This is a genomic window from Bacteroides sp. AR20 (genome assembly GCF_964250605.1).
Classification (GTDB): domain Bacteria; phylum Bacteroidota; class Bacteroidia; order Bacteroidales; family Bacteroidaceae; genus Bacteroides; species Bacteroides uniformis.
This window is the reverse complement of record NZ_CAXUGK010000009.1, coordinates 56476-114146: the sequence shown is the minus strand read 5'-3', so window position 1 is coordinate 114146 and position 57671 is coordinate 56476. Positions and strand designations below refer to the sequence as shown.

General features: G+C 46.8%; 37 protein-coding genes and 1 pseudogene (2 of these 38 only partly in view). 13 read left to right on the top strand and 25 right to left on the bottom strand.

Features of this window, described 5'->3' with window-relative positions:
• From ACESTD_RS06975 to ACESTD_RS06945, 7 genes and pseudogenes are all read left to right on the top strand, one after another.
• Positions 1-341: the 3' end of a RagB/SusD family nutrient uptake outer membrane protein gene (locus ACESTD_RS06975; protein ID WP_130080291.1), read on the top strand. It extends 1207 nt beyond the left edge of the window; 341 of the gene's 1548 nt are visible here — the last part of the coding sequence; its start codon lies beyond the left edge, outside the window; it ends in the stop codon at positions 339-341.
• A gap of 21 nt (positions 342-362) precedes the next feature.
• Entirely contained in the window at positions 363-1904 is a 1542-nt protein-coding gene (locus ACESTD_RS06970) for a nucleoside hydrolase-like domain-containing protein (protein ID WP_373158731.1), read from the top strand.
• 35 nt (positions 1905-1939) lie between these two features.
• Positions 1940-3136 (top strand): esterase, encoded by a 1197-nt coding sequence (locus tag ACESTD_RS06965; protein ID WP_373158730.1) that lies wholly within the window; start codon positions 1940-1942, stop codon positions 3134-3136.
• Positions 3137-3149: 13 nt separating this feature from the next.
• Positions 3150-5486: a glycoside hydrolase family 3 protein gene (locus ACESTD_RS06960; RefSeq protein ID WP_005824986.1), complete on the top strand. Its 2337-nt coding sequence runs from the start codon at positions 3150-3152 to the stop codon at positions 5484-5486.
• A 238-nt stretch (positions 5487-5724) separates the two neighbouring features.
• On the top strand, positions 5725-7266 hold the full coding sequence (locus tag ACESTD_RS06955; RefSeq protein WP_250706944.1) for a glycine--tRNA ligase: 1542 nt from the start codon (positions 5725-5727) through the stop codon (positions 7264-7266).
• 100 nt (positions 7267-7366) lie between these two features.
• Entirely contained in the window at positions 7367-7999 is a 633-nt protein-coding gene (locus ACESTD_RS06950; RefSeq protein WP_349306668.1) for an FKBP-type peptidyl-prolyl cis-trans isomerase, read from the top strand.
• A 92-nt stretch (positions 8000-8091) separates the two neighbouring features.
• Positions 8092-8375, top strand: a pseudogene (locus ACESTD_RS06945) (transposase); the annotation flags it as partial.
• 146 nt (positions 8376-8521) lie between these two features.
• Here ACESTD_RS06945 and ACESTD_RS06940 read toward each other — a convergent pair.
• The 16 genes from ACESTD_RS06940 to ACESTD_RS06865 form a co-directional block, all read right to left on the bottom strand.
• On the bottom strand, positions 8522-9265 hold the full coding sequence (locus ACESTD_RS06940) for a hypothetical protein (RefSeq protein ID WP_250706945.1): 744 nt from the start codon (positions 9263-9265) through the stop codon (positions 8522-8524).
• An 88-nt stretch (positions 9266-9353) separates the two neighbouring features.
• Positions 9354-11210, bottom strand: a complete 1857-nt coding sequence (locus ACESTD_RS06935) for a serine hydrolase (protein WP_250706946.1) — start codon at positions 11208-11210, stop codon at positions 9354-9356.
• A gap of 93 nt (positions 11211-11303) precedes the next feature.
• Positions 11304-12140 (bottom strand): N-acetylmuramic acid 6-phosphate etherase, encoded by an 837-nt coding sequence (gene murQ, locus ACESTD_RS06930; RefSeq protein WP_373158729.1) that lies wholly within the window; start codon positions 12138-12140, stop codon positions 11304-11306.
• Positions 12141-12186: 46 nt separating this feature from the next.
• The gene (locus ACESTD_RS06925) at positions 12187-13026 is read right to left on the bottom strand and encodes a BadF/BadG/BcrA/BcrD ATPase family protein (protein ID WP_005834671.1); all 840 of its coding nucleotides are present in this window, start codon (positions 13024-13026) and stop codon (positions 12187-12189) included.
• Positions 13027-13155: 129 nt separating this feature from the next.
• Positions 13156-14340, bottom strand: a complete 1185-nt coding sequence (locus ACESTD_RS06920) for an acyltransferase family protein (RefSeq protein WP_005824978.1) — start codon at positions 14338-14340, stop codon at positions 13156-13158.
• A gap of 33 nt (positions 14341-14373) precedes the next feature.
• The gene (locus ACESTD_RS06915; RefSeq protein WP_005834673.1) at positions 14374-17334 is read right to left on the bottom strand and encodes an FAD-binding and (Fe-S)-binding domain-containing protein; all 2961 of its coding nucleotides are present in this window, start codon (positions 17332-17334) and stop codon (positions 14374-14376) included.
• 175 nt (positions 17335-17509) lie between these two features.
• Entirely contained in the window at positions 17510-18751 is a 1242-nt protein-coding gene (locus tag ACESTD_RS06910) for an exo-beta-N-acetylmuramidase NamZ domain-containing protein (protein WP_005834674.1), read from the bottom strand.
• Positions 18752-18799: 48 nt separating this feature from the next.
• Positions 18800-20122, bottom strand: a complete 1323-nt coding sequence (locus tag ACESTD_RS06905) for an MFS transporter (RefSeq protein ID WP_005824972.1) — start codon at positions 20120-20122, stop codon at positions 18800-18802.
• A 27-nt stretch (positions 20123-20149) separates the two neighbouring features.
• The gene (locus ACESTD_RS06900; RefSeq protein ID WP_005834675.1) at positions 20150-21469 is read right to left on the bottom strand and encodes a SpoIID/LytB domain-containing protein; all 1320 of its coding nucleotides are present in this window, start codon (positions 21467-21469) and stop codon (positions 20150-20152) included.
• Between the two features lie 41 nt (positions 21470-21510).
• Positions 21511-22443, bottom strand: coding sequence for a DUF4922 domain-containing protein (locus tag ACESTD_RS06895; RefSeq protein ID WP_005824968.1), 933 nt, complete (start codon positions 22441-22443; stop codon positions 21511-21513).
• Between the two features lies 1 nt (position 22444).
• Complete coding sequence (locus tag ACESTD_RS06890; protein WP_005834677.1) at positions 22445-23905, bottom strand: glycosyltransferase family 2 protein; 1461 nt, start codon at positions 23903-23905, stop codon at positions 22445-22447.
• Between the two features lie 24 nt (positions 23906-23929).
• Positions 23930-25789 (bottom strand): PQQ-binding-like beta-propeller repeat protein, encoded by a 1860-nt coding sequence (locus ACESTD_RS06885; protein WP_034523321.1) that lies wholly within the window; start codon positions 25787-25789, stop codon positions 23930-23932.
• Positions 25790-25808: 19 nt separating this feature from the next.
• Positions 25809-28799: a hypothetical protein gene (locus tag ACESTD_RS06880; protein ID WP_005834682.1), complete on the bottom strand. Its 2991-nt coding sequence runs from the start codon at positions 28797-28799 to the stop codon at positions 25809-25811.
• Between the two features lie 15 nt (positions 28800-28814).
• On the bottom strand, positions 28815-30269 hold the full coding sequence (locus tag ACESTD_RS06875; RefSeq protein ID WP_005834684.1) for a sodium:solute symporter: 1455 nt from the start codon (positions 30267-30269) through the stop codon (positions 28815-28817).
• A 144-nt stretch (positions 30270-30413) separates the two neighbouring features.
• Entirely contained in the window at positions 30414-31580 is a 1167-nt protein-coding gene (locus ACESTD_RS06870; RefSeq protein ID WP_034523026.1) for an exo-beta-N-acetylmuramidase NamZ domain-containing protein, read from the bottom strand.
• A 230-nt stretch (positions 31581-31810) separates the two neighbouring features.
• A complete protein-coding gene (locus tag ACESTD_RS06865; protein WP_005834688.1) occupies positions 31811-33904 on the bottom strand; it encodes a BT4734/BF3469 family protein in 2094 nt (697 codons plus the stop codon).
• A 371-nt stretch (positions 33905-34275) separates the two neighbouring features.
• Between ACESTD_RS06865 and ACESTD_RS06860 the strand changes: the two genes are divergently transcribed.
• Positions 34276-34899 carry an HU family DNA-binding protein gene (locus ACESTD_RS06860; RefSeq protein WP_005834690.1) on the top strand — a complete coding sequence of 208 codons (624 nt, stop codon included), beginning with the start codon at positions 34276-34278 and terminating at the stop codon, positions 34897-34899.
• Positions 34900-35047: 148 nt separating this feature from the next.
• On the opposite strand, the gene ACESTD_RS06855 is transcribed toward ACESTD_RS06860, so the two are convergent.
• The 6 genes from ACESTD_RS06855 to ACESTD_RS06830 form a co-directional block, all read right to left on the bottom strand.
• A complete protein-coding gene (locus ACESTD_RS06855) occupies positions 35048-35356 on the bottom strand; it encodes a nucleotidyltransferase domain-containing protein (protein WP_005824948.1) in 309 nt (102 codons plus the stop codon).
• 3 nt (positions 35357-35359) lie between these two features.
• The gene (locus tag ACESTD_RS06850; protein ID WP_005824947.1) at positions 35360-35632 is read right to left on the bottom strand and encodes an HI0074 family nucleotidyltransferase substrate-binding subunit; all 273 of its coding nucleotides are present in this window, start codon (positions 35630-35632) and stop codon (positions 35360-35362) included.
• A 90-nt stretch (positions 35633-35722) separates the two neighbouring features.
• Positions 35723-37276, bottom strand: coding sequence for a hypothetical protein (locus ACESTD_RS06845; RefSeq protein WP_005834691.1), 1554 nt, complete (start codon positions 37274-37276; stop codon positions 35723-35725).
• Between the two features lie 208 nt (positions 37277-37484).
• Positions 37485-39170: a RagB/SusD family nutrient uptake outer membrane protein gene (locus ACESTD_RS06840; protein ID WP_005824940.1), complete on the bottom strand. Its 1686-nt coding sequence runs from the start codon at positions 39168-39170 to the stop codon at positions 37485-37487.
• A gap of 22 nt (positions 39171-39192) precedes the next feature.
• Positions 39193-42588 (bottom strand): TonB-dependent receptor, encoded by a 3396-nt coding sequence (locus tag ACESTD_RS06835; RefSeq protein WP_005834692.1) that lies wholly within the window; start codon positions 42586-42588, stop codon positions 39193-39195.
• 412 nt (positions 42589-43000) lie between these two features.
• Positions 43001-43849, bottom strand: a complete 849-nt coding sequence (locus ACESTD_RS06830; RefSeq protein WP_005824933.1) for a hypothetical protein — start codon at positions 43847-43849, stop codon at positions 43001-43003.
• 404 nt (positions 43850-44253) lie between these two features.
• Here ACESTD_RS06830 and ACESTD_RS06825 point away from each other — a divergent pair, with 404 nt between their 5' ends.
• Together ACESTD_RS06825 and ACESTD_RS06820 are read left to right on the top strand one after the other, a co-directional pair.
• Positions 44254-47595 carry a TonB-dependent receptor gene (locus ACESTD_RS06825; protein WP_005834694.1) on the top strand — a complete coding sequence of 1114 codons (3342 nt, stop codon included), beginning with the start codon at positions 44254-44256 and terminating at the stop codon, positions 47593-47595.
• Between the two features lie 19 nt (positions 47596-47614).
• Positions 47615-49513 carry a RagB/SusD family nutrient uptake outer membrane protein gene (locus tag ACESTD_RS06820; protein WP_005834695.1) on the top strand — a complete coding sequence of 633 codons (1899 nt, stop codon included), beginning with the start codon at positions 47615-47617 and terminating at the stop codon, positions 49511-49513.
• A 72-nt stretch (positions 49514-49585) separates the two neighbouring features.
• Here the strand turns inward: ACESTD_RS06820 and ACESTD_RS06815 are convergent, their stop codons facing one another.
• Entirely contained in the window at positions 49586-50593 is a 1008-nt protein-coding gene (locus tag ACESTD_RS06815; RefSeq protein WP_005834698.1) for an aspartate-semialdehyde dehydrogenase, read from the bottom strand.
• A gap of 154 nt (positions 50594-50747) precedes the next feature.
• Between ACESTD_RS06815 and ACESTD_RS06810 the strand changes: the two genes are divergently transcribed.
• The 3 genes from ACESTD_RS06810 (at position 50748) to ACESTD_RS06800 (ending at position 54370) form a co-directional block, all read left to right on the top strand.
• Entirely contained in the window at positions 50748-52877 is a 2130-nt protein-coding gene (locus tag ACESTD_RS06810; protein WP_005834700.1) for a cation:proton antiporter, read from the top strand.
• Positions 52878-52935: 58 nt separating this feature from the next.
• A complete protein-coding gene (locus ACESTD_RS06805; RefSeq protein ID WP_005834703.1) occupies positions 52936-53646 on the top strand; it encodes a ThiF family adenylyltransferase in 711 nt (236 codons plus the stop codon).
• 64 nt (positions 53647-53710) lie between these two features.
• Complete coding sequence (locus ACESTD_RS06800; RefSeq protein WP_005824920.1) at positions 53711-54370, top strand: ABC transporter ATP-binding protein; 660 nt, start codon at positions 53711-53713, stop codon at positions 54368-54370.
• Positions 54371-54372: 2 nt separating this feature from the next.
• On the opposite strand, the gene ACESTD_RS06795 is transcribed toward ACESTD_RS06800, so the two are convergent.
• Both ACESTD_RS06795 and ACESTD_RS06790 read right to left on the bottom strand, forming a co-directional pair.
• Positions 54373-56697, bottom strand: a complete 2325-nt coding sequence (locus ACESTD_RS06795) for a TonB-dependent receptor (RefSeq protein WP_034523028.1) — start codon at positions 56695-56697, stop codon at positions 54373-54375.
• Between the two features lie 124 nt (positions 56698-56821).
• Positions 56822-57671: the 3' portion of a helix-hairpin-helix domain-containing protein gene (locus tag ACESTD_RS06790; protein WP_005834708.1), read on the bottom strand. The gene runs 101 nt beyond the window's last position; 850 of the gene's 951 nt are visible here — the last part of the coding sequence; its start codon lies off the right edge, out of view — the gene reads right to left on this strand; its stop codon occupies positions 56822-56824.

Here is a 57671-nt window from a genome sequence, read left to right as displayed (position 1 = left end):
GAAATGCAGGTAAAGCTGTCGACTATGTAAATAGAGTGCGTAACCGTGCTCAGTTGCCTGCATTGGGTAGCGTTTCTATGGATGATATCAAGAAAGAAAAGCGTTTGGAACTCTGGATGGAAGGTTGTCGTTATCAGGATTTGATTCGGTGGGGCGATGCTGCTACGGTACTTGCCAAAAGAGGACAGGAAAGGCCGGCTCTTTATAAAGACGGTCGTGTCAGTTGGAATGAACAGAAAAATGCTTCTGCTGGCTTCAAAAGTGGTAAGCATGAATTGCTCCCATTCCCTGCAACTGAAATGAATGTCAATAAGAATATGACCCAGAATCCGGGTTGGTAGTTAATCAATAAAATTTAGTGTATGAATAAATTTAAATGCTTATTCTTCTCAGGCCTTATGGCTGTGATGCCGGCTTGTATGAATGGACAGCAGACGTCCAGTGAAGATTCGTCAAAACCTCGTGTTATTATTACTTGTGATCCGGAACTTGATGACCTGAACTCTTTGATACGTTTCTTACTTTTCAGTACGGATTTCCGCGTGGAAGGTTTGATTTATGCCAGCAGTCAGTTTCATTGGAAAGGTGATGGGTACGGTACTAAGTGGTATGTACCTGGACGGGAATATTCTCGCAATGGTATAGACTACGGGCCTATGGAAAGTTGGCGTTGGGATCCGGAAGAACGTTTCATTGACGATGCTGTGGAAGCTTATGAGGAGGTATATCCCAATCTGAGGGTACATGATCCTTCTTATCCGACTCCCGAATATCTGAAATCCAAAATACGCATCGGTAATATAGAGTTCGATGGTGATATTTCCAAGGATACTCCGGGATCGGAGCTGATTAAAGCCGTACTGCTTGATGATTGTACAGATCCGGTATTTATCAATGCTTGGGGAGGTGCCAGCACCATAGCTCGTGCTTTGAAGTCCATTCAGGATATTTATGAGCATACTGATGCCTGGAAAGGCATTCGGGAAAAGATAATAAAAAAAGTGGTTCTTTCCCTTTCTGGTGATCAGGATGATACGTATGCACGGTATATCAAACCTTTCTGGCCGGAACTTAGACAAATGGAGATGGGCGGCATGACAGTCGGGCTGGCTTATAATGCCCAGTTGAGGGCTTCCAAAGAAAACCAGGTTTTCTATTCTCCGGAATGGATGCAGGAGAATATCCGTAGTAAAGGGCCTTTCGGTGAAATGTATCGTGTCTGGGGGGATGGAAAACAGATGGTGAAAGATGATAAGTTCGATTTCTTCGGCTTGTCGGGCTATACAGTTGATGAACTGAAGGAGCAAGGCTATGTAGTTTGGACTGGAGTTCAGCCGAAAGGGGCTTATCTGGCTGAGGGTGACACTTACTGTTTTCTGAATTTGATCGGTAATGGTCTGCGTGGTCACGAGAATCCTACTTATGGTGGCTGGTGCGGTGGAAGGACTCTTCTTCCCGATTCAGTGAAGAATCTTCCTCGTATGGAACAGATGAAGTATAGAGCTGAGCACTATCCTTTACCCGATTTTACGGCTCCGGTAATGAATGGATTGGCTGCCCGTTTTAAATGGTCAGTTACTCCAAGCTATACCGATGCAAATCATGAACCGGTGATAAAAGGTGCACTTGCCATGAATGCCAAACCGGGTGAAAAGCTGAAACTTAAATATACAGTAACCGATCCGGACAAGAATGTACTTGCCATTAAATGGTGGCAATATATGTCAGCCAGTACATATCGAGGTAAAGTGGCAGTGGATGATTCTACTTCTGCAAATACTACTTTTACTGTTCCGACTGATGCCAAACCGGGCGATACCATTCACTTGATTCTGGAGGCTACAGATGATGGTGAACCACAAATGAACCGTTATCACCGCCTAATTATTACAGTGATAGAATAAACTAGAATCAACAAACTTTAAATTGAAAAACTGAAATGAAAAAGATTTTATTGACAGTATTTATGGCAGTCTGTGGACTGCAAATGTCTGCCCAGCAGAATTTGTTTGTTGCGCAGGACCTCGAGTCTGCAATTGTGAACAAAGATAACACAGTGACTTTTAACTTTAAGGCTCCTGATGCCCAAAAGGTGCAGATTGCCGGTGACTTTGCCGAAAAGGCGGAGGGACAACACATTGGAGGTATGGTGGGAGCAGGTTTGATAGACATGACAAAGAATTCAGAAGGAATTTGGACCTATACTACCAAGCCGTTGGATTCAGAACTTTATAGCTATGAATTCATGGTAGATGGTGTGCCGACTATAGACCCTAACAATGTTTATGTCTATCGTGTCTTTGCTACCACAAGCAATGTGTTTATTGTAGGGAATGGTAAGGCAGATTTATATAAGGTAAATAAAGTTCCTCATGGAACATTGGCCCATCGTTGGTATCACTCTGATGGTATGAAAATGGATCGCCGTATCAATATCTACACGCCGGCAGGTTATGAACAATCCGGTGATAGGAAGTATCCGGTACTCTATTTATTGCATGGTATGGGAGGGGATGAAGATGAGTGGACAACTTTTGGACGTGCTGCACAGATTCTCGATAATTTGATTGCACAAGGCAAGGCTGAACCGATGATTGTTGTGATGCCCAATGGGCATGCTGCCATGGAGGCTGCACCTGGTGAGAGTAGTCTGGGATACTATAAACCTTACCATATGAAGAATGGAACCATGGACGGTGCTTTTGAAGCCTATTTCCCTGAGATTATCACGTTTGTAGAAAGTAATTATCGTGTACAAGCGGACAAAGCTCATCGTGCTATTGCGGGGCTTTCAATGGGTGGTTTTCATTCTGCCAATATTTCTTTGAACTATCCTGATATGTTCGACTATGTAGGTTTATTCTCTGCGGCCCTTAATGTCCAGAGTGCAGGTCAGAAAAATAGTCCGGTTTATCAGGATATGGATAAAAAGTTAGCTGTTCAGTTTGATAAGGCTCCCAAACTTTACTGGTTGGGTATCGGTAAAGACGATTTTCTTTATAGAAACAATGCAGCTTATCGCGCTGATTTGGATAAAAAAGGATATAAATATGAGTTTATGGAAACTCCTGGTGGACATGTATGGACCTGCTGGCGTATTTATCTCTCTGTATTTGCTCCCAAGTTGTTTAAATAAATCTGACTAGGCTATGAAAAAACAACTGTTTTATTTGCTGTTGGCTGCAGGCGTGTTGAGCGCTTGTGGCCCTGCGGCTCCTCAATTGGGTAAAGATTCTGTTGAGGATGTTATTGGTGCCATGACTTTGGAAGAAAAGGCACATTTGGTTATCGGTACCGGAATGGTGGGTACTTCGGGTGACAGTACGGTGATTGGCACTACAAAGAAGTTGGTTCCCGGTGCAGCAGGTACTACTTATCCGATACCCCGTTTGGGAATTCCTGCCATTGTGTTGGCTGATGGACCTGCAGGTTTACGTATAGATCCTATCCGCGAAGGGGATTCTGCTACTTATTATTGTACACATTTTCCTATCGGTACGTTACTTGCTTCTACTTGGAATCAGGATTTGGTAGAGGAAGTTGGAAAATCAATTGGTAATGAAGTGTTGGAATATGGTGCGGATGTTTTACTGGCTCCTGCTTTGAATATCCATCGGAATCCTTTGTGCGGGCGTAATTTTGAATATTATTCCGAAGACCCGTTGGTGTCTGGCAAGATAGCTGCTGCATATGTTAGAGGGATACAGAGCAACGGAGTGGGAACTTCCATCAAACATTTTGCTGTTAACAACCAGGAAACCAATCGGAATGCTAATGATGCTCGTATCACTCCTCGTGCCTTACGGGAAATCTATTTGAAGGGGTTCGAAATTGCAGTGAAGGAATCGGCACCATGGACAGTAATGTCCTCTTACAATCATATTAATGGCACCTATGCTTCTGAGAATACAGACTTGCTGTCCACTTTATTGCGTGATGAGTGGAATTTCGAGGGTATGGTGGTAACTGACTGGTTTGGAGGGAAGGATGCCGTGGCTCAGATGATAGCAGGTAATGATATGCTCCAACCGGGAAGGGCTAACCAGTATGATATGATTATCGAAGGGGTGAAATCCGGAAAATTGGATGAATCCATACTGAATCGTAATGTGAAGCGTGTTCTTGAACTTATTCTCCAAACTCCTCATTTTAAAGAATACAAATATTCCAATAAACCTGATTTGAAGGCGCACGCAGCAGTTACCCGCCAGTCAGCGACTGAAGGAATGGTTTTGTTGAAGAATAATAACGAAACCTTGCCATTTGAAAGGAAGGTCAGAAATATAGCTCTTTTCGGGTGTACTTCCTATGATTTCATAGCAGGAGGTACCGGCTCAGGTAATGTGAATCGTGCCTATACAGTCTCATTATTGGATGGTTTGAAGAATGCTGGATACCAGATAGATGAAGCATTGAAGGCCGATTATGAACAGTATATTGAGGCCGAGAATAAGAAAAATACTCCTGACTCGTCTCAGCCTTTCTCCAGATTTATGCCGGTACCTCGCCCGACAGAACTTATCCCTACTACAAAGGTGTTGTCAGAACAAGTTGCTAAAGCGGATGTTGCATTGGTTACGCTGGGACGTACTTCCGGTGAATTTGTAGACCGTAATGTCAGTGATTTTGAACTGAGTGAGGAAGAATTGCAACTGCTGAAGTCCGTCAGCCAAGCTTTCCATGCTGCTGGGAAGAAAGTGGTGGTGGTATTGAATATCGGAGGTGTAATCGAAACAGCTTCTTGGAAAAAACTACCGGATGCTATTTTGCTGGCTTGGCAGGCAGGACAGGAGGGTGGAAATAGTGTGACGGATGTGTTGAGCGGTAAGGTATCTCCATCGGGTAAGTTGACAATGACTTTCCCGAACAAGTTGATGGACGTTGCTTCTTCGACCAATTTTCCTATGGATGCTAGGGCTAATACAGATGTGAGGAATAAGGAGGACAAAAGCTCTTCAGTGAAGAATGTAGACTATACGGATTATGAAGAAGATATTTTTGTCGGTTATCGCTATTTCGATAGTTTCGGAAAGCAAGTGTCTTATCCTTTCGGCTATGGTCTTTCGTATACAACATTCGAGTATGTCAATCCGTCTGTCAAAGTTGATAATGGTATATATTCTGTTTCTATTGATGTGAAGAATGTTGGTAAGTTTGCAGGGAAAGAGGTTGTTCAGCTTTATGTCTCCGCTCCCAATAGGTTTCAGATGAACAAACCGGAAAAAGAACTTAAAGCTTTTACCAAAACTAAGGAATTGAGGCCAGGTGAGACTGTTACTGCCACTTTGAAACTGAACACTACGGATTTGGCTTCTTATGATGAAGCTTCTTCTTCATGGGTAGTGGATGCTGGAAATTATAAGTTTTTGATTGGAACCTCTTCCAAGGATATTAAGGCTGTACTTGATGTTGATGTGGTATCAGTTGTGGAAAAAACAAATGACATATTGAAACCACAAGAGACTGTTAATACGATAAAACGCTGAAGGTGAGTATAATATTATTCTTGGTTGTGATTAGGTTGATTTGTAGTGCTTAGGTAAATTAATTGTAATTGGGTAAAATTGGGAAAGAAGCTGCCTCGGAGTTATGAGGTAGCTTCTTCTTTTATTTGGTAATAAGATAAATTAATACCCTCCGTGTCCTACTTACGATATAAATCCCTATCTTTGTGGCGCTTTTTAGCTGAAAATAAGATTCAAATTAATTTAGATACAACAGAAAATGGCACAAGAAGACGTTTTTAAGAAACTCGTATCACACTGTAAGGAATATGGTTTTGTGTTCCCTTCCAGCGAGATTTATGATGGACTGGGAGCTGTGTATGACTATGGTCAGATGGGTGTGGAACTGAAAAATAACATCAAGCAATACTGGTGGCAGAGTATGGTGCTGCTGCACGAAAATATTGTCGGTATCGACTCAGCAATCTTTATGCACCCCACCATCTGGAAAGCCAGCGGACACGTAGATGCTTTCAATGACCCTTTGATTGACAACCGCGATTCCAAGAAACGTTATCGTGCCGATGTGTTGATAGAGGACCAGCTTGCTAAGTACGATGACAAGATAAACAAAGAAGTGGCCAAAGCTGCCAAGCGTTTTGGTGAGGCTTTCGATGAGGCTCAGTTCCGCAGTACCAACGGTCGTGTGCTGGAACACCAGGCCAAGCGTGATGCCTTGCATGAACGCTTTTCCAAGGCTTTGAACGATAATAATCTGGACGAACTCCGTCAGATTATCCTTGACGAAGAAATCGTTTGCCCTATCAGTGGCACAAAGAACTGGACAGAGGTGCGTCAGTTCAATCTGATGTTCTCAACAGAAATGGGTTCCACTGCCGATGGTGCCATGAAGATATACCTGCGCCCTGAAACGGCACAAGGTATCTTCGTAAATTACCTGAATGTACAGAAAACCGGTCGCATGAAGATTCCTTTCGGTATCGCCCAGATTGGTAAGGCTTTCCGTAACGAAATCGTAGCCCGCCAGTTCATCTTCCGCATGCGCGAGTTCGAGCAGATGGAAATGCAGTTCTTCGTGAAGCCGGGTACGGAGCTTGACTGGTTCAAGACCTGGAAGGCTACTCGTCTGAAATGGCACAAGGCGCTGGGCTTCGGCGACGACCATTACCGTTTCCACGACCACGACAAACTGGCACACTACGCCAATGCTGCTACAGACATCGAGTTCCTGATGCCTTTCGGTTTCAAGGAAGTAGAAGGTATTCACAGCCGTACTAATTTTGACTTGTCCCAGCATGAGAAATTCTCTGGTAAGAACATCAAGTATTTCGACCCTGAAACCAACGAAAGCTATACTCCGTATGTCATCGAAACCTCGATAGGCGTAGACCGTATGTTCCTCAGCATCATGTCTGCTTCCTATTGTGAAGAGAAGCTGGAGAACGGTGAAACGCGCGTAGTATTGAAACTTCCCGCTGCCCTGGCTCCGGTGAAGCTGGCCGTGATGCCGTTGGTAAAGAAAGACGGACTGCCCGAAAAAGCACGCGAGATTATCGACAACCTGAAGTTCCACTTCCATTGCCAGTATGACGAGAAAGATTCCATCGGTAAACGTTACCGCCGTCAGGATGCCATCGGTACTCCGTACTGCGTAACTGTGGACCATCAGACTTTGGAAGATAACTGTGTGACACTGCGTAATCGTGACACCATGCAGCAAGAGCGCGTGGCTATCTCTGAACTGAATAATATTATTGCAGACCGTGTAAGCATCACATCGTTGCTGAAAACCTTGCAATAAGAATAATATTAATTACAAATTATAAATTATGAGGGTGCGTAGTGAATGCCACTTGTTTCTTGTAATTTATAATTCGTAATTAATGAATAATTTGTAATTAATGAAAATGAGAAAAAGATTTTTGTTTTTGCCTTTCCTGCTGTTGCTTGTAAGCGGACTAGTGTCTTGCGAAGAAGTAGAAGATGAGGGAAAGTATTATGATTGGCAGGCACGTAACGAAGCATACATTGATTCGATAAAAAATGTTGCGGGTGATAGATATGTAGCTACTGAAGAAGGTATAAGGGCTGTGGAAGTCGGTGAAATGTTTATTCTTCAAGACTATCTTGTTAGCACTGATAAGCATCCTCGGTATATATATTGTAAGAAACTTGTTAAGAATGCAGAGGGTGAAATTCCTGTATGGACAGAAGCTGTGAATGCTTTTTATTACGGTACACTTATTACCGGTGAGAAATTTGATGGTGGTTTTGACGGTTATGGTGCATTGGATCAAAATATACCAAATCCACCTGGGCGAGAACCGACTCCTTTTAGTTGGTCTACTGATTTTCTTATAACAGAGTCAACATTGAGAACGGGTTGGAAAATCTTTTTGCAATATATGGCTGTTGGCGAACGTTGGTTAGTGTATCTTCCTACGGATTCTGCATATGGTTCTGAAGGTAGTGGTACTATTCCCGGATATTCAGCTTTAGTCTTTGATGTAGTTTTAAATAAAGTGATAGAATAACTCCTAAATGTTGATATAATGAGAAAATATGCATTGTTTAGTTGTGTATCTTCTTCTTATATCATGTGTAGCAGAACAAGAAAAAGATCTTATTGTTTGAGCGCCTCTTCCTTAACGGTATTGTCACTAAGGGCAAAAACAACAAGAAGAACTCATGAGTATGGTCGATAAAATTCTGCTTAGAATGGGACATTAATTGAAACTGTTAATGACGAACCGAAGAATATCGCACAAACTGAACATTCAAGACGCCAATCGTTCAATAACTTTATGGGTAATGCTGTGTCAGCTATCTATAGCAGTCTATTGTTTCTTTGAGAAGAAACTCACCATTGAACTTAATTTGCTGAATATTTCAAGGATAAATGAATTATAAAAATGGCATGTGAAATGAAAAACTTAAATCATTTACACATGCCAACTTGTTTTTAAAGGATTTACTGAACATCCCTATTTATTTTGTGATTATATCTCAAAAAGTGATGAGAAGATTTATTCAGAGACTTTTAAAATCAAGGTTAGTTATAGCTTAGGATAGGGATCTCTTACTTTATATAATTTGAATGAACTAACTTTGTCATTAAAATCTATTTTCTTAAAATTAGTATGTGATATTTCTTGGTGATCCACATTGAGTATAAAGGCCTTACTACTAGATTTATAATTAGAGTCTCTATAAAAAATCACTATCGCACTCATTTCTGCATTCTCTGGTGTGCCAACTCTGCGAGAACCTGTAAGTTTAAATGAAGTAATTATGTCATTAAAATCCTTAGGTATCATTGGGACTCCATAGTTGTATGCATTTTTCATATTAGGAACTTCTATCGGCCCATTATATGTTAACACTTCTCCTCCAAAGTCTTTGTGTTCATATACTTTTAAAGTTATAGATGTAAGGTAAGCCATTGATAGCCTAGTTTGGGCATTATCACTACGTTGAAATTTTTCTTCTACAAACAATTCTAGTTCTTTAGTGGAATCAAAATATTCAATTGTACCATTGGAATAAGTAAGCGTAGAAGTGTTAGGATTATTGTTCAATTTGGATAACATATTACCTATTTCAGGATTTATAAATACTATCGTGGAATCTTGCAGCTCATATTCGGCTGTATATTCTACTCCTTGGTATCTAAATCTGAAGGAATCACTATGTACTTTGTTTTCTGCCGGTAGCATGTTTTCTAATGTATTTTCATTAGAACATGATGTGATGGAGACGAAGATGGAAATAAATGCCATCATTTTTAACAGTGTTTTCATGATTTAATAGTTTAAAGTTTCTTTTACCAAAGAAAAGAATAAAAAAATTAAAAAACAAATTTTCAACAAAATATTGCATATGTAATTTTTATATTTTCTTCTTGATGCTCTTTACCCAAATCTTGTATCCATCCTCATTCAAATGCAACCCGTCGTTGGTTAGTTCGCTGCGCAGTACATTCGTTCCCTTCTCTGTAAACAAGGGGAAGAGGTCGATATAAGCGATGTTTTTTTCTTTGGCAAGTGCTTCCAAACGAAGGTTGACTTCAGGGACCATATCGGTTTTTCCGGTCAGGCTTTTATAGCGTCCGAAACTTTCATTGAAAGGAAGCAGGCTTTGCAGGTAGAACTTCGTATCGGGAGATTCTTTCTGAATACGTTCCACGGTTGTACGAATCATACTTACAATGCTGTCCGATGTCAAATTGTGGGAAATATCGTTGACTCCGATAAGCAGGAACAGCTTGGCGGGATGTCCGGGGAGTATCTGGTGCAGACGGTCGTAGATACCCATCACTTCGTCACCGATAATGCCACGGTTGCGTACGTTCTTCTTGCCGAGGCGTGCCGACCAGTCACCGCCGCCTTCAGTCAGGCTGTTGCCAAGCATGACGATGTCTTTGCTTGTAATGGCAGGCTCATCCATAAACTGTAGGAAGCGTTTGTAGTAATGGTCTGTATAGATGCGCGGAACGGGACAGATGGAAGCTGCCACGGCATTGGCAACCAATGAACGCAGACGAACCACGCTATGCCCGTCTTCCGGATGCACGGCATTGATAAGCAATATGACAGAAGTGTCATTGTCTGGGTCGATAACGATGGAAGTACCTGTATATCCGGTATGGCTATAGGTGTTCGGGCCGAACAAGTCCCCGTTGTTGGAGGCGTATGCTGTAAAGCAGTCCCAGCCGAGAGTACGTCCCAGATTGGCTGTGGCGCGTGGCACGGTACGCATGGTTTTTACACCCAGTGGGCTCAGGATACGGCGGCCGTTCCATTCGCCTCCGTTCTGCAGGGCTGCGCAGAGCACGGCAATATCTTCGGCACAGGAGAATACTCCGGCGTTGCCGCTGATGCCTCCGTTCATGATACGGGCTAGCGGGTCGTGTACTTGTCCGCAGAGGACTTGCCCGTCAGGTTGTTTTTCGGTTGGCGCGATGGCATTGTGCCAGTCTCCTTCGGTGATACCTGCCCAGTTTGCATCTGTTGTATTTATCCATTTGCCATTCTTGTCATGTTGGCAGGGCAGATAGTCGGTATGCTCCATGCCGAGTACGTCAAATATGTTTTCACGGGCAAAATCACGCAAACTTTGGCCGCTTATTGTCTCGATGATATGCTGCAGGGTGATGAAGTTGAGGCAACTGTATTGGAAATCTGTCTGTGGCTTGAAGTCACGTTTGCAAGTAGCGATGTATTCCATAAGACCATCCGGATTGGGGGAACCGTATTGCTTTTCAAGTTCGCCCACCGGTGCGTATGGGGGCAGTCCGGAAGTATGTGTCATCAGGTCGGCAATGCGGATTACCTTCTTCTCTTTGCCGTCTGCACTCTCCCAATTCTTAAAATTGGGTATGTAGAGGCTGACGGGGTCCAGCATACGGAGCTTGCCGCGTTCTGCCAGTATCATTGTACATACGGCAGTCGACATGGATTTGCTGCATGATGCCATATCAAAGATGGTATTGGTAGTCATTGGCTCTACACTGGGGTAGATGCGCTTGTTACCATAGGCTTTCAAGTATGCCATTTTCCCATTGCGCACTACGGCAAGTACGGCACCGGGAATATCCTTGTTGGCGATAGCCGTTTCAATCGCTTCATCGGCATACATCAGTTTGCGGGAGTCCATTCCCACCTGTTCAGGAGCTACACGCTGCAAAGGCTGCGCAGTGGCAACTTGCAGACAAAGAGAAAAGAGAAAAAAACAGATTGCTTTCATAATAAAAAGATTTGCCCCGCCCCCTATGAAAGGGGTTTTGACACACTCTTGAAAGGGGAAGGGGATAATTAATCGGGTTAATTGTTCTTGAAACTATTCTTCTTCCTCTTTAGTGGCACGAGGAGCTCTGTACGCATCCACTGCCTTTTTCACCGAACCGTGCATCAACAGCAGCGCCTTGGCTTTGCCATAGTCCAGTTCGAGTTCCTCTACAATCATACGGGTACCACGGTCCACAAGCTTTTTGTTACTGAGCTGCATATTCACCATTTTGTTGCCTTTCACGCGTCCCAACTGTATCATGACGGAAGTAGTAATCATATTCAGTATCATTTTCTGTCCTGTTCCCGATTTCATGCGTGAGCTTCCCGTCACATATTCAGGCCCTACAATCATTTCGATGGCTACATCTGCCTCTGCTGCCATTGGAGAGTCCGGGTTGCTGGTGATACAGCCGGTCAGTATGCCGTGTTCGCGTGCCTCGTGCATGGCACCAATCACGTAGGGGGTGGTACCGGATGCAGCAATACCGATGACCGTATCCTTATCTGTAATATTGCGTTCCGTCAACTCTTCCCAACCGCGGTGAATGTCATCTTCGGCATTCTCTACCGGATTTCTCAATGCAGTGTCACCACCGGCAATCAAGCCGATAACCAGCGTGGGGGGCATACCGAAAGTCGGTGGAATTTCCGAAGCGTCGAGTACGCCCAGACGTCCACTGGTACCCGCACCCATGTAGAAGATGCGTCCGCCTTGTTTCATGCGGGGCACAATCTGGGTTACCAACTTTTCTATTTGAGGGATTGCCCTCTGTACGGCAAGCGCCACTTTCTGGTCTTCGGTATTGATGTCTTCCAGAATTTCACGGACTGATTTCTTTTCCAAGTCATTGTAGAGCGATGGTTGCTCTGAGATTTTTACGAACATAAGGCTATTTACTATTTGACGATTTACTATTTACGATTTGTCACTTTCAGTTGTGATATTTGATGAGTCTTTCCATGGGGCTCTTGATGATTGCGCCCAGTTGGATACCCATTTCTTTGGCAGCTTCTGCCAGAACTTCCTTGTAATAGAAGGCTACGGAACCGATGAAATGTACTTTTTGATGCTGATAGTCTTCATATTGCATGACATTGCGTTTAAGGAATGCCTTAAAGCTGTTCAGTACCAGAGCGCGTACACAAGGTTCACCCAGATTCTGTGCAAGAAATGGTGACAAGCTTGCCAGGAAACGGTTGGGGAAAGGTTTACGGTAGACACGGTCGATGATATCAGCAGGTGTCAGGTCGAACTGTTTGAGGAATTTCTCTTTCAGCTCGGGTGTCATCTGATTTTTCAAGATATCGCCTACCAACAGTTTGCCCAAGCAGGCTCCGCTGCCTTCGTCTCCCAAGATGAATCCCAGAGGAGATACATTGGTGACAATGCTTTTTCCGTCATAATAACATGAGTTGGAGCCGGTCCCCATGATGCAGGCAATGCCTGAGTCATGTCCGCAGAGGCCACGTGCGGCAGCCAGCATATCGGTATTGACTTCCACTTCATTTTTCACACTGAGGTGTTTGGTTATGGCACGGTGCACCATACTTATCTTGTCGGGAAATCCGCATCCTGCACCATAAAAGTATACGGCATCCAGCTCACTTGTCTTCAGCTGAGGTAATAGCGCTGTTGCTATTTCATTACTGATTTCCTCTTCCGACTGAAAGAAAGGGTTCGTCCCTTTCGTGAATATCTGTTGGAGAAGTACTCCATTCTCTACAACACACCAATCGGTCTTTGTAGAGCCACTGTCTGCTATTAGAATCATATAAATAATGTTTAATGATTAGGGATTAGGGGCTAGTGATTAAGGATTAGTGATTAATGGTAGGTGATACTGTTTCTTAATTATAGGCAACGTATTAATCACTAATCCTTAATCACTAACCCCTAATCCTTATATTTTGATATATATTTTTCGTTTGTACAACTGGTAGCCGATACACCAGTTAATGGCGATAAACAGCAGGGCAAAGGCAAGGGAACCGGCGGTTTCACCGAAAACGGGCATGAGGACTATATTGTATAAGAATCCGTGTATGCTGATGCTGCTGTTTCCCCACGGGAAACTGATACTACCGAAAAGTATGCTAAGTACGCCGCCCAATACATACATGAACAGCGGATTCACACCGAATGCCTCGAAAAACATGCTCCACTTCTTATAGCCTTTCACATCAATAATCCAGATAAGCAATGCCAGAAAACTGGATGCCAGTCCGCAAGTGACGAGTACGTAGGTAGGAGACCATATTTTCTTGTTGATGGGGCAGCCGTAGCTTAGCAGGAAACCGGAGAAAGTAAGGATAACACCTACCAGAAACAGTGTGATAAGCTGCGAATTGAGAAATGAGGCACGGTCTTCCGACTTGTTGCCATCCAGCATCAGCCGCCCTACACAGAAGCCCAGCAACACATGTGCAATGGCAGGAATGGTGCTTAACAAACCTTCGGGATCTATGCCGTTATCCTTGTACATGTGTGCAGGGGTCAGGATGGCACGGTCTACCACGGAAAGAATGTTTGTTTCATTATAGGCGAAACCGTTGCCGCACATCAACAGTATGAAGTAGCCTGTCAATAGGCCGGCTATCAGATAAGGTATATGTTTATGCTTCATGGTTAGTGCAATGATGGAGGCTGCTCCGTAGCAAAGGGCCAGCCGTTGCATGACACCCAGAATACGGATACGGTCGAATGTCCAGACGGAAGCCCATAGCTTCTCTCCGAAACTGAGGTCGTCCGGAGCGGAGGCCCAGTAATAGCAGAAACGCGAGAACCAGCCGATAGCCATGCCTATAAGGAAAATGACGATGGTGCGTTTCAGTATCTTCATGCCGGCGGCGTGGCTGAACTCGAAGTTGTATTTCTTCAGGGAAATGTATGTGGAAATTCCCATGATAAACATGAAGAAGGGAAAGACGAGGTCGGTGGGGGTCAGACCGTTCCACTCTGCATGCCGCAAGGGGGCATAGATATGTCCCCACGAACCGGGGTTGTTTACCATAATCATACCTGCGATGGTGACACCACGGAGAATGTCGAGTGCAAGGATGCGTTTACTTACTTTTGTACTGTTCATTGTAATATTTGTGTGTTAAGTTAATTATCAATCCTAATTATCAGCTGCCTTTGTACATTCGTCTACCAGATAGGCAATGGATACATAGGGGATACCTGAGTTTGTTGTCAATCCGATTTCACAAGTACGGCTGTTAGAGTAGCCTATATTCACTCCGGACGCTTCTATTTGCGGGCGGAGTTTGCGTAGGGCGTACGAGTTCAGCTCAGGATAGGTGAATCCCCGGTCTCCGGCAAAACCGCAGCAACCTACTTCTTCCGGCACGATGACTTTACTGGAGCAAAGGCGTGCAAGGGCTATAATGGTATCTGCCAGTCCCATTTTCCGCATGGAGCAGGTGATGTGGATTGCTACGGGGCGGTTAATAGGTGTGAAAATTAGCTTCTCACGTAAGAATGTATAGATGAATTCTGCAGGTTCATACAGTTTCATCTTCTTGATACATTCGCGCATGCGGTGCAGACAAGGGCTTTGGTCACAGAGGACGGGGTATTTGCCTTGTTCGCTGGCTTCCCAAAGTGCGGCCTCCAGTTCGGCTGTCTTGCGATCGGCAATGTCCAGCATCCCTTTACTTTCCCAAATGGTGCCACAGCAAAGCTTGTCCATATCTTTCGGGAAGATGATTTCGTAACCGGCTTTTTGCAACAAGGACACCATTTTATTTACCAATGGCTGCTCTACGGGAGACTTCTTTGCCAGACCCATAGTCTGGTTGATGCAGCTGGGGAAGTAGACGACTTTGTAGTTACGAGTTACAGAGCTACGAGCTACAAGTGCTGCGCTATTATGCTGCATAGTGCTTGTAGCTTGTAACTCCGTAGCTTGTAACTGATAACTTTTCGGCATAGCCGGCGTCCATAGAGGTATGCCTAATGCATTGTGCAGCCCCTTGGTAATGCCGCTCATCGCCTTTGTCCCTAATAGTGAATGTCCGAAGTTGGCTAAGGACAATACGGGACGCAGTGCACTCTTGACACCAGCGAAATGATTGGCGACAAAGTCTCCGGCTTTGTATCCCAGACTGCCTTTGGGTAATGCTTCCTGGCGGATTATATGGGTAAGGTCGCCCGTATTGATACCCATCGGGCACGACATGGAGCAGAGGCCGTCTCCGGCACAAGTCTGGTTGCCGGGATAGCGGTATTGTTTTTCGAGCAGTGCAAGGCGTGTCGGGTCCTCACCGCTTTGTTTCAGCCGGGATATTTCGCGCTGCAACACGATACGCTGGCGCGAGGAAAGGGTAAAGCCGCAGGAGAGACAGTTGACTTCGCAGAAACCGCACTCGATGCATTTGTCAGCTACGAGTGACGTAGCTTGTCTCTTGTCACTCATCACTAATAAAGGCAGCGGCTTGAAGTTCTTGATATGGCATTGCGGGTCATCATTGAAAATGACACCGGGGTTTAGCAATCCTTGTGGGTCAAACAGCTCTTTGACGGCTTTCATGGCTTTGTAGGCGTCATCTCCCCATTCATGGCGGACAAAGGGAGCCATATTCCGGCCCGTGCCATGCTCGGCTTTCAGGGAACCGTCATATTTATCTACTACCAAGGTCTTGATGTCATTCATCAAGTCTTCGTAGCGTTTCACTTCCGCTTGGGTACTGAAGGACTGGTTGATGATGAAGTGGTAGTTGCCTTCGAGAGCATGGCCGTAGATGCAGGCGTCATTATATCCGTGGCGGGCTATGAGCTGTTGCAGTTCTGCCGTTGCCTCCGGAAGGTCTTCAATGTGGAAGGCGATGTCTTCGATGAGGCAAGTGGTTCCCGGTTGGCGCGTACCTCCCACAGAGGGGAAGATGCCGGAACGGATGGCCCAGTATTTAGAATATTCCTCCGGACGGTCGGTGAAGCGTACCGGAATATAGGTGGTGAAGGCTTGCAGGCAAGCTTCAATGGCAGATATGTTCTGTTGCAGTTCTTCCGGGGTACGGGCTTTGGTTTCGGTCAGCACTGCTGTCAACCCGGTTTCGTCGCCGGGCTCCACGCCGGGGAGGGCAGAGGAGGCAACTTCGCCTTTGTATTTTAGGAATACGGGGTCGTTGACGGAAGAAAGGCTCTTATAGTCTAGCATTTCAGCCCCTTTTACTGTCCATTCGCCGGTTTCGTCGACCAGCTTCTTCATGGCTACCACAGCGCGGCTCGCTTCTTTGATGGTCTTGAAGTAGAGCATAGCGCTGGCCTTGTAGGGATAATCATATTCAGTCTTCATCGTCACTTCCGAAAGGAACGCCAGTGTACCTTCGGAACCTACCATGAGGTGGGCAATGATTTCGAATGGGTCGTCGAAACGGACGAAGGGCAACAGATTGAGCCCGGTTACATTTTTGATGGAATATTTGTAACGGATGCGTTCGGCCAGTTTTTCGTTGGTACGTATTTCATCGCGCAGTTCGCAGATGCGGCGAATGAAGTCACGGTGACTCACTTCGAAGGAGGCGCGGCTGACGGGATTTCCGGTATCCAGCAGGGTACCATCCATCAGGATAATACGGGCGGAAACAAGCACCTTGTCGCTATTGGCGTGCGTACCGCAGTTCATGCCGGAAGCATTGTTCATGACAATACCGCCTACCATGGCGCTTTTCACCGAGGCGGGATCCGGTGCAAACTTACGGCCGTAGGGAGCCAACAGTTCGTTCACACGTTGTCCGATGATGCCCGGTTGGAGGGTTATCTGTTCGTAGTCGGCGGATATGCTGTATTTTTCCCAATTCTTGCCGGCTACGATGAGGATGGAGTCGCTAATGGCTTGACCCGACAAACTGGTCCCTGCCGCTCGGAAGGTGACGGGCAGCCCGTGGCGGCTCGCCAGTTTCAACAGTTGTGAAACTTCATCTTCGTCTTTCGAACGGATTACAATCTGGGGAATCAGTCGGTAAAAACCGGCATCCGTACCCCAAGCCAGCCGGCGAAGTTCGTCGGTGTAAATCCTTTCCTGCGGAATGAATTGTTTTGCTTCCTGCAGGAAAGCCATGTAACTATGCTCTTTCATGTTCACTTTTTTTATTGCATCACTTCGCTTCAAAGTGCTCTGTAAACGTGTCTTACGAGGGGGTACATTCAGTCGTATACTGAATATATTTAAGTATACGACTGAATGTGGTTCTGTATACGACTGAAATAGTCTCCGTATCAGGCTCTTTTCCCTTCCTTATTTATCTGTAAATTTATTTATATAAATAATACTTTTTCGACAACTTACGGAAGTCTTCGGCATCTTTATACCAGTAGTCGCGTATGTCCTCCCAACGGTTCCGTTTCGAGAAGCGCTCGCGTATCTGCCGCGAACCGCTTACTTTGTCGAACATGTTGAAACGTCCCTTGTCGGCATGGTCAAACACGGCACGGTCAGGATAGAGGGCGGCGACTTCCTGCATGACCAGGAATTGCAGGTCGCTCAACGGTGCTTTGCCGAAATCCATGATGTGCACTTGCACACCTTGCAGCAACTCGCCTTTGCCTACACTATAGAACGGCTTCAGGTACATCGGTCTGAAGATGACCCCCGGTACGTTCAGACGGTTCAGGTTTCCGGCCAGCTTTTCCGCTTCCATCCATGGTGCGGCAAACATCTGGAACGGAATGGTATACCCCACGCCGATAGACATATATCCCAGTTCGCCCAGAATGCCGCTGACGGGGTAGAAGAATGCAGAATGAGGATGTGGAATGTGTGGAGAGGAGGGAACCCATTGCAGTCCGGTTTGGGTATAATCCATCTTGCGTTTCCAGCCTTTCATCTTCACTATGTGGAGATTACATTGTTCCCCATCCTTCAACATCTTCTCGCCATTGAGCATCAGTGCCAGCTCACCGCAAGTGAGGGCGTAAAGGTACGGAATTTTAAACTGGCTTACAAAAGAAATGCAATCATCTTCAACCAAGTTGCCTTCAATCTTCAATCCGCCTACGGGATTGGGCCGGTCCAGCACAATGAATTCCTTGCCGTTTTCGGCAGCGGCTTCCATGGCCAGTCCCATGGTGCTGATGTAGGTAAAGGAACGGCAACCGATGTCTTGGATATCATACACTAATACATCCACATCTTTCAGCATGTCCGGCGTGGCCTTGCGGGTCTTTCCGTAAAGCGAATAGACGGGCAGTCCGGTAGTCGCGTCTTTGATGTCCGTCACATGGTCGCCTGCGTGCACATCGCCGCGCACGCCGTGTTCGGGGCCGTAGAGTGCCACAAGGTTCACGTTGGGCGCCTCGTGCAGGATGTCAATGGTGGACCTCATCCGGTTGTCCACCCCCGTCGGGTTGGTAATCAATCCTACACGCTTACCTTCCAGGCATCGGAAATTCTGTTCTTTCAGTACCTCGATACCGGTCTTTATTCTGATCTTCTGTGCTTGCATCGCACCTCCGCAAAGGAGGCAGAGCAAGGATATAATAATAGTCCTCTTCATAACCAATCACTAAATATTACTCACAAAACATTAATCATTAACCATTAATCATTTTTTTCCATATTCCGGGTCTATCCTTCTGTCTGCAAAAATGGTGACAACAACCGTGGCGAAACAGCATATCATTACCAACCAGAAGAAGTCCGTATATCCGATAGCCTCCTGGATATATCCCGCAAACATACCTGGTATCATCATGCTTAGTGCCATGAATGCGGTACAGATGGCATAGTGGGATGTTTTGAATTCACCTTCGGAGAAGTACATCATGTAGAGCATGTAGGCCGTGAAACCGAAGCCGTAGCCAAATTGCTCGATGGCGATGGCGGTTGAGATAGCAAACAGATTGTCGGGCTGGGCAATGGCAAGATAGACAAACGTCAGGCATGGCAGAGTCATGCATCCTGCCATCCACCAGATGGATTTTTTCAAGCCAATGCGTGATGCGAACAATCCTCCGAGGATACCGCCCAGGGTGAGGAATATGACTCCGATGGTGCCGTATACGATACCTACTTCTGCTGTCGATAGTTCCAGACCTCCCGATTCTTTGGAGGCAACCAGGAAAGGCATACACATTTTGATGAGGAATGCTTCAGGCAGGCGGTACAGCAACATGAACACGATGGCCAGCAATGCGCCCGGTTTGGTAAAATAGGTGGCGAATGTTCGTCCGAATTCTCTGAATATAGCTCCTGCAGTGGCGGCATCGGCAGCCAGTGTTGACTTATCTGAGGTGGGTTTGGGGACTGCAAAGAGGTGATAGAACGTCACCAGGCTGAACAGAACGGCTGTAACCAGCATCGTGATGGTCCATGACAGCGGAATGTTTTCGGTTCTCAGTTCGATGGCGCCGGCAATGGCTACGAGCACGCCTTGTCCGAAGATAGAGGCGAGCCGGTAAAACGTGCTTCGGATGCCAACGAAGGCTGCCTGGTCACTCTGTTTCAGTGCCAGCATGTAGAAGCCGTCGGCGGCAATGTCGTGTGTGGCAGAGGCAAAAGCCGTGATGATGAACAGCATCAGCGTGATGCTGAACATGCTGATGGGGGTTGTTCCGGCCGCCATAGTCGCCTCGTCCGGCCGTGGAATGGACAGCGTCAGCAGGATGAATGCCACAGACATCAGAATCTGCATGGAAAGGGTCCACCATCTTTTGGTCTTGATGATGTCGACAAACGGGCTCCAGAAGGGTTTGATAGTCCATGGCAGATAGAGCAGGCTTGTGAACAAGGCCATTTCTCCGTTCGGTACGCCCATTTTGGTAAACATCATCACGGAGATGTTGTTTACGATAAAATATGGAATGCCTTGTGCAAAGTACAAGGTGGGTACCCATGCCCATGGCGATATGTTTTTTGTATGGTTCATGATATTGATTTATTGTGTTCTATTCGATTATTCATACAGCTTGTCAATGCTGGCACCTATATAGTAGTGCAGCAGTATTGCATCATACTTATACCCTTGTTCGCCCATCACGGCTGCACCTATTTGGCAAAGTCCCACACCATGCCCCCAACCGGCGCCGGTGAGGATGAAGCGTCCGGGAATGCCTTCGGCGGACAACTCCTCTTTGTCTACCACGAAGGCAGAGCTGTAGAGGTGTGAAGTGGAGAGCGTGCGGCGGATTTCCAGTTCCTTGCCGATGGTGAGTGTGCGTTTGGTTCCCACAATCTTCAGTTTCCAGAGGCGTCCGCTGGTTCCGCGGGCTATGGGGATAAGGTCGATGATTTGTCCGTAGTCAATGCCTGAACGTTTCAGAATGAGGGCTGAAAGCTCTTCCTGGGTATATTCCACTTTCCAGCGATAGAAGTCCGTAGTCTCCTGGTCATAGTTATTGAGTACCTGTGAGAGGATTTTCTTGTCGGTGGTGTTGCAGAATGCTTCGGGGGAGGTACGAATCCAGCGGTCCGCTTCGACTTCCTGCGTCAAATCGGGCAGTGTGGCGTGCGTTTTGCTGTCTCGTTGTTGGGCAAGATAGGGGTATTTGATGTCTTCCCAGCAGTATTGGAATTCCTCGAAAGCACCGCCGCAGCATTTGGAGAAACGGGCGTCGCAAATCTTACCATCAGATGTCAGTACCTGGCCGCGGGTAGCGGAGATGGCTTGTTTCACAATATCGGTAGAGGCACGTGTAATGCCCTGGTAGCGTTGACAATGGTCGTCGGCGCATACATCGAAACGTGTGTGGTCTTCTCGGTCGTACCAGCGAATCAGCTCTTCGTCGGTCTGCGTAAAGGCCGAGTAGTTAGCTTGGGCTTCGGTGATTTCCTTATTCTTTTGTATTTGTGCCAGTAGCCAGCTTCGGGAGATGACAGCGTGTGCCTTGAGCAGCTCCAGAGAAGCGGTGGCACTCATCTCGGAGGAGATGACGCTGGTCAGATAATCTTCTACATGGATGACGTTGATGCCGGTGAGCTTTCCATTCTCAACGATGATTTTGAGAGCACCCAGAAAACGCTGGTCTTCCTTGCGCTCCCAATGGAAATTGATGCCGATGGTAACGTCCAATAGTTCGAAGGCATCGGTCTGCTCGTGTTGCGGTTCAAACAGCAGTTCGTCATACCGGCGTCCATTCCAGAGAATCTTGCCTTCGTCGTAGGTCACTACCTGCTTGCCGCTGACTTCCGTTCCGTCCATGCGATACGGATTCAGCAAAACGAATTCTATCTGCGGTTCAAACAGAATGCCTACTTGTACTTTGGGCTCTTTCATAATGGTATTTCTTTAAAATTAGAGTTCTTGGATTTCAGAAGTCATATTTTTTCCCTGATACGCTGCCGTACCTTGTGGAAATCTGTGGCAGAGAGGCATACTTCACTTAATATCTGCGCCACGTCTTCCGCAGTGATTTTCAAGAAATCCTTTTCTACGGGGGTGATAAAGACACCTCCCAAGTCGACGGATGCCGGGCTGCTCAACAGATTGGCTTCTCCTTCGGCAGTATAGCAGGCGGGGCGGTGTTTCTCGCGCGGGAAGACAAAGACCACCCAACGGTCGGCCTCGTATAGGACCAGTACGTTCATCATCGGCTCGTCTTCTTCGGGTTTCACGTCCAGAGAACGGTAAATGATGTCGAACAAGTCTGCCGCGTCCTCTTTGGAGGTGGATTCAATCACAAGTGTGGCACGGGGAGCGTCGTCAAGATACCACAGTGCTGCTTTCCTATAATCGGCTATTTTCCCGGCAGTCTGTCCGCGCCAGTCCTTTTCAATAGGCATGAACCCTTTGTTTCCTGCCTGGAAATGAGCATGGTCGGGGGCGGAAGCACCACATTTGGGACCGTTGTAGAAGATGGTGTAATCCGTCAGCGCCTCGGCCAGCTCCAGCATGTCGGTGAAGCGGGTGGCTATGCGTTGAGGGGTATGTGCCAGTTCCGGTACTGTCAGGTGGCGGGGGAAGATGGGGAACGGATTCACCAGAATATTGTAGTGTCCTCCGAACGGGATACCTTTCTGTACCGGCGGCAAATTGGCCGGGCACAGAAAGCATTTCCGTTCCAGGATGGACTTGGCATCCACTTTGGCACCGGAGGAAACGATGCGTGCGGGGTTGAACTGTACCTTATAAAGTATCCCGTTTACATTCAGCTCTTTCACCCGCACACCGGAGAGGGCGGCATAGTTGTTGCGTGCCGTCTCCCAGGATGCCAATTGTCCAGTCAGAAGATGGTGTATCGTTTGATTCATATCACTTGTTTTTGTTCATCGCTATGCGTGCCTGAAGTTCCCAGGTACGGATGCGGTCTTTGTAGAGGTTGTGTCCGTTCATTTTCACGATGTCCAGTGAGGCATCGGAGTTGTCGTCCCAACGGCGGCAGAGGTAGACCACGTCGTACACACGTCCTATCTGGTATTGGCGGGAGAAGTTCAGTCCCAGTGCATAGTCTTCGCCATAGCTGGTATTGGGTACTTTCACTTCGCGCAGCACCGGGGTATAGAAGGCGCGCGGGGCACCCAGACCGTTGATGCGGAGGGCGTTGTTGCGTCCGTTTGCCGGAGTCCATTCCTTGTGGTCGATGATGCCCGGAGCAATCATGTTCATGTTGAAGTCCGTCATCATATAGGTGCCTACTACCATGGCGCAGTTCTGCTCGTAGAAGGCGCGGACCATGATGGCGAGTGTATTTTCGTCTTTGTATACGTCATCGCTGTCCAGCTGCACGGCAAACTTGCCGCACTTGGGGTGGTGTACCCCCATATTCCAGCAACCGCCGATGCCGAGGTCGGTACGTTCGGGGATGATATGGATGACGCGTTCGTCATCCTTGAATTCATCGATGGCCTCCGTAGTGCCGTCTGTGGAATGGTTGTCGATGATGATAAGATTATATTTAAAGTCTGTCTTCTGCATCAATACAGATTTGATGGCGTCACGGATGGTACGGATACGGTTGCGTACCGGAATGATGACGGAGGCCTCATATTCGAAGTTACCGGCAGAGAACTCAATCTTCTTGAACTCCGGTGCCAGATATCCCCCGATTTCTTTCAGATGTTCGGTACATGCCTGCTCCATCTCAATCTGGCGGTCACGGTTTTTGGGGTCTACATAGTCGAAAATCTTTTCGCCGCTCTTGCGGGTATCGTTTTCCACCTCGCTGTATAAGTATTCGTTGATATGTACCAAGTCTGAATGTTGGCTCAATTTCAAGCGCAGGTCGTAAAGTCCGGCGAAGTTGTAGTCAGACTTCATGTGTCCGGCGGCTTCCTTTAGTTTTTCGGTGTTGAAAAGGAGCAGGGAGCCAAAGTTGAAGTCATCCCTCAAGGAACCGAATTGGTAGTCGATTACCGGAGCGTTGCTCTGCTTGCCGTCTGCTATTTGGTAGTGGTCGGCATATACCATACCGGCGCTTGAATCTTCAAGGATGTGTATCATACGTTCCAGTGCAAACATACCCATTTCGAGCGTAGTCTCTTTGGTATAAAGCAATGTGTATTCTCCTTTGGCTGCATTAGCAATAGCTTTGAGGGTTGCACTGCTGTAGGGCATGTCAACAAACAATATTTCGCAGTCCGGGAGCGATTCCAGAGTGGCATCGGTCGTGATTAACCGGATTTCTTCTATAAGTCCTGTCGCCTGTAGGCTATTCACTGTTTTTTCTACTTGTTCTTTTCCTGCGTAGGGAAGAAAGCAACTGATTTTATTCATGATATATCTTTTAATTTTTAATTCTCAATTTTTAATTCTCAGAAGTCCCACTTCCCCGCTGGTTGCCGTGAATAGAACTTCGTGGCCGTTCAACGGAACTACGGTACTGATGAGTGAATTTCCTATTTTATGTTTCCACAGTACTTTGCCTGTTTTTCCTTCCAGTGCGAAGATAAGTCCTTCTTTGGTACTGCCAAACATTACCCCCTCTTTTTCCACTTGCATGGAGGGGGCATGCTCATAACCGAAACCTACATTGGTTGCCCACAACTCCCGCGGAGTATCTCCTTGAGCTGCATAGCAAACAATGCTGTCGTTCATCGTTTTGCTATAGATACGTTCACCGTCTTCGGAAAGTCCGATGGTCTCGCGCACCATGGACTGGAAGGTGCGCCACACGGTATTGCCCGTATGGATGTCTATGGCGGTCATGGCGCGTTGCGGGTCGGTAATGAATACTTTGCCGTCGGTGGCTACCGGCCATACGGCGGCTGGAGAGAAGTGCATACGGGTCAGTCCGCCCGTCCATTTCCATAGTTCATGCCCGTTTGCCTTGCTCAGGGCATACAGTGTATTGTCCCATGCGCCGAAGATAACTTTGTCTTCCGTCACCAACGGCTTGGTCTCGATGTAGCCCTTCACGCTGGTGTAGGCCCAGATTACTTTTCCCGTATGGATGTCTATGGCACGGAAAGTGGCGTCACTGGCACCGATGTATGCTCTGCCGTCTGCGATGGTCACGGCTCCGAGCACCGGTTCGGCGGCTTCTACCGTCCAGAGCAGGCTGCCGTCTTTGGCGTTCAATCCGTAGATGCGACGGTCAGCAGACCCGAATACAACGATACCCTCGCTTACGGCCGGAGTACCGACAATGCGCTTGCCGGATTCAAAGCTCCATAGCTTTTTACCGTTTTTCAGGGCGTAGGCTGTCAGCTGTCCCATATCGTCTCCTACGAACACTTTATCTTTTTCTACGGCGGGAGAGCAGTAAATGCCTGCGCCCGTCTGCACCATCCATTGCTCCTTTACTTGCGGATACTCCTTGTTGACCGAGAAGTCAGGATATTTCTCTGCCTTTCCGTTGCGGTCGTAATACTGTCCGGTCAGCGAGAATGCTGTCCACTGCTTCTTGGGCTCGCCGATACGTTGCGTGTATACCCGGATGGAATCCCCGGTTACTTCATAGATGCCGTAACCCGGTTTCCCTTCTTTGTCGCACAGGTTGCTGCGCATCAGTACGCCCGGAATGCCGTCGTAACGTAAATCCCGGTTGCTGTGGTAGTGTCCGCCGATAAACAAGCGCACGTTGTAGGGGCGGACGGCATCCGTCACCTCATACCAATTGTCCACATCACCTTCCATTAGCGGGTAGTGGGTGACAAGTATCACCGGTTTGTCTTTGCCGTTTTTATCCATTTCTTCCGTCATCCAACGGATATCTTGCGGCACTACATGCCCGTAGGCCATACGCATCAGCGGACCGGAGTTGAAGCCGAGGAAAAGGAATCCCTTATGCTCGAACTCGAAGCGTTCGCCGCCAAAGATTTCTCCGAAAGCGGTACAGCCGGAGTCGCTCCATTTCGTTTCATGGTTGCCTAGGACTACGTGGTAGGGGACCTTCAGCAAGTCAAGGCACGATTTCACTTTTTCCATGGTAGTACGGTCGCCTTCTTCGGTCAGGTCGCCCGTCACCAGGACAAAGTCGATACTGTCGGTGGCATTAATCTGTGCCACGGAACGCAGCAGGTCCTCTGTGGGATTCGGATTGTTCGGGGTCAGATGAATGTCCGTCAGTTGGGCAAAACGGAATGTCCCTTGCTGTGCCTGCATCCCCAGGGGGAGCAGGCAAGCCATCAGGACGATTATTAACAGTCTTCTGTTCATAGATGATGATTGGTTGATATTACTTGTTGTCATTGAAGAATGTCAGTACAGCATTCATGAATGCCTCTCTTTCAGAATCAGTACGTATGGATTCAAAAGGGAATCCCAATACAACAGTCTTGTAGTCGCCTTGGTAGGCCACACCGGCACTCAGGTTGTTTTCAGAATACCGCATCACGGTGTGTGCATCTTTGGTTGCCGGTTCAATGGCGTCCGGTGATTCCACCACATACGAATCGGCATTCAGCTCATTGTGATAGGTATAGTTTCCTGAAAGGGCGGGGAACGGAGAAGCTACGCTTTTCACCTTACCCATTGTAGCCGCTTGTCCCACACGCCACTTATATTTCAGTACTTCCATCGCAAATTTCTTGTCGGCTTCGTCGGCGGTTGCAAGGCGGTTGTCCCATAAATCCGTTCCTACAAAAGCGCCCGAAACAAAGATATTTCCACCTTGCTTACAATAAGCCGCAATAGCCTCCTGCATCGGTTTGCTGAAAGTCTTGAACTCCAACGGTTTTACGCCTCCCCGTCCCATCTTGGTCTGGCATTGCTTCCCAAGTATCAAGTCCACATACCTATACTCCCTCATATCCACCGGAATATTCTTCTCTCCCTTTCCTACGGGGGAGAGACTTTCATTACTAACCGATACAAACGAATATCCCGCTTTCAGGATAGCGGCACCATGTATGGCAGGATAATCGAACGTATTTCCTGCGATGACTTGGGTCTCGTAATTTCCATAACTGTCGCCGAAACCGGAGGCGTCGTCGTCCATCCAGGGAATGGAACGGCGGTATTCCTTCATCTTGCCAATGTAGCTGATGTCATGGATATAGGGGACCCCGTGGTCCTGCTCATCCAGAAATCCGGCAAGGAGGGTGTCGGCGGGGGCGGGGGCCGTAAAGTCGGCAGGGGCACTGATGCGGTCGAATCCGTTTATCACCAATACGGTACCTTTGGAATTGAACGCCCGTCCGGCGGAAAGAATTTCGGAAGGGAAACTCTCGCCGCCCTTGTTGACAGCGGTAACCTTGTAGCTGCATACCATGCCGGCGAGGAGCGTGGTTCGGTAACTGTTGCCGTCCACCAATACTCCGTTGTCGAAATCCCCGTCGCCGATACGGGTATAAACAATGTATTTCTCTGCTACGGCAGTTGGTTCCAACGCATCCGCTACGGGTTGCCAGGTCAGTTCCACTTCGTTCTCGCTGGTCATGCGCAAGGTCATGTGGTCTACCGGTAACGGTTGCACTACATAATCCATGTTGTATTGTGAGCAGAGGAACTGAAGCATACCTTTGTAGATGGCGCGGCTTACGGTGAAACGGAAACGCGGGTCCAGTCCGTAGCGCATGTCTGCAAAGTTTTGATGGGAAAGTAGTTCGAGTAGCATGGTAGGTACGCGGGGTACACGGGCCTCATAGTAGGATTGGTTCCATTTGCCCCGGCGTGTCCATTGGGGTTCGTAGAGGGTACGCACGTCACGCACGATGTTGGACTGAATCAAGTCTGTCAGGTCGTGGCTCAAGTAGCGGGATGCTCCGTTGGCGAATTTCTCATTGTAGGCGTTGGTATAGTAGATGCCGAGTGTCCCGATGATGGAATCGTTCAGTGTAGTTCCTGCATCGGAGTGGAAGGCAAAGGCCATGTTGACAGGGATGTTCAGCCCTTTTTCCGTCGGGTTCACGGCAGAGCCTCCGGAAAGGTAGTTCACCCAGATACCACGGCATTTATAGTCGTCGGTATAGTCATTCTTGCCGTTGCTTTCTGAATATACGCTGTCCGGTATGCCTGCCCATTGCAGCCAGTAGCGGGCGGCTTCGCAGAAACGGGGATAACCGCTGACTTCTCCCCGAGCTATGTTTCCCATGCCGCCGCCTATCTTCACGGCGTCGGCAGTGATGATTCTTCCTACTTTGGAGGAAAGGTTGTTCAGAACGACTTTGCATTCATTGTTCCGGCCGGCATTGAAGCCGAAGGTGCCGAGGTAAATCCAGGTGCCGCCTCCCATTTGCTGGTTTACCTTGAACTGCGTGGTGCCGCCTTTGTGATAGACGGTGTAAAGGGCATCGTCCGCGCTGTTTGGCAAGGTTTGGTAAGAGACGTATACGGCGTATTGTCCGGTCGAAGGGATTTCGGGAATCCATTCGGCGGTGCTTGCGTTTCCTTTCTTGATGGTTTCTATGGCGCGGTAGGTGCCTTCCTTGAAAGGATTCTCAAAGTCTATGTATTGGGGGCGCAGGTGGGCGAAGCCTTGTCCTTCTCCCTGACTCCAGAGCTTGTCACCGGAATTTTCTGTATAGACGGAACGGCCGGTCAGGCAACCGTCATTGTCTACGATGACTTCTGCCGTCTGGCAATCGCGTTCGCGGGGAAGCAGCACATTGGCACCGGCATTTTCCAACATCGGTACGAGGAAGGGCAATACGTAGCTCTGGGTGTAGAGGTCTTCCACTGTCTGGAAGATACGCGCACGCTGCCATTCCCAGCGGTCGAGTTTTGATTCGTAGTACCAGCCGTGGCTTTGCCATAGGGCGATATGCCGGTTATGCAAGCCGTTGGTGGGGGTGTAGGGGGAGGAAACTTCGGTAACCAGAGGCTTGGAAGCGACGGGGCTGAATGTCTTCGTCTTTTTGTCTTTTTTACTGCGCAGGGCTTGGGGAACCAGTTCTTCGATACTGCGCTTGTTGGTACGGATTTGCAGCTTGTATTTGGCAAACTCCACCGGCAGCAGGGCGCTTACGCCTTGGTAGATTTCGGCCACATTGTCCTCACGGAAAGGAATATAGGCACAGTTCATGTTGGCAAACAGTTGCAGTGTATTTCCTTCCACAGCCACTGAGTCGATGCTGATACGTCCTACGGAAACTTCTTTTCGTGCGGTGGTATCCAAGAATTTCCCGATTGCCTGGCGGACATCCGTCGGAAGTCCTTGCGCGCCTCCCGCGTGGGGGAAGAGGGAGGCGGCAAGCAGACTAAGTAAAAACTGACGTCTTACATTCATAGATGATGTATTAAGTTAATTGTTCTTTTTATCTTTCTTAATCAATAGACAGAGACCGATGAAAGTGAACAGTGCATTGAAAATCAGCAATTCGTAGCTGAATTGATAACCTCCGAACCAGACTTCGGAATTCTTCTGCAGAATGAAGCAGAGAACCGGGGAGGCGATGGCAACTAACGGGATGTACTTGTCACGCACTTGTTGTTTCATGAAAATGCCGAAAGCAAACAGACCCAGTATAGGACCGTAGGTATAGCTTGCCAGAATATATACAGCGTCGATGACACTGGTGTTGTTGAGAAGATTGAATACGAAAATGGTGATTCCCATGACAACCGCCATGCCGATGTGCACTTTCTTGCGCATCTTCACAACCGTCTCTTCCGACTTGCCTTTCGTTCCCAGAATGTCTACGGTGAAGGAAGTGGTCAGCGCGGTGAGTGCCGAGCCTGCGGCTGAATAGGCAGAAGAAATCAGGCCGATGATGAACAGTATGCCCACAATGGCAGGGAAATAGTTGCCGGTGGCAATCAGCGGGAACAGTTCGTCACTCTTCTCCACCGCAATCTGCTGGTTGGCGGCAAAGATGTAGAGCAGCACGCCCAGCATCAGGAAAAGCAGGATGACGAAGAACTGCGAAATGACACTGGTAATCATGTTCTTCTGTGAGTCCTTGAAGTTCTTGCAGCTCAGGTTGCGCTGCATCATGTCCTGATCCAGCCCGGTCATGGCAATCATGGTGAAGGCACCGGCGAGGAACTGCTTGAAGAAGTACTGCTTGCTGTTCACATCGTCGAAGAAGAAGATGCGGGACATGTCACTGTCGGCAATGGTGCTTACCATACCGGTAAATGACAGATTGAGGTCGGAAGCGATATACCAGATGCAGAGTACGACCGACACCACCAAGCAGAATGTCTTCAGAGAGTCTGTCCAGATAAGAGACTTTACGCCACCCTGGAAAGTGTACAACCAGACCAGTGCCACCGTGATGGCCACGTTCAGTAGGAAAGGCAGTCCGAAAGGTTCGAATACCAGCAGTTGCAACGTCAGGCATACGAGGAACAGACGGACAGCGGCACCGAGCATTTTGGAGATGAAGAAGAACCAGGCACCCGTGCGGTAGGAAGACATGCCGAAACGGTTCTCCAGATATTCGTAGATGGATACCAGGTTCATTTTGTAGAATAGCGGTACCAGCAGATAGGCTATGATGAGCTGTCCGGCAATGAAGCCCAACACCATTTGCAGATAGCCGAAGCTGCTGGCGGCAACCATGCCGGGTACGGATACATAGGTCACACCTGAAATGGCGGAACCGACCATGGCGAACGCCACGACATACCAGGATGACTTGCGGTTACCCACAAAGAAGCCGGCGTTGTCTGCCTTCCTTCCTGCAATATAGGATACCGTGAACAGTATCGCGAAGTAGGCGGCTATGGTGATGATTACGGATAGTGGAGTCATAATGTTTATTTACAATTTGTTCATTTACAATTTACAATTTGCCATGCGGCGTTTCTTTAGTATAAACTGTTGTACCTTCCCATTTACTTTTGAATTGTACCTTCTCTGAAATTGTACATTGTAAATAGTGAATTGTACATGTCTTTATTCTTCGTAGAGCAGGTAGGGCTTGCGCTGTACCTTGAATTTCTCTACGTCGTCTTTCCATCTTGCCTTGATTTCTTCGGCGCTTTTCCCTTCCTTTATCATTTTGCGCACGTAGTCGGTGCCTATCAACAGCTCGAAGAAGGAACGGAAGAAGTGGTCGTCCATGTTCAGATTCCGGTAAGCGTCTATCACGTAACTCAGGTCAATACCGCGTTTCCAGATTTCCTCGTCGCTCATGTTGCTCAGGTTCACGCCGTGGCAAAGCTTGCCCAACTGGGGCGGATTCTTGGCTCCGGGAACACTGCGCGGGGTGAAGCTGTAGCTGTAGCCCGTCATGTTGGGATGCCCGTAGACCTGGAAGGGGAGGTCGGTTCCTCTTCCCAGACTGACCGGAGTGGCCTCGAAATAGCAGGTCGAGGGGTACAGATAGATGGACTTCATGTTCGGCAGATTGGGGGACGGGGGAATCGGCAGCTTGTATAGGGTCCGGTGCGTATAGTTCTTGCAGGGAATGACGGTCAGGTCGCAAGTGCGTGACGCCGGCAACCAGCGTTCGCCGTTTACCATCAGGCCCAGTTCGCCCAGCGTCATGCCGTGCACCACGGGAATCGGCAGCCAACCTACACCGGATTTATATTTCATGTCCAGTATCGGGCCGTCCACGTAGTGTCCGTTCGGATTGGGGCGGTCCAGTATCAGCACCTTGCGGTTGTATTCTGCACAAGCGTCCATCAGCCGGCACATAGAGGCATAATAAGTATAGAATCTTAGGCCTACATCCTGGATGTCTACCACAAGGATATCAAACTTGCGCATGGATGCTTCGCTTGGTTTTCCGGATTTCCCGTCGTACAGCGAGAGGATAGGTACTCCGGTCTTCTTGTCTACCGAGCTGGACACGTGTTCGCCTGCGTCGGCATCTCCTCTGAAACCGTGTTCAGGGGAGAAAATGGCTACCACATTGAACTTGTTTTCCAGCAGAATATCCAACAGATGCTTGTCTCCTATCATTCCTGTATGATTGGAGAATATGGCAATTCGTTTATCTTTTAGGATTGGAAAATACTCGGAAGTCTGTTCATCACCTAAAATAACTCGTTCTTCTTGTGCCCGGCACAGTAAAGAACTACATAGCACAAAGGCTAAAAGCAGCAGTTTCTTCATAATAGTATTATTAAGGAGGACGTTGTTTGCAACAAAGATACGTTTTATTTTAATATCAAAAACACTTATTTGGGTATTTTTAGTATTATCAATCATAATTTGCAAATAGTCAACTGTTCACCTTATTAAATAATGGTTGAACTGCATCAGCTGCGTACGGAAATACTTTTTATAAAAAGAGTGAGGGCCAAGTTTGCCCTCACTTTGGTACAATCGGTGGGAGTGCCGGTTCATTCTTCTATTCTTACCAGATGATAAAGTGTTCCCCGGTTCGATTTCTTGTTGAGGATGTCCAGCTTGCGGAGCGTGCGTCCGAAAGCTGCTATCCGGTTGATGGCCAACTTATCCCTCGTTTTCTGTTGCAGGTCGTTGAAAATCTGCATGGCTGTGAGCCATTCGCCTTCTTCGCTCTCCTCCGCGCCACGGAAATGGCAAAGGAAAAGTTCTTCCAATGGGTCTACCCGCTCGAATTCCCGGTTGTACTCCTTTACGATTGCTTCGTCAGTGTCGTCCAGCCAGTAGCGTTCACCCTTCATGATGTCGTGCATGGCTTGGGCATAGAGCTGGTGATAATTGATAGTGACGTTTGTCTGGATAGGACCGGTCACTTCGATGCAGATGAAACGGCGACTTCCCGACGGGTCGGTCAGCAGGTCTTTCAGATTGCTGGTCCCGATGAAGGAGGCATAGCGGCGCATTTCCTGAATAGTGGTACCGTAGGGCTTTCGCAGGTTGGCAACCGGTTTTTGCAGGAGGTGCTTCAAGAAGCCTTGCTGATTGGCGTTTATCTGGTCGAATTCGTCGATGTTAATCAGAAAAAAGCGGCCAAGGCTGCGCTCCGCTTCCTGCTTGCTCTTGAAGTCGATACTGTCGGTGTAGCCGAAACGCAGTTCCGGTGGCAATAGGATACGGCAGAAAGTACTTTTGCGGTAACCTTGCGGACCTACGAGCAGGGGCGAGGTATTGTTGCCGTGCTGTTTGTCGATTCCCCGCCAATGTGCCACCATGCCAAGAAACCACCGGTAGAACAGTTCCCTCCAGTGGGGATTGTGGCAGGGCACGAGGTCGGCCAATGCGCGGATGCGGTCTTTGCCGTCCCAGCGTCCGGTGTTATAGAGATATTCTTCGATGGGGTTGTATAGCGGCACGTAGTCCGAAGACAGGAAGCGGGTGATGTCGCGGTCCCACACACGTACTCCCTCTTTCAGTGCCTTCATGGCGATGCTGCTGCGTACGCGCTGGTCGGCAGGTTGGAAGTAGAAGTGGATGGAGTCGCGCTGCCGGTATTCCAAGTCGCCAAGCACGGTGTTGTAGCGGAATTCGTAGCGGCGTTTCATGAACTCCTCCAGCCGGAAAGCAGTTTCCTGGTCTTTGTTCAGGCTGCTGCGGGTGCCGAAGCCTTTCAATTCCCCGTAAAGGTTATGCAGCGTCAGGCGTACAAGGGGTTCGTCTGCCTCCCGGTAGTAGTGCATCAGTGTCTGGCGCACCGCTTCTTCTTCAGGAATGCCGGCTTTGAAGCAATGTTCGGCAAGGCGGGACAGCAGCGGGCGCAGGTCGTCGCCCCGTCGCCAGTTGTCCAAATCGCGGAAGGCGCGGTCGAGGGCGGCCTCGAAGAGCAGGTTGCATGTGTCCGCCACTTCGTAGCCGGGAGTCATTCTCAGCAACGGATTGCTTTCCTGCTGTTTCCGTTGGCGGTAGTTGTCTTCCGAGGGCAGGGCGCAGGGCTGTTCCAGGCAGAAGGCCACGGCGGTGGGGCTATAATAGGGCTGTTCGTCCACGGTCATCCGGCAGCTTTGTAGGAGTGAAGGAGCCTGGAGGGTGATGGGGAAAGGGAGAAGGGGTTGGTAGCACTTCACTGCCAGGCGGTAGGCGTGGGCGTGGAATAAGGCGATATCGTCTTCATTCTTTGGAAGCCCTCCGTCGGGCAGGGTGAAGCGTACCCATATTTTGGCGCTTCGTCCGCTGGAGCCACAGAAGGCGGCAAAGGTTTGCGGCAGCAGGGCGGCTTGTTGTTTCACCAGTTCGGCTTCGGCCACCCCGGCCAGATTGTTTACTTCCAGTAGTATCAGCCCGTTGTAGGTCTTTATCCGGTGTTCTCCTGCTTTGGTGCGGGTCATTTCTACGGCGGGATAGAGACGCGGCAGTCTGTCGATATGCTCATATCGGGCGTTGGTCCCTTTCAAATGCGGGATGATGCTACGCAGCTCCGTAATGTATCCGGTCTTGTTCTCGGTTTTCAGCTTTTCCATCAACATGTCCGTTTTTTGTGTGCTGACGGCCTCTTTTCCGCTTTCGCGTTCCTCTCTGATCAGTGTGATTTTCATTCTTTATCGTGTATGTAATATTCTTGTAAAGATACGCCGGGAAAGGGGGGGATACAAGCTTTTCAAGGATTATTTTCCGATTGGCTTCTTTTTTGGGGTGGAATGTCTATATGTTTCTTTTATAAAAGGTGTTCGTTTCTTTGCTTATCCCCATAGTTTTGTCTACTTTTACACCAGAGTTTATGAACAGTCCACTAAAGTGGTCTTTCTTGTTCATATTAGTGAACGGAGCAGCTCACTACAGTGAACGGTTCTGCTCACGGGCTGGGCTGTGATATAACCTTTGTACTTCAACAGACTGCGTACGTACTTCGCACGTGTTCCGTGCAGTGCTTTATCGTATAATGTAACCCTTTAACGCAGTTTGAACTATGGCTATTTTGTTTGATTGGTACGAGAATCCGGACTCGTACGACAAATCTCCGGAAGATAAAATCCTTCATCCCCGTCTCCGCCTAAATGGGAGCAGGTCTACCGATGAATTGCGGCGGGACATCCAGGCACGTTGCTCATTGACAGAAACCGATGTGACGGCTGTGCTCGATGCTGTGTCGCACGTCATGGGCAGGGAACTTGCCGAAGGAAGGCAGGTGCATCTCGACGGCATCGGCTACTTTCGCGTGTCGCTCACCACGACCGAACGGGTAGTGGCTGCTACCAAGCGTAAGTTGACGAAGGTGAAGATGGCGGGTGTGAAATTTCGTGCTGACCAGAAACTGAAAAATGAAATTGGTACCATCAAGGCAAAGGCTTTGAAGGCAAACGAGCATTCGGCTAAACTGACGGATAAAGAGATAGACCGTCGGCTGACCAACTATTTCGCCACTCGCCCTTTTATGACACGGAATGACTTTCAAAGCGTTTGCGGCATGATGCGTACTACTGCCATGCGGCATATCCGTCGGCTGCGCACCGAAGGAAAGTTGAAGAATGAGGGAACAATGCTGCAACCGATTTATGTACCCGTTTCAGGATATTACGGTAAGAATGAGTGACTTATAACTTTGAACGAAGAAATCTTGTGGTGAGGGCAAATTTTGCCCTCACTTTTTAAATTTGCTCTCACCCACCTCTTGAATGCCGATGAATAGGGCGATGCGTGCGAAAGGTGAGGGTGGTGAGGGTGGATGTGTGAAATTTAGTTTAGTTTGATGGGCGGCTGAATATGGGTATTCCCATACGGTGTATATGTTCCAAAAGGTCGGCATTCTTTAATTTGCCATAGATGGAAAGGTCTACGCTGTAAGGCAAAAGCAGGTCGTCTATTTCATCGGAAAGGCTGCTTAAAGTATTATACGTAAGTCTGTCTCCCATCAGCGTGATGTCTATGTCGGAAAAAGGCTTGAAATTTCCTTTGGCTCGTGAGCCGTACAAAACAGCCTGCTCTATTTCTTCATGTTTCCGGAAGAGATTGCATAGCTTTTCCAGTTCATTGTCGGTCAATCCGTACATAGCTCAATCGAATAAGGATGGTGTATTCAAGGATTGCATTTTCTCTTCAGAGACTACATCGTTGTCATGATTGTGCGATGTCAGATTTCGGGCTTCTATAGTCTCCGTCCATTGCTTGTCATCAATCAATCCCATTTCAAGGGCTTTGCGTATGGCATCACGGGAGCTGCGGATGTCGGTATACCCCTGATATTCTGCATAGTCCTTCATCACTTTCCAGGCCAGTTCGTGGGTATATTCAAAACGCTGTATCCATCGTATGTCTTGCTGTACCATGATAGCTGTCTGTTTTTAAGTAAGCAAATATAAGCTTCTTTTGTGTAACGAGCAAATGGATGGGGGCTTTTTCGTGAAAGCTGTCTGGGGCTATTTTGGAGAAAGGCTGTTTTTAGGTGTGGAATAAGTTCCTGAATTTGTTGAGCCGATGTCGAAATAGTTATATATGTATGTTCTGGTTCCACATGCATTTATGAAATCAACCGTTACGCAAACTCGTTCAATTTCATGACTGTTCCGACTGCTGAAAGTAGTGAAATAATATCCTTGCATGTCTACCTCCCAATCGCAGTCAACACTCCAATGAAAATCATGCGCACCTTCAGGAATAGGATTCAATCCGCATTCACCTCCGCTTTGTGACAGATAGCCATATATAATGTCATGGTCATTTTCTTGTATTCCTGATACATTGAAAGTAATTGGTTTGGAAAACTGAACAGTGTATTCCTTTGTGTGTACTATTGCGGTTAAGGTCGTATAAATGGAACTGCCTCCGGGTGTCCCTAAATTATTCAGGGTGATAGCAGGTGATGCCTGATTTAATTGCGAATATAAATCGTTGCCAACAATCCAATCCACTGTTGCTTTTGTGGGAAAATTCTTGATACTGAATGTCCCGTTGTCACAGATTACGTCAGGGCCAATCAGTTGCATTGATGTCTTAGATACACTCAAAGGTAGCTCATTGGTAAAATTATCGGTTTGATTTTTATATTTGTAGCTCACTTTGACACTTGCGTTACCGGGTTGTGTCGGTACGATTGTTACCGTAGAGCTGTTCTGACCACTTACTATCTTAATATTCTTCCCGGTCCAATAAAATGTATGTGCCTTGCTGTCATTGATGGAATATATGTATTCTTTATATTGTTCAATATTTCTGTAGCCATCTATTTGAGGACCCATATTGGGAAAACTGATATTGCTTTTCCGAGCCATGAAATACTCTTTTGCTCCGATAGAATTTATGTAGAAATCATGGACTTCTACTCCGACATCGCTGTTCTTGAAGGCTTGCTTTGATTTCAAATTTATTTGGAATTTGCTTTGTGTGACAGATGCACTTTGAGAGACTTCAGCGAATAGATTTTTATCGTAAGTCCACTTTATGCCCGTATCTTTGTTTATGGAATAATTGCACCAAAGTGTTATCGTATCTCCCAATTCAAATGTTGAAGGGGCATTGATTGGCATAGGTTTCATTTTGACATTGATGTTTCTTAGATCTGCGGTAAGTTCGATTGTACTTTTTTCAGGACGTACCATCAGGGTAGAATTACTACCTGCTTTAGTCCATAATACATTTATTGGAAAATGGTTTTTTCCTGCTGGAATTTGGGTTACCCATGTACTCTCGAATCGTTCTTGGTAGTTTGTTTTGAATCGTGCTTCTCCACCGACTGCTGAAATTCTTATACCTACAGATTGTTTTTGTATAGGAATACTTAAATCATAAGTGTAGTAACCATCACTAACATAGGGGTTCATTTCGCCCGTAATAGTACCGCTTATGTAGGAAGCACGTGTTGTGACATCAGAATAGAAATCCTTATCTTGTAACTCGTCTGTTTGTTCTTCTTTGTTGCAACTACTATTGATGAAGCAGATTAGTAGTACGAAAAATATGTTCTTCTTTTTCATGATATGTTTCTTGTTAGTATGTTATGAACGAAGGGAAAGTATATGATATTGATTTATGGTTCCTTTTAGAAGGTGCTATTCGTGTTTCTATACACCTTTTAAAGGGAATAACAAAAGCGTCCATACATTTGTATTTAGATACATGGAATGTATGAACGCTTTAATTAAATCCAAACGAGGTACAGCGCGATATGCTGTTTTTAGTTGATTACCAACCCGGATTCTGCTTCATGTTTTTATTCAGGGTCAACTGTGTAGTTGGAATCGGGTAGAAATAATGTTTGGCTTCATAAGTACGGATTTGTGCATCGGAGGCATCTATATATCCGTTCTTGGTCGCTTCTTCACAGTCAGGCACATTGCTTACGTTGGCGCCCAACATGGTGTTCGGGTACTTGGTTGAATCCAATTTGTCGAGCTGGTGCCAACGGATTAAATCCCAATATCGGTACCAGTTATCCATAATCAGTTCGCAACGGCGACAGCGGCGTATCTCCCAAATCAGATTGCTTACTCCCATATTATTGGCAGGATCGGCATCTGGAGTAGTTGTCATAGCCGGCAGGCCGGCACGAGCCTGAAGCTTGTTTATGGAGTTGTTGAGATCGTCTTGTGTGAGAGAACCCATTTCGGCTTTGGCTTCTGCAAAGTTCAGATAAATAACTGAAATCCAATAGAGCGGGCAGTCGGTGTATTGGTAGCCGATGTTGTTTCGGTCGCTAACACTCAATTCTTCGGGGTTATCATACTTGGCGATGCCATAACCGGTCGATGTGGTGAAGGCTGCTACACCGGCACGGCTGTAGGCGTGGCCTCTGAAAGAAAGTACCGGGTCAAGAATTTCGGACAGGCGCTTGTCGCGTACGGCCAAAACCTCTCTTATAGAGTAATTTTTGTCTGCATCCAATACGGCTGCATCGTCCTTGTTTTTCGAGGTTGTTGCCAACGGTTTTCCATCAAGGAAAAGGAAACTGTCGAATGCGTCCTTTGAAATGCCGTGCGTACCACTTGTATTGATTGTGTAGTCAATGGTGGAGTGCCTTAACGAACTTTGTGCATAAGGCTTGTAGAAAATCATTTCCGGATTGCTTGCCAGGCTGACAGAATTATAGTTGGCTTTGTAACTGTTACTTAGAGAGTAGTTTTTGGCCATAAGATATTCGCAGGCTGATACACATTCTTGCAAGTATTTGTTGGCGCGGCTCTCATCAGCGGCTTTGCCATTCTCAGCTTGAGTGCGATATTTGCAGTATGTACCTTCATATAAGGTGATGTCTGCTTTCATGGCATATGCCATGTCGGTGCTGAAACGTTGCCGATTGCTGTTTGCGGTAATGTGTTCGCACGCATAATTGATGTCTGCCAGCACATGGTCCATCACTTCATCCCGGTCGGTGCGTGGTCCGTAGAGGGCTTCGTTGTCGGCTGGGTCGATAACTTTGTCTATCCATTGAACATCGCCGTACATACGGACCAACTGATAGTATTCCCACGCACGGTTCATGCGTGCAAGACCTTCATAGTGGGCCTTTGTTGCTTCATCAAGAGAGGAAGACTGTACACCGGCAATGATATAGTTGGCGCGTCGGATTTCTGTGAAAGGGGCTGACCAGTTTGTGGAAGATGCGACCACGTTAGTGTAAGTCCAGTTATGGCTTTCTGCATCTACCTGGTCATCGCTTATTGTTTTGAAGTAGAACCATCCTCCACTGGCTCCGTTGCCAAAGCCGGTAAAGTTGTTATAAAAAGTATTGCACTGATTATCCAAATTATCGGTGTTGCTCCAGTATGCCGGAGTATTCGTGAAGGTATCCAAGGGGGATTTGTCCAGCAAATCGTTGCAACCGGTTAACATCGCCAGCGCTGTGACCCCATATATAAATAATTTCTTCATTGTTCTTAAGTTTTTGAGGTTGTTATAATGTTACCTGGACTCCAAATGAGAATGTGCGTGTAATAGGAGCTATACGTCCCCATCCACCGGCTGTAAGTCCATTGCCTGTACTGATTTCGGGGTCGACTGGAAGGTCATTCCCTTTGTGGAGCAGAAAGAGGTTGCTGCCACTGAAGTAGATACGTGCTTTCTCAATGTAGGCTTTGCGTGTCCACTCTTTCGGAAGGGTATATCCCACAGTTACGTTCTTCAGACGAAGATAGGACATGTCTGTCAAATAGCGGGATTGGGGATAGTAGTTGTTGCAGCCGTTAGCTATACCGGATACGGTACCTCCACTATTATTTGTACCACGATAAAGACGTGGATAACGGTTGCCTTGATTTACCTCATAACCGGTAATGGCGGTATAGTCTGAATTCCAAAGCACTTTGTTATAGCTTGTTTGGTGGGAATAGATGGCTACGTCGGCATGTACCATGGCGGGAAGGTTTAGGGAAGAAGTCGTCCAGTCCTCACGTTTGCCTACACCTTGGAAGTAGAGGTCAAGGTCGATACCTTTCCACGCTCCGCCTAAATGGAAGCTGTATTCGTAGCGTGGCATAGAGTTTCCGATGACTTTCAAATCGCCGTGGTCGTCTGCTGTGCCTTTTCCACCGTCAATCTTGCCATTGCCGTCCAAATCCTTGAACTTGACGTCTCCCGGGCCGTAATGGAAATTACCGGATTCCAGTCCTGCCTGGCTTGCAATGCCGTTTGCATAATTCCATGAGCCGTCTGCATTTTGGCTGGTGAAGTCTTTTTCCTCGAAGTAACGGTCGGTTTCAAAACCGAAAATGTCACCGTAGGTTTTACCGGTGTAATAGGTGCTGAGCAGTTTGGAATCATTGTCCCACTTTGTTACTTTAGTCTTGGAGTCACCGATGTTGAAGTTGGCATATACGTCGAAGTCGCCGAAGGTATGGCGCCAGTTCAAGTTCAACTCCCATCCACGTGTACGTAAGGTACCGGCATTTTCATAAGGAGCAGAAGCACCCAGAGTGTTCGGCAATACTTGTGCCGGTGCCAGCATGTCACGATTCTCACGTTGGAACCAGTCGAAACCTATAGTCAGTTCGTCATTCAAGAGACCCAGGTCAAGACCTATATTGAGGGTGCGGATACGCTCCCAGGTCAAAGTACTTGATACCAAATCCGGCATGTTATACATGGTCAGGAGATTAGCGTTGGCATTATTGTTTTCAATCCAATAGATATAGCCGGTACTTTTATTGTTCAACCGTTGGCTTATTAATTGTTCGAACATGTAGTCGCCCACAGCCTCGTTGCCGATTTCGCCAAAAGAAGCACGCAACTTACCATTGCTGACAATATGTTTCAGTGGGGCGAAGTAGGCTTCTTCGGAGAAGCGGTAGCCGATGGATGCAGAAGGGAAGAAGGCCCACTGGTCGGTATGGGGGAAACGGGAAGAACCGTCGTAACGTCCGTTCAGTTCCAATAAATAAATGCCTTTGTAGTCATAATTGATACGGCCGAAATAACCGGCAGAAGCGCGGGATGTATGATTCCAACTCAAATCTTGTCCATCCTTGCCAGCCATATTCAGTTCGGGGTATCCCTCTTGATCGTACATCACATTGCGGGTACCATACAGATATTTGTATTCCTCTTCTTCTGCGTTGACACCTGCCATTACATTCAGATTGTGTTTTTTGGCAAATGTTTTGGTATAGTTTACGTATGCGTTGGCCGTCCATGTGTTCTGTTTGGAAAAGTCTCTCCAGATACCGCTATTGCCTTTAGTGACGATGTAAGAGGGTACCGGTTTCCCGCTCCAATTGATGCCGTAAACGGAGTTGTCCTGCGAACCGCTGTTCATATTCTGAATGGCATATGTAAAGTCTGCATTAAGGGTCAGTCCTTTAACGATTTCAGCTTTCAAGAAAGTGTTCATACGGGTCAGGTCTGTTGTCACTTCACGATCGGCAGCTTGCTTCTGCATGGCCATGACGCGTGTGTCATAGCCGTCGATTGTGCCCGAAGGAATGAAATAAGAACCCCAACGCCACAAATATTGGTAGGTGTTGGCCCATGTGTCCGGGCGTTTATAGTTCTTACGACTATAGTTGATGCGTGCACCCACCTGTAGCCAGTCGTAAACATTAGTGGTGACATTGACTGAGGCATTGTACTTTTTTAGTTCGTCCGGGTGAATCTTCATCTGTCCTTGCTTTTCGTTGTAGCCGAAAGATAGGTAGTAATTGGTCTTACCAGATGTTCCTTGTATAGAAACATTGTGGCTCATGGAAGGAGCAGCTTTGTTGAAGTAGATGTCCTGTACATCCCAGTCAGCATAATAAAAAGGAGTGCCGTCCAATACGATATAGTCACCCACGTTACTATCGCTTTGGTAGAGGTTCATAGGACGGTAGCCGGTCTTGCCGCCGTTCTGTTGCTGCCACTTTTCGGCGTAAGGTAACAATTTGTCGAAATACATACCGAACAATTCAGGCATACCGGCACCACCGTTCATACTGGCTTCGATACCCATCTTTAATTGTGTGGGTACATCGGGATAGTCCGGCAGGTAAGTAGCTTGATCCCATGCAAAATTGTTGCTGTAATTGATGGTAACCTTTTCGCTAGGCTTTGCGCTCTTGGTATTGATTAGAATCACACCGAAAGCGGCGCGCGTTCCATAAATGGAGGAAGCGGAAGCGTCCTTCAGTACGGAAATATTTTCGATGTCTTGCGTATCGAGGAAAGAAATGTCATCCATCGGAACGCCGTCCACTACAATGAGTGGATTGCTGACTTCTCCATTACTCAATGTCCCCAAACCACGTATACGCATGGAGGCTGTCTCGTCGATGGCACCACTTGTGGTGAGAATGCTTAGTCCCGGAACAGCCCCTTGCAATGCTTTGGCTACATCTTGTTGTGGACGACCTGCCATTGTCTTGTTTAAGTCCACTGTAGAAACTGCTCCTGTCAAGTTAGCCTTCTTTTGTACACCGTAGCCTACTACTACTACTTCATCCAGCATCTCGGTATCTTCTTTCAGAGTTATTCTCATCGTTTTGGCTGCCTTCACTTCTTGTGTCTGATAGCCCACAAATGATATTTTTAGTGTTGCTCCCGGTGTTACGGTCAATGTAAACTTACCGTTTAGGTCGGTAATTCCGCCGTTGGTAGTCCCTTTTTCTACTACGCTGGCACCGATAATCGGTTCGCCGGCTGCATCGACAACTAAACCGCTGATGGTGATAGCTTGTAATTGTTCTGTTACACCAAGCGATTTATCAGGATTGGCTTGTGCAGCCATCACGTTGCCGCTACTTAATAACAGTGAGCTGATTGCCACTGCTGTGAGGAGTTTGCTATGTGTTAGTCCTCGTTTTTTGTGATCTTCATTCATAAATGATTGATGATTTGTTGTTAATTAAATACTTCTTAAATTTAGGGTAAGGGTAATAAGGGCCGAATAGTGAGACTATTCAACTTGCAGGATTGTTTCTTTTTCCATAGGCATTTTCTCTTTTTAAAGGTTCATAACTTTATATTATCTCTTGTTTTCCTATTTGTTTGCCAAGTCCAGACGGAACTTAGTTATATATTATACAAGGTTAAAATCTTGTTAATTACTTAACTCTATTGGTTGTTTTAAGAGATAAAAAACTCGTTATTAACAAAGGTGAGAAATGATTCATTCATTTCGTCCTAACAAAGATACATTATTATTTAATATCAAGAACATTCCTTTGCATTTATTTAACTTTATATTTATACATTTGCAAAAAGGAGGTTATACACCTTATTATATAAAGAATTTAAGGTTCTTCTATATTTAAAGAATGGAATTCAATCAGGCCATTCATTGGTGTTTCTTCAATGATTTCCAGTTCGATGCCAAATTCACGGGCAACTTCCCGCAAAATGGTCGCGTAGCTGTAAGCCAATGAACCCACAAAACGAATAGGATAATTTTTGTAGTCATATTGGCAGACATTACGAGTAAAGAAATTTCTCAGATTACCGGTAATCAGCTCAAATACATAGTCATCATTGGTATAATCAGCCAAAAAATAAGATATAGTAGACAAAAAGCGATTGGGGAACGGGCGGTTATACACAGATTCCATAACCTCATTCGGACTTATACGGAACTTCTCAAAGAAATCCGCCGTTACATCTTTAGGAGCCAAACCTTTCAGTACATCAGACAAGAACATTTTGCCCAATACAGCACCACTACCCTCATCCCCCAGGATGTAACCTCCTGCCCGGACATTCTTTACAACGATTTTCCCATCATAAAAACATGAGTTTGAGCCGGTTCCCAAAATACAAGCAATGCCGGCCTCGCATTTGAACAAGCCACGTGCAGCTGCCAGCAAATCACTCTCTACCTGAATTGGAGTTTTGAATTGTGCTACCAATGAAGCTCCCAATACATTTTTCTTTTCATAAGAAGTACATCCGGCACCATAATAATAGACTTGTTCCAATTTCCTTTTGAAAAAATGCTCGGGTAATCCTAACCGCACACTTCGGCTAATCTCTCTTCTCGTTTGAAAGAAAGGATTTAAGCCCTCTGTGAAGGCTCGCTGTATCAGACGATTATCTTCAACCAGCGCCCATTCTGTTCTCGTAGAACCACTTTCTGCAATTAGTTTCATAGGTAGTTAGTTTTAGAATTGAATACAAATATATAGCTTTTTTTAATCTTTCCAAGGCTATTTCAAGAAAAAATCATTTTACTGGCCATACATCTCCCTTTTGCTCATATCCTCAATCATCCAACAAAGTATTCCCACTTTTCCAACGCAACCGCGTTTTAGTCAAAACAAGACGATAACAGACTAACAATAAGATACTATCTGACTGAATTCCAAGTTCCGTCTGGACTTGGTAAATAAATAGAAAAAAAGAGAGATAATATAAAAATGTGAACCTTTAAATAAAGAAAACGCCTATGAGAAATTAAAGAAGCCTTCGGAAATAGTCTGACTAATCCGAACTATATGATTCCCTTACCCTAATTTTGAAAAACTGGTTTAATTAACAAAATCATCAATCACTTATGAATGAAGATCGCAAAAAACGAGGACTTGCCAATGGTAAGTTCTTTACGGCGGTGGCAATCTGTGCTCTGTTTTTAGGCAGTGGCAACGTGATGGCTGCCCAAACAGCATCCGACGACTCGCAAGGAGTACAAGAACAGATGCAATCTATCTCTGTGACTGTTACAGTTGTAGATACAAAAGGTGAACCTATTATTGGCGCCAATGTCATTGAGAAAGGTACGACCAATGGTGGTATTACGGATTTGGATGGAGTTTCCAAATTAAATGTAAAGCCCGGTGCTATTCTGCAAGTATCATTTGTGGGATATACTACTCAAGAAGTCAAGGCAACTTCGGTAATGAAGGTTGTTTTGAAAGATGATACGGAATTGTTGGATGAAGTTGTCGTAGTAGGCTATGGTGCACAGAAAAAGGTGAACCTGACCGGTGCGGTGGCTTCCGTGGACGTGAACAAAACAATTGATAGCCGTCCTATCACGGATATAGGCCGTGCCTTGCAGGGGGCGGTACCGGGATTGACCATTACTACTAACTCCGGTGAGATAGGTGGTGCGCCTACTATCAAGATTCGTGGTAGTATCGGTTCTCCAAATGGTGACTCCAAACCGTTGATTCTGGTAGATAATGTGGAAGTAACGGATATTTCTATGGTGAATCCGGACGATATTGAAAGTATTTCTGTATTGAAGGATGCCGCTTCTGCTTCTATTTACGGTGCCCGTGGTGCATTTGGTGTATTGCTGATTACCACAAAATCAAGAAGTAAACATGAACGTCTCTCTGTAAAATATACCAATAACTTTGCATGGCGTACGCCGACCAAGACGCCCGAACAACTTCCGGGATGGCAGCAGGCTGATATTAACTTGCAAGGTGTAATCAATCAGACTAAGGGGTCTACCGCATTTTATAACGTAGTGGGTAATATGCGTGTGGATGCTACACATGTACAGAAAATGAAGGATTACTGGGACAAATATGGTTATGGTGACCAGTTTGGCCGTGAGATGGAATTGGGTCGTGACTTTGAGTTCCGCGATGGCGGTATGTTCTTTATCCGTACTTGGGACTGGTATGATGAATACATCAAAGACTGGGCTCCGCAACAGAACCATAGCCTTTCTATCAACGGTGGCAACGGAAAGACTAATTACAATATCGCTTTGGGATATCTGAGCCAGGATGGTATGATGAAAGTCAATTCAGACAACTATAAGCGTTACAATGCCAATATCTCTTTGAACTCTGAATTGAACCAATATGTGTCTATCCGTACAGGTGTCATGTTCACCCGTTCTGACTACGATAAGCCATTCAACTATAACAGTGATCTTTACGACCCGATGTACTATCTGTATCGTTGGCAGCCGATGATGCCTTACGGTACTTTTGAAGGCAAGGAGTTCCGTAACGCCTTGACCGAACAGAAAAGTGCTCCTATTACCACAAAAGAACGTGAGTATCTGCGTTTGACAGGTGGTGCAACTATCAAGCCTATCAAAGATTTAACACTGGATATAGATATTGCTTATAGCAGCGTGGAAAATCGCTATAAGAAGTATGGTACACCGAGCTTGACCAGTGGTTATGAAATCTTCACTGCCCGTCCGTCTGTTGAGGCATTACGTGATTCTTATGGCAGTTATCTATCTGCTGCTACTTATGATTATGTATATCAGGAAACCGGACGCACGGAGAATTTGACAGCCAATTTCGTGGCAACTTATGCCAAACGCTGGGGAGATCATGACTTTAAGGCGATGGCAGGTTCCAGCCTTGAAAAGAGCGAATATGAATATTACTGGGCACAACGCAAAGGTCTGCTCGACCCCGCAAAACCGGAATTGAATCTGGCTACAGGTGACCAGACTACAAGCTCCTCGCATACATGGTGGTCTGTAGCAGGTTTCTTCGGACGTCTTAATTATTCTTATAAAGACCGATATATGTTGGAGCTGAACGGCCGTTATGACGGCTCCTCCCGTTTCCCTTCGGGCAACCGCTTCGGTTTCTTCCCCTCTATGTCTGCAGGCTACCGGGTTTCAGAGGAACCTTTCATGCAGTCGTTGAAACCTTATTTGAGCACTTTGAAGGTTCGTGGTTCTTGGGGTATGATCGGTAACCAGGATGTAGGTACCGACCGTTATATCTCCACTCTGTCCACTTCTGTTGACAGTTGGATTATCGATGGAAAGAAAGTACAGTCAACACAAAAACCGACTATTGTGTCTTCAACCCTTACTTGGGAGAAGGTTACTACACTTGACCTTGGCTTGGATGCCCGTTTCTTCAATGACGCTTTGGGAGTAACGTTTGATTGGTATAACCGTACTACCAGTGATATTTTGACTACTGCCAACCTACCTGCCACATTGGGTGCTGACGCTCCATATGAAAATATGGGTACTATCCAGACCAAAGGATGGGAACTTGCCATTGACTATCGCCATACCTTCAAGAATGGTCTGCACTTTGGCGTGACGGCTTCTGTTGCCGATGACAAGACTGAAGTAACCAAGTGGACGTATAATACAAAGATTCCTTCTTATGGAGCTACCGGCTGGTGGGATAAGAGTGCTTATAAAGAAGGTATGGTTTTGGGAGATATCTGGGGCTTGCAGTTCGACCGTTTCTTGACGGAAGATGACTTTAATGCTGACGGTTCTTTGAAAGCCGGTTTGCCCGACCAGACTAAAGTATTCCCTGCCGGTTATCAATTTGCTCCCGGTGATGTGCTTTATAAAGACCTCGACAACAACGGTGAAATCGTAAAACAGACCAATACAAATGACAAGGGTGACCTTAGTGTTATAGGTAACGCCCTGCCGCGTTTACAGTTTGGTTTGAATCTGGATGCTGCTTGGAAAGGCTTTGATATAAGCATGTTCTTCCAGGGGGTAGCCAAAAGAAAACTTTGGGCGGCAGGTAACCAGGTATTACCAGGCTTTACTACCGGTGAACCCTTCTACAAAGGTGCTGAGGATTATTGGACTCCCGAAAACACAGATGCTTTCTATCCCCGTCCGATGGATTACAAGCAGTCTGCTTCGGGTAACTATAGCGTGAATGACCGCTATTTGCTGAATATGGCTTATCTGCGTCTGAAGACGTTTACTGTAGGATATTCTCTTCCTAAGGTTTGGTTGAGTAAATTCAAAGTGCAAGGTTTGCGTGTTTATTTCACTGGTGAAAACCTTTTCACCATCGACGGTGTGAAACCTGCTATCGATCCGGAAATAGGAATACGTACGGCCAGTGGTAAGAGTGACCAGCGTAACTTTGGCCGTAGCTATCCATACCAGAAGACAGTGTCGTTCGGTATTCAGCTTAGTTTATAATCTAATAGTAATTGCAGTTATGAAAAAGAAAAATTTATTATACATCGTTTGTGCGTTGGCAATGGGCTCGCTCTGCGGTTGCGACGATTTTTTGAATAAAGACCCGCAGGACAAGCAGACCAATGACACTTATTGGCAGACTGAAACTTCTTTGCGTACTTATGCGCAAGACTTCTATTCTTCCTACTTTACAGGATATGGTACCGACTATACTGTTTTTGCCGGTTATTTCTCTGGAGATGACTATACGGATGATTTTATCAATCTGAATAATGCAAATACAAACGGTTCAGGATATATTTATTTCTCCACTTCTGCCACTACGGACTGGAATAGCCAGACAGGAACTTGGTCGGGCAATTATAGTGTTATTTATAAAGCCAATGTCATGCTTGAGAAGATTCCCGGAATGAATATTTCGGACGAAGCCAAGAGACACTGGGAAGGTATTGCACGCTATTTCCGTGCAATGGCCTATAGTACGCTGGCAAAGTATTATGGCGGTGTTCCTTACTACGATAAGGTGACAGACCCGGCAGACCCGGCTCTTTATAAAGACCGTGATTCTTATTTGTATGTAGCGCAGAAGATACAAGAGGATTTTCAATATGCATTGGATAATGTACGTACGGATGATACGAAGCGCCAAGTCAACAAATATGTGGTTGGTGCGTATATGTCACGCGAAATGCTGTATCATGCCACATGGCTGAAGTATCACGGTACTACTGTAGGTCCTACTTCAGAGAAGGTGGCGGATGGTGATATTAAGAACTTGCTGCAAGGAGCCATTAATGGTGCAGAGGTAGTGATGAACTCTGGTATCTATTCAATAGGCAATACCTATAATGCTTTGTTTACTACGGACGATTTGGCTAACAATCCGGAAGTCATCTGGTATCGTGAATATACAAGCGGTTTGCAGTGTAATGCTTTGATGTCCTACAATGGTCCGGAAGATCAGACTCAGGGTGGTGTTACGCAAGATGTAATCAACACTTATCTTTGTAGTGACGGTTTGCCGATAGGTCAGTCTCCGCTGTATCAAGGTAAGGAAGACCCGAGTATTCAGAAGTCATTTCAAGACCGTGACCCGCGTTTGTATCAAACAGTTGCCGACAGTCTTCGTATCATGAGCGCCATGGGGACAAATTATACCGAAGGTACATCACCAACGGGATATCCTACCAAAAAGTTCTTGAACGACGAGTGGTGGGTGGCTGGTCTGGATTATTGTACCGGTAGATTAAGTCCGGCTGATGCGCCGTGCATCCGCTATGCGGAAGTATTGCTGAACTATGTAGAGGCGCGTTATGAGATTGCCCAAGTGGGTGGTAACGCTTTCACTCAGAGTGACCTTGACAAGTCTATCAATGAACTCCGTGACCGTCAGCTGACGAAGTGGGGAGATACTGAAGCCAAGACAATGCCGAAAGTTCAACTGAATGGCGGCAACTTGAGTGTGAATGGAGTTGTTATCAATGACCCTGCCCGTGACCCTGATGTCAATCCGGTTTTGTGGGAAATCCGTCGTGAGCGTCGTATTGAGTTGATTATGGAAGGCCGTCGTGGTGAAGACCTCCGTCGTTGGGCCAAGTTTGAATACTTAAACTCAGAAGATGCAAATGGTTATCCTGCCATGTCTTTCCTGGGTGCTTATGTCAATATGGCCGATTATCCGGAAATATCTTCAAAAGATGATTCCGGCAAGAGAGTGCTCTATCTGTTCGACCCGGAGAATCCGGGTAATGAGGATACTGAAAAAGGGTATATTTATTATCTTCGTGAAAAGGAACTTCGTATATTCAAGGCTGGTGAATTGAATTCGGAACGCTACTATTTGCGTGCCATACCGGCTGCACAGCTGACTATTTATGAGAATAAAGGTCAGGTGTTGACTCAGAACCCAGGCTGGTAATACCATAAAGTGGATTATAAAAATAAGGGATGTCATTTCTAGGACATCCCTTATTTTTTATTCATTGTTCTCTTACAGTGCCTTTTCCTTAATCAGGTATTCTGCAATCTGCACCGCATTCAGTGCAGCGCCTTTCTTAATCTGGTCGCCCACAATCCAGAACGTCAATCCGTTTTCGTTGCTGAGGTCCTTGCGGATACGGCCTACGTAAACCGGGTCTTTGCCCGCGAGGAACAACGGCATGGGGTATTCCTTTTCTGCCGGGTTGTCCATCAACACCAGTCCGTCGCCTTTGGCAAATGCTTCGCGGGCTTCTTCGATGGAGATGGGACGCTCGGTTTCTACCCAGATGCTTTCGGAGTGGGAGCGGAGAGCGGGAACACGTACGCAGGTAGCACTGACTTTTACGTCAGAGTGCATAATCTTACGGGTCTCGTTGAACATCTTCATCTCCTCTTTGGTATAGCCGTTTTCGGTGAATACGTCGATTTGCGGAATGAGGTTGAATGCCAGCTGGTAAGCGAATTTCTCAACGGTTACGGGTTCGCCTGCCAATACCTGGCGGTACTGCTCGTACAACTCATCCATGGCAGCGGCGCCGGCACCACTGGCAGCCTGATAGGTAGAAACGTGTACGGTCTTTATATGGGAAAGCTGTTCGATGGCTTTCAGTGCCACTACCATTTGGATAGTAGTACAGTTGGGGTTGGCGATGATGCCGAGAGGACGTTCTTTGGCGTCGGCGGCATTCACTTCGGGCACTACCAAAGGTACATTGTCGTCCATACGAAAAGCGCTGGAATTGTCAATCATCACTGCTCCGTACTTGGTAATGGTTTCGGCAAATTCTTTGGAGGTGCCTGCGCCTGCGGAAGTGAAAGCGATATCAACCCCTTTAAAGTCATCATTGTGTTGCAAGAGTTTCACCTCGATCTGTTTACCGCGGAAGGTATATTTGGTTCCGGCACTGCGTTTAGAACCGAACAATACTAACTCGTCCAACGGGAAATTTCTTTCATCGAGCACTCGCAGGAACTCTTGTCCCACGGCTCCGCTTGCTCCAACAATAGCTACTTTCATTTTTCTTTTGTTTTAAATTAAGTTTATAAAAAAGTGAAATACTATCTCTAAAAAGATAGAATTGGTCGCAAATTTATAACAAAATGCTGTATAACACCGCATAAAGTGAAAAGTTTTTCGTTATTTTGCATTCAAAACCTAAAACTTATAGCCTATGGATTGGTTTGACTTCAGCTTGAAACTTCCCATCACCGACCCTACATGGATATTCCTCCTTGTACTCCTCATTATATTGTTTGCTCCCATATTGTTGAATAAGCTTCGTATTCCGCACATTATCGGAATGATACTGGCGGGGCTTGTCATTGGGGAGCATGGTTTCAATATCTTGGTGCGTGACAGCAGTTTTGAGCTTTTCGGCAAAGTAGGCTTGTATTACATCATGTTCCTTGCCGGTCTGGAAATGAATATGGGGGACTTCAAACAGAACCGGGGCAAAGCGCTTGTTCTGGGGCTCTTGGCTTTTATTGTGCCCATAGGCATAGGCTTGGTAACGAATATAGCTTTGTTGAAGTACGGGGTACTGACCTCTGTCCTACTGGCAAGTATGTATGCATCGCATACACTGGTGGCCTATCCCATCGTGATTCGTTACGGTGTGTCGCGGCATCGCAGTGTGAGTATTGCAGTGGGAGGAACGGCGGTTACGGATACACTCACTTTGCTGGTTCTGGCCGTTGTGGGTGGTATGTTCAAGGGGGAGTCGGACGGCTTCTTCTGGGTATGGCTTGTCATAAAGGTTATCTTCCTGGGTATTTTGATTGTATATCTGTTTCCACGCATAGGCCGTTGGTTCTTCCGGAGGTACGATGACAATGTGATGCAGTTCATATTTGTGCTTGCCATGGTTTTCCTCGGAGCCGGATTGATGGAGTTTGTGGGGATGGAAGGCATCCTGGGTGCTTTCCTTGCAGGTTTGGTATTGAACCGGCTGATTCCGCATGTCTCTCCGCTGATGAACCATCTGGAGTTTGTGGGCAACGCCTTGTTTATTCCTTATTTCCTGATAGGCGTGGGTATGTTGATTGATGTGCATGTGATTTTCGGTCATGGCGATGCTCTGAAAGTAGCGGCTGTAATGATTGTGGTGGCATTGGCAGGTAAATGGATTGCCTGCTGGCTGACGCAGAAAATATATAAGATGGGAGGGATTGAACGGGAGCTGATGTACGGATTGAGCAATGCACAAGCAGCGGCAACGCTGGCGGCTGTGTTGGTGGGGTACAACATCATTCTGCCCAATGGGGAACGCTTGCTGAACGATGATGTTTTGAATGGTACCGTCCTGCTGATTCTTGTAACTTGCATTGTGAGCTCGTTCATTACGGAGCGTGCCGCACGGAAGATTGCCATGGAGGAGGCGCATCTGGAAGAAAACCGCTCCGTGGAAGCGGAGAAGATATTGATTCCGATAGCCAACCCCGATACGATTGAAGACCTGATAAATCTTTCTTTGGTGATACGCGACCCGAAGCAACGGGATAATTTGTTGGCACTGAATGTCATCAACGACGATAGCAGTTCTGAAAGTGCCGAATTGCGTGGGAAACGCTATCTGGAAAAGGCTGCCATGATAACGGCCTCGGCAGATGTGCCGTTGAGGCAAATCACGCGTTACGACTTGAATATCGCTTCGGGCATTATCCATACAGCAAAAGAATATGCGGTAACGGATGTCATTATAGGTCTGCACCGTAAAGTCAATATTGTGGATTCATTCTTCGGTATGCTGACGGAGAATCTGCTGAAGGGCTTGCATCGCGAGGTGATGGTTTCCAAGTTCCTGATGCCCATTAACACAATCAGGCGGGTGATTGTGGCGGTACCTCCGAAAGCCGAGTATGAGGCGGGATTCCTGAAGTGGGTGGAACATTTCTGCCGGTTGGGGAGTACTTTGGGCTGTCGGGTGCATTTTTATGCCAATGAAGAGACTACCGCCCATCTTCAAGGGCTGGTGAAAGCCAAATATGGACAGACATTGACAGACTTTTCCCGCCTGGACGATTGGGGGGACTTACTGATATTGACCGGACAAGTGAACTTTGACCATCTGTTAGTGATTATCAGTGCCCGCCGGGGCTCCATCTCCTATGACAGCTCCTTCGAGAAGCTACCGGCACAAATCAGCAAGTACTTTGCAAATAACAGCCTGATAGTACTCTATCCCGACCAACTGGGCGAGCCGCAGGATGCGGTATCCTTCTCCAACCCGCGTGGTAACAACGAGTCGCAGCACTACGAGAAGGTAGGCAAATGGTTCTATAAATGGTTCAAGAAGAATTGACGATTGACAATTGATAATTGACAAAAATCTGTGTAAATCCGTGTAATCTGTGGTGAAAATGGAAGATTGGCAACAACGAACGCAACTTTTATTAGGAGATGAAAAAATGGAACGCCTGCGCCGGGCACATGTACTTGTCGTAGGACTGGGTGGTGTAGGTGCTTATGCGGCCGAGATGATATGCCGTGCCGGAGTGGGGCGGATGACGATTGTCGATGCCGATACCGTGCAGCCTACGAATATAAACCGTCAGTTGCCGGCTCTGCATTCTACCCTGGGGCAAAAGAAGGCGGAGATATTGGCATCACGTTTCAGGGACATTAATCCGGCTCTGGAACTGAGAGTGTTGCCCGTATTCTTGAAAGATGAGAACATACCGGAACTGCTGGATGATGCGGCTTATGACTTTGTGGTGGATGCCATCGATACGCTTGCTCCAAAATGCCACTTGATAGCGGAAAGCATGAAGCGGCATATCAAGATAGTGTCCAGCATGGGGGCAGGAGCAAAGAGTGACATTTCGCAAGTGCGCTTTGCCGATATCTGGGATACCTATCATTGCGGGTTGAGCAAGGCTGTGCGTAAGCGTCTGCAAAAAATGGGCATAAAGCGGAAACTTCCAGTTGTTTTCAGCACCGAACAGGCTGATCCGAATGCCGTTTTGCTGACGGACGACGAGATGAACAAGAAGTCCACCTGTGGAACAGTGAGCTACATGCCCGCAGTTTTTGGCTGCTATTTGGCCGAATATGTAATTAAAAGACTATAGTAATAGCACTTGAAAGAAAACTATCAAATAGTAAATAGTAAATTGTCAAATTGTAAATAGCCTAGTGATTCATTTAGAGAATATAACGAAGAGTTTCGGTAACCTGCAAGTGTTGCGGGGTATTGACCTGGAGATAGAGAAAGGGGAGATTGTCAGCATTGTAGGCCCCAGTGGAGCGGGTAAAACTACCTTGCTGCAAATCATGGGTACGTTGGATATGCCGGATGGCGGTTCGGTGGTTATTGACGGTACACAAGTCAACCGTATGAGGGAGAAGGAACTTTCCGCATTCCGCAACCACCATATCGGCTTTGTGTTCCAGTTCCATCAACTGCTGCCGGAGTTTACGGCTTTGGAGAATGTAATGATACCAGCCTTCATTGCCGGAAGAGGACAGCAGGAAGCCAAGGAGGCGGCTACGGAAATTCTTGAATTCATGGGGCTTGCCGAACGGGCCTCCCACAAGCCGAATGAGTTGTCGGGAGGTGAGAAGCAGCGTGTGGCGGTGGCCCGTGCTCTCATCAATCATCCAGCAGTGGTGCTGGCAGATGAACCTTCCGGCAGCTTGGATACCCATAATAAGGAAGAACTGCACCAGCTCTTTTTTGATTTACGTAACCGTTTCGGACAAACGTTTGTTATCGTAACCCATGATGAAGGACTGGCGCAGCTCACCGACCGGACGATACATCTGATTGACGGGGAAATCAATAAAATGGTTTGAGCCTATTTCCCCGTGCCCATTACTCCCGAGTCATTGTCACTGTTGTTTACCTTCCGCTGTGCCGTCTTGAAACTGCGGCCGAACGAGAAGTTGTAGGAAAAGTTCACTAGGAACATGCGGGAGCTTTCTTTTATATAATTATTTGTCTTGTAGGATGCGAATTTATTCCAGTTTTCGCTTTGTACTTTATAGTTGTCGGTGAAAGGATTGAATGCACCGACTCCTACCCGAAGATTCTTATGCTTGTAATATACAGCTAACATCTGGATGTTTTCTCCTCCCGAGAGGGTTTCTCCCCAGAAATTGTTCCAATTGGTGTTTATCTGCCAGAACAGAGAGAACTGTTTGTAGTTTAATGAGGCTTCTGCCTCACAAAACCAGTTGGTGTAGGTATGCGAGTAGTGATTGCCATGGCTCATGTAATGGTTGACACCGCCCGTAAAAGAAAATTGCAGAATGTCGCGGATGGGTCCTACGCGGAGCATGGCACGCCCGGAGAGTTTCTGCCAATCCTTCTGATTGTCCCAAGTCTGCACTATTTTGTTGCCTTCTTGAATCTTCTCGTCCATAATGGCATTGGGACGATAGTCATAGGCTCCCCATAGATTGGTATAAAAGATGCCTTTTTTCCATTCGTAAGTCAGTTCCGTATGATAGCACATATATGATTTCAGATGCGGGTTGCCACGACGTATCTGGAATGAGTCCACTGCTTGCTCCACATCGCTGAGGTCGCCCAATGAAGGAGAAGCGTTATAGATGTTTCCCTTCCAGCGGAGATAGGAGTTGTCTGACATGGCATAGTGCAGAACGATACTCGGGTTGAAACTGTAGTTCTCGGTAGATTTGTCCTTGCCGCTCTGATTATAGTAGAAACGAGTCATGGCCACTCCCAGCCGGTAGTTTAGTTTGTCTATCTTTCCACGGTATTCTCCGAATATGTATGTGTTCTCTTGGTGCATATTGGTTTCATAATAATGCCCGTTTCTGTATTCATTGTTAGAGTAGGACTGTGTATGGCTCAGACCGAAGCTCAATGCGTTCCCCTTGGAATATTGCTTCTCATAAATGGCCTCGGCAATCAGGGAGTATTTGTTGCCTCGGATATTGTTGTCAATATCGGTCAATATGTTCCCCGGGGTGCTTTCTTGGTAGAGCCGCTGCGATTTTTCCCGATTATAGGTGCCTACTACATTGAATACCAGGGTTTGTTTGTTTTTCAGGTCTTGTTGGTAGTACAAATCGAGTGAGGGACGTGTCCAGCTCTGGTCGGTACGGTCGGTCATGTCTACCACGTCCGCTTCGTCATTGGCGTTATAGAGAGTTCCTTTATAATCCCAGTGCGGCTGATTGTTTCCTCGAAGGCGGAAGGTGGCGCTGAAAAGGGAATTTTCAGAAGCCTGCAAACTGTAATTTACGTTTAGGTTGTGCTGGTACATGGTTGCCTTGCTGGGCTCTCCTTTCTCCAGGCGTCTGAGTGTAGTGCCGTCTGCCAGGTGGAATTCTTCTTCATTGTCGCGGTACATGCCGTTAAAATCCCGCGGTCCCATGTAATAGAAGAAGCCGAATTCTGATTTTTTGTGGTTTACTTTGCCGTACAGATTATAGTTTCCCCACATCGTGTTCAACCCTTGGGAAATGTCGGCACCGAAGTTTCCGCCCGTTTTAGGTCGGCGCACTATGTAGTCCAAAACGACTTCGGCATTACCGTAGCGCAGTCCCGGATTGTCATGGTACTCTATACGTATAATGTCGGCAGGGCGAATGGCTTTTATCTCGTCTATTTCGGCTTTGACTCCATTGATGCGTAATTGCAGTTCTCCACCGCCGGACAATCCAATCTCATTGTTCATGGGGTTGACCAGAATACGTGGCAGCATCAGTTCCTGCAACAGATTCACTCCGTTTGTGGAAGTTTTCATTTGTCTTTCGGATGGGAAAACCAGTTTGCGGTCTGCACGGCTGATTTGGCTGGAGCCGGTGATAGTCACTCCTTCCAGTGCGATAGAAGCACTGTCCAAGACGATTGGTCCAAGGTCGGTATGGCGCTTTACTCCATTGAGGGTGATGTATCCGGTATTATACCCGATGCTGGAAAGAACAAGTCTGTAATCTCCGGTAGCCGTGTTCTTGAAGATGAATTCTCCTTCTGGACTTGTGGTCACACCGGCGACAAAAGTAGAGTCGATGGTCTGTAATACCACATTGACATACTCTATACTCTTGTCGGAAGCATCGCGGACGGTTCCTTTTATTTCTATTTTTTGAGCAAAAGCATTCTGTGCCATACTGCCCAGCAGCATGGTTATAATCATTAATTTTTTCATATTGATACGATGGTTCTAATCCTTATTGCAGTAGGCCTTCCTGTTTTTAGGGTGTTTCTGCTTGTTAGACGAAATGACTGGTGAAAAGGTTGCATCAGACATTGAAAAATGTTGCATGATGCTGTTATTCAAAGCAAACGTAGTGACTGATTTTCTCCAAATCGGTATCGGAGAATTCCTCGTAAAGTGCAAAAGGTTTCAGACTATGAAGGTCGCCTTTCTTCTTCCGGTATTCTACAAAGGCCTTTGCCTGGTAGAAGTTGATGTAAGGATGGTGGCGCAGCCTCTCTATGCTACTACGGTTCAGGTTGATGAGGTGGATGGCCCGGGTGTCGATGGAAAACCAGGACTGCAATTGGGTGGTGTCCAAATGGATTTCTTGTAATTGCGTGATGTTGTAGAATCCTCCCAAGCGTTGCCGATAACCGATGATTAGACGGGCAATGCCACTACCGATGCCTGGTATTTTCTTCAGTTCTGTGGTGTCGGCGCGGTTCAGGTCGACAAGGGTCCCAGACGGATATTTTTCCGGTGCAATTCGGAAAGTAACGGCGCTGTCATTGCTTGCAGGAGAGCTGTACAACTGGACGGTTCTTGTTTCTGTGTCTTTCGGAGTGATGTGGATATAGGGTAAGAGTGTCTGATATTGTTTTTCTGTCATTCCATATATTTTCCGGAAATCTTCTGCCTTATGGAACTTCCCTCCTTTACTACGGTAGCGGAGTATGTTCCGTGCCATCCATCCGGGCAGTCCCAGTCGGCAAAAAATGACGGAGTCGGCGGTATTGGGATTGAAACGGGCCAAGGAGACGGTTGTCGGTTGTTTTTGGGAGGAAGGTTTAAGTCTGTTGTCCCATTTTTGTTCCTTTTCTTGTATGGATGCGATGAACGATTCGTATTCTGCCATGGCAGTGGCCTGCCGCCGGATTACTTCATCGGAGAGGGGGCGGTTCTCTCTTTGGTATATATAAATA

What these genes read in the sequence shown, in the direction of transcription:
- ACESTD_RS06970 (WP_373158731.1), top strand. Translation starts at nt 363, where the DNA reads ATGAATAAATTTAAATGCTTATTCTTCTCAGGCCTTATGGCTGTGATG.
- ACESTD_RS06965 (WP_373158730.1), top strand. Translation starts at nt 1,940, where the DNA reads ATGAAAAAGATTTTATTGACAGTATTTATGGCAGTCTGTGGACTGCAA.
- ACESTD_RS06960 (WP_005824986.1), top strand. Translation starts at nt 3,150, where the DNA reads ATGAAAAAACAACTGTTTTATTTGCTGTTGGCTGCAGGCGTGTTGAGC.
- ACESTD_RS06955 (WP_250706944.1), top strand. Translation starts at nt 5,725, where the DNA reads ATGGCACAAGAAGACGTTTTTAAGAAACTCGTATCACACTGTAAGGAA.
- ACESTD_RS06950 (WP_349306668.1), top strand. Translation starts at nt 7,367, where the DNA reads ATGAAAATGAGAAAAAGATTTTTGTTTTTGCCTTTCCTGCTGTTGCTT.
- ACESTD_RS06940 (WP_250706945.1), bottom strand. Translation starts at nt 9,265, where the DNA reads ATGAAAACACTGTTAAAAATGATGGCATTTATTTCCATCTTCGTCTCC.
- ACESTD_RS06935 (WP_250706946.1), bottom strand. Translation starts at nt 11,210, where the DNA reads ATGAAAGCAATCTGTTTTTTTCTCTTTTCTCTTTGTCTGCAAGTTGCC.
- murQ (WP_373158729.1), bottom strand. Translation starts at nt 12,140, where the DNA reads ATGTTCGTAAAAATCTCAGAGCAACCATCGCTCTACAATGACTTGGAA.
- ACESTD_RS06925 (WP_005834671.1), bottom strand. Translation starts at nt 13,026, where the DNA reads ATGATTCTAATAGCAGACAGTGGCTCTACAAAGACCGATTGGTGTGTT.
- ACESTD_RS06920 (WP_005824978.1), bottom strand. Translation starts at nt 14,340, where the DNA reads ATGAACAGTACAAAAGTAAGTAAACGCATCCTTGCACTCGACATTCTC.
- ACESTD_RS06915 (WP_005834673.1), bottom strand. Translation starts at nt 17,334, where the DNA reads ATGAAAGAGCATAGTTACATGGCTTTCCTGCAGGAAGCAAAACAATTC.
- ACESTD_RS06910 (WP_005834674.1), bottom strand. Translation starts at nt 18,751, where the DNA reads ATGAAGAGGACTATTATTATATCCTTGCTCTGCCTCCTTTGCGGAGGT.
- ACESTD_RS06905 (WP_005824972.1), bottom strand. Translation starts at nt 20,122, where the DNA reads ATGAACCATACAAAAAACATATCGCCATGGGCATGGGTACCCACCTTG.
- ACESTD_RS06900 (WP_005834675.1), bottom strand. Translation starts at nt 21,469, where the DNA reads ATGAAAGAGCCCAAAGTACAAGTAGGCATTCTGTTTGAACCGCAGATA.
- ACESTD_RS06895 (WP_005824968.1), bottom strand. Translation starts at nt 22,443, where the DNA reads ATGAATCAAACGATACACCATCTTCTGACTGGACAATTGGCATCCTGG.
- ACESTD_RS06890 (WP_005834677.1), bottom strand. Translation starts at nt 23,905, where the DNA reads ATGAATAAAATCAGTTGCTTTCTTCCCTACGCAGGAAAAGAACAAGTA.
- ACESTD_RS06885 (WP_034523321.1), bottom strand. Translation starts at nt 25,789, where the DNA reads ATGAACAGAAGACTGTTAATAATCGTCCTGATGGCTTGCCTGCTCCCC.
- ACESTD_RS06880 (WP_005834682.1), bottom strand. Translation starts at nt 28,799, where the DNA reads ATGAATGTAAGACGTCAGTTTTTACTTAGTCTGCTTGCCGCCTCCCTC.
- ACESTD_RS06875 (WP_005834684.1), bottom strand. Translation starts at nt 30,269, where the DNA reads ATGACTCCACTATCCGTAATCATCACCATAGCCGCCTACTTCGCGATA.
- ACESTD_RS06870 (WP_034523026.1), bottom strand. Translation starts at nt 31,580, where the DNA reads ATGAAGAAACTGCTGCTTTTAGCCTTTGTGCTATGTAGTTCTTTACTG.
- ACESTD_RS06865 (WP_005834688.1), bottom strand. Translation starts at nt 33,904, where the DNA reads ATGAAAATCACACTGATCAGAGAGGAACGCGAAAGCGGAAAAGAGGCC.
- ACESTD_RS06860 (WP_005834690.1), top strand. Translation starts at nt 34,276, where the DNA reads ATGGCTATTTTGTTTGATTGGTACGAGAATCCGGACTCGTACGACAAA.
- ACESTD_RS06855 (WP_005824948.1), bottom strand. Translation starts at nt 35,356, where the DNA reads ATGTACGGATTGACCGACAATGAACTGGAAAAGCTATGCAATCTCTTC.
- ACESTD_RS06850 (WP_005824947.1), bottom strand. Translation starts at nt 35,632, where the DNA reads ATGGTACAGCAAGACATACGATGGATACAGCGTTTTGAATATACCCAC.
- ACESTD_RS06845 (WP_005834691.1), bottom strand. Translation starts at nt 37,276, where the DNA reads ATGAAAAAGAAGAACATATTTTTCGTACTACTAATCTGCTTCATCAAT.
- ACESTD_RS06840 (WP_005824940.1), bottom strand. Translation starts at nt 39,170, where the DNA reads ATGAAGAAATTATTTATATATGGGGTCACAGCGCTGGCGATGTTAACC.
- ACESTD_RS06835 (WP_005834692.1), bottom strand. Translation starts at nt 42,588, where the DNA reads ATGAATGAAGATCACAAAAAACGAGGACTAACACATAGCAAACTCCTC.
- ACESTD_RS06830 (WP_005824933.1), bottom strand. Translation starts at nt 43,849, where the DNA reads ATGAAACTAATTGCAGAAAGTGGTTCTACGAGAACAGAATGGGCGCTG.
- ACESTD_RS06825 (WP_005834694.1), top strand. Translation starts at nt 44,254, where the DNA reads ATGAATGAAGATCGCAAAAAACGAGGACTTGCCAATGGTAAGTTCTTT.
- ACESTD_RS06820 (WP_005834695.1), top strand. Translation starts at nt 47,615, where the DNA reads ATGAAAAAGAAAAATTTATTATACATCGTTTGTGCGTTGGCAATGGGC.
- ACESTD_RS06815 (WP_005834698.1), bottom strand. Translation starts at nt 50,593, where the DNA reads ATGAAAGTAGCTATTGTTGGAGCAAGCGGAGCCGTGGGACAAGAGTTC.
- ACESTD_RS06810 (WP_005834700.1), top strand. Translation starts at nt 50,748, where the DNA reads ATGGATTGGTTTGACTTCAGCTTGAAACTTCCCATCACCGACCCTACA.
- ACESTD_RS06805 (WP_005834703.1), top strand. Translation starts at nt 52,936, where the DNA reads ATGGAAGATTGGCAACAACGAACGCAACTTTTATTAGGAGATGAAAAA.
- ACESTD_RS06795 (WP_034523028.1), bottom strand. Translation starts at nt 56,697, where the DNA reads ATGAAAAAATTAATGATTATAACCATGCTGCTGGGCAGTATGGCACAG.